The organism is Streptomyces sp. WG5, assembly GCF_049974565.1.
Lineage (GTDB): Bacteria > Actinomycetota > Actinomycetes > Streptomycetales > Streptomycetaceae > Streptomyces.
This window is the reverse complement of record NZ_JBNGGC010000042.1, coordinates 1-56,452: the sequence shown is the minus strand read 5'-3', so window position 1 is coordinate 56,452 and position 56,452 is coordinate 1. Positions and strand designations below refer to the sequence as shown.

Below are 56,452 nucleotides of genomic sequence, written 5' to 3'. Positions count from 1 at the left end.
ATGAAGGAGGCCGGGCTCTCCACCGAGGGCCGGCTCTTCGAGGCGCCGTACAACCGCTACGACGCCTACCGCGTGGCGCTGGAGCTCCTGTCCGGGCCCAGGCGTCCGCCCGCGATCTTCTGCTCCACGGACGACCAGGCGATCGGCCTGCTGCGCGCGGCGCGCGAGCTGCGCATCGACGTCCCCGGGGAGCTGGCGGTCGCCGGCTTCGACGACATCAAGGAGGCGGACCTGGCCGATCCGCCGCTGACGACGGTCGCCTCGGACCGGTCGGCGATGGCGCGGGCGGCCGTGGACCTGGTCCTGGACGACGGTCTGCGGGTGGCGGGCTCACGGCGGGAGCGCCTGAAGGTGTTCCCGTCGCGGCTGGTGGTACGGCAGTCCTGCGGCTGCGAGTAGCTTCACCGCACGCCCTTTATATCGGGCATACGAGGTTCTGCCGGGCTTCTCAGGCAGCACTCAGACCGCTCTCATACGGGGGCGGGAAGCTCATGAACATGACCGAGAGCCTCCGCCACAGCGGCGAGTACGAGCACGCGCACGAGAACCCGTACGGCAATCCGTACCAGGGCGCCCAGCAGCACGCCTCCTCTCCCGTCAACCCCGAGTGGCCGCCCCCGCCGGCGCAGCCGCCCGCCGGACCCGCGCAAGCGGCTGCTCAGCCCGGACAGCCCGGACAGCCCAAGCCGCCCGCCCAGTCCGAGCAGCCCGCCCAGTCCGAGCAGCCCGAGCAGCCCGAGCAGCCGCGCCAGAAGCGCACGGTCCGTCGCGGCCCCGCCGCCCTGCTCGCGGCCGTGGCGATCGTCGCGGCGGCCGTCGGCGGCGGCACCGCGTACGGCATCCAGGAGCTGGCCGGCAGCGACACCGTCGTCTCCAGCGCCACCAGCACCAACGTGGTGCCCTCCAGTCAGAAGGGCACGGTCTCCGGGGTCGCGGCGGCGGTCAGCCCGAGCATCGTCGAGATCAGCGCCGCCTCGAACGCGGGCTCCTCCACCGGTTCGGGCGTGATCATCACCGGTGACGGCGAGATCATCACCAACAGCCACGTCGTCTCCGGCGCCTCGTCCGTCAAGGTGACGACCAGCGACGGCAAGCAGTACACCGCCCAGGTCGTCGGTACCGACAGCAGCAAGGACCTCGCGCTGATCAAGCTGGAGGACGCCTCCGGTCTGAAGGCGGCGACGCTCGGCGACTCGGACGGCGTCGGGGTCGGCGACCAGGTCGTCGCGATCGGCTCCCCGGAGGGCCTGACCGGCACCGTGACCAGCGGCATCGTCTCGGCCCTGGACCGTGACGTGACCGTGTCGACGGACGAGGGGCAGCAGCAGCAGCGGCAGGGCGGCGGCTGGCCGTTCGAGTTCGGCGGTCAGGAGTTCAACGGCGACACCGGCTCGTCCACGACGACGTACAAGGCGATCCAGACCGACGCCTCCCTCAACCCGGGCAACTCCGGCGGCGCGCTGATCGACATGAACGGCAACATCATCGGCATCAACTCCGCGATGTACTCGTCGGCCGAGTCCTCCGCCGGTGCGGGCAGCGTCGGCCTCGGCTTCGCCATCCCGATCAACACCGTCAAGGCCGACCTGCCCGCGCTGCGAGCGGGCGCCGACAGCTGAGCGGGTACGGAATCGTACGACGCGACGTGCGACGCTGAAGGCGTTGGCAGCCCGCACCGACCCACCGCCCGCACTCACCGCCCGTATCCCACCGCCCGTATCCCACCGCACACCCGAGGACTGACGCCGAGCCATGAGCCCCGCAGACGGCGACCGCGACCGTGACACCCAGCGCATCCTGATCGTCGACGACGAGCCGGCGGTCCGCGAGGCCCTCCAGCGCAGCCTCGCCTTCGAGGGGTACGGCACCGAGGTCGCCGTCGACGGCGCCGACGCCCTGGAGAAGGCGGCGGCCTACCGGCCCGACCTGGTCGTCCTCGACATCCAGATGCCCCGCATGGACGGTCTGACGGCCGCCCGCCGGATCCGCGGCGCGGGTGACACGACCCCGATCCTGATGCTGACGGCTCGCGACACGGTCGGCGACCGGGTGACCGGCCTGGACGCCGGCGCCGACGACTACCTGGTCAAGCCCTTCGAGCTGGACGAGCTCTTCGCCCGTATCCGCGCGCTGCTGCGCCGCAGCTCCTACGCGGCGGCCGTCGAGGCCACCGCCGAGGACGACGACACCCTCTCCTTCGCCGACCTGACCATGGACCTGGCGACGCGGGAGGTCACGCGGGGCGGACGGCCGGTGGAGCTGACCCGCACCGAGTTCACGCTGCTGGAGATGTTCATGGCGCACCCGCGCCAGGTCCTCACCCGGGAGCAGATCCTGAAGGCGGTCTGGGGCTTCGACTTCGAGCCGTCCTCCAACTCCCTCGACGTGTACGTCATGTATCTGCGCCGCAAGACCGAGGCGGCCGGCGAACCGCGCCTCGTCCACACGGTCCGCGGCGTCGGCTACGTCCTGCGGCAGGGCGGCGCGGAGTGAGAGGACTGGTCCGCCGTTTCCGTGCGCTGCCGTTGCGTTCGCGCCTGGCGCTGCTGGTGGCCGCGGCGGTGGCGTTCGCCGTGACGGCGGCGGCGGTGGCGTGCTGGTTCGTGGTGAAGAGCGTGCTGGTGGACTCGCTGGACGAGGCGCTGAAGGCGAACCGCATGGACGGACAGCAGGTGAGCCAGTACGTCAACCTGCGCACCGGTCTGTGCGCCCACGACCCCGTCACCCATGAACAGAACCCCTTCGGCTCGTCCGTACAGCTCGTGGACCGCAAGGGCGGCAGTTGCCTCATCATCGGCACGGAGGAGGTCCCGCTCACCGACGCCGACCACGCCGTGGCCGAGGGCGCGTCCTCCGACGCGCTGCACGACGCCACCGGGTCGGACGGCACCCAGTACCGCGTGTTCACCTACCCCGTGCCGGGCCTCTCGGGCGTCGCCGTCTCCGCCGCGCGTCCGCTGGGCGAGGTGAACAGCTCTCTCAGCAACCTCGCGCTGGTGCTCGTCTTCGTCGCGGGCGCCGGTGTCGTCGGCGCCGGTGCCGCCGGTCTCTGGGTGGCCCGGACCGGCCTGCGCCCCGTCGACGAACTGACCCGGGCCGTGGAGCACGTGGCCCGCACCGAGGACCTCACCGTCCGCATCCCCGTCGAGGACGACAGCGAGGACGAGATCGCCCGCCTCTCCCGCTCCTTCAACAGCATGACGTCGTCCCTGGCCAGCTCCCGCGACCTGCAGCAGCAGCTCATCGCCGACGCCGGCCACGAACTGCGCACCCCCCTCACCTCCCTCCGCACCAACATCGAGCTCCTCACCCGCAGCGAGGAGACCGGCCGCCCCATCCCGGAGGCGGACCGCAAGGCCCTGCTCGCGTCGGTGAAGGCCCAGATGACGGAACTGGCCGCCCTGATCGGCGACCTCCAGGAACTCTCCCGCCCCGACACCGGCCAGCACTCGGACCGCACCCGCATCCTCGCCTGGCACGACGTCGTCGAGTCGGCCCTGCGCCGCGCCCGCCTGCGCGGACCCGAGCTGACCATCACGGCGGACGTGCGGCCCTGGTATGTACGGGCGGAGCCGGCCGCCCTGGAACGCGCGGTCGTCAACGTCCTGGACAACGCGGTGAAGTTCAGCCCGGAGTCCGGCACCGTCGAGGTCCGCCTCGCCGACGGCGTCCTCACCGTCCGCGACCACGGCCCCGGCATTCCCGTCGACGAGCTCCCGCACGTCTTCGACCGCTTCTGGCGCTCCCCGAGCGCACGCGCCCTGCCCGGCTCGGGCCTCGGCCTGTCGATCGTGGCGCGGACGGTGCAGCAGGCGGGGGGCACCGTGAGCCTGACTCCGGCCGAGGACGGCGGCGGAACGGTGGCGACCGTCCGGCTGCCGGGGGCGCCGGTGCCACCGCCAGAGACGACCGCGGGCGACGGGGGTCAGTGGTAGCCGAGCATGCCCGGGGAGTCGATGTCGACGGTGACGACGCCGGGCGGGTAGGCGTCCTCCCGGTCCGTGAGGAGAATGGACATGCCCGTGAACTCGGGGCGTGGCAGCGCGCAGTACAAGGCGTGACAGGTGTCCGCGCCTCCGTACCCGTCACGGATCATGGTCCCGACGGTGACCGCCCCGGCCGTGTCCAGGTCGTCGACGACCACCGACGAGAAGGCCAGTACCCGTCCGCCCGCCCCCGCTTCCTCCGACTCCGCCTGCAGAAGGCAGAGGGCGGGGATACGCAGGAGATCGCCCGGCGTACGCGCCATGTTCCCGGCGAGCAGGTTCAGCGTCTTGTGGCCGTCCGCGAGAGCACGGGTCGCGCCGGTGTCCAGAATGATCACGCGGCGGCGCCCCGGGCCATACGGACCTTCTCGGCGGCGATCCGGTAGATGTTGCGCAGCACGTCCGGCGCCCGGTCGAATTCCTCGTCGCTGATTGCTACGCCGACGACATCACGGACGACCTGCCGGTCGGCCGCCACCCGCTCCGCGATCTGCTCCGCCGTCGGCTGCTCCGAGGCCAGCTGCTCCACCAGCTGGCCGAGGGTCATGCCCCGTTCCTTGGCGACCTGCGCGAGGTGGTCGCGGGCCTGGCGTGACACCTGAATGGTCGTGTTCTCTGCCATGGCACCACCATAGCCACATTACAACCCAGGGGGTCGCCGCCCGCCGCTCCCTTCACCCCAAGGTGTCTACGACGCTCGCCCCGCTTGACGCCTTCGGCTCCGCGGCACCTCCCCCCGCAGCCCGAGCCTCCCGACAAGATCCCGGAACCGCCCCCACGCTTCGGCGGCGTCCGTTCCGTCGCCCAGCCGGTGGTGCCGTGCGGCCTGCGCGGTGTGGCCGAGGCGTTCGGCCTCCGCACGGCCGAGGGTGAACGTGACGGGCACCGGCGGGGTCTCGAGGCGCGCGGGGACGGTGAGGTCCCGGCGTGCGGCACGCAGCGACGCGAGCAGAGTGACGAGGCCGTGACCCGCGTCCAGCTCCGCACCCAGCCCTGCCAGGGCGTCCAGTGGCGGGGCCTCTTCCTCGCCGTAGCCGAACGCCACGCTGATGTCCTCCTCCACTCCCGCCGGTGTGCGCAGCACACGGACCGTGGCGATCGCGGGGCGGCCGGGCGGTCCGACGGCGACGAGCCAGGTGGGCCGGGGCGCACGCGCCCGCGCCAGGTCGGTCAGCTCCCGCGTCGACCAGGGAAGGTTGACCGGCTCGGCGGTGCTCCAGCCGGTGGGCGGGCCTCCGGTCAGCTGCCGGAAGGCCGTCTCCAGGGACCGGCCCAGCACGAGATCCGCGTCGGGCGCCTGGCGGGTGCGCAGGGTGAGGAGCAGCTGGCGTTCGCCGGTGACGGTGGCGGCCGCGAAGGCCTCCGCGGGCGTGGCTTTCCCGTCCTCGTCGCGTACGGGCGTGAAGGTGCCGCCCTTCCAGTGGAGTACGGCACCGGACAGACCGTCGTAGTAGCCGTGCTCGGGGTCCTGGACCACCCAGCGGTTGGGCAGGCCGTGCAGTGCGGTGCGGGTGGGGAGGGTGAGGCGGGCGGCGGGGGGCGTGACGATCTGCAGGGCGCGGTCGCTCTCGGCAGCGGTGCGCAGGGCGTCGGAGAGCCAGCTGGTGAGGGGGACGAGCGGGCGGTCCTGGATGACCACGGCCGTGGTCGTGGTGAGGACGTCCACGGCCGGTGTGCCGGTGGCGGGGACCGGGACGGCGGAGACGTCGGTGGTGACGGGCACGACCTCGGTGGTGGCGGCCTCGGGCGGCCAGACCGTACCGCCGAGCACGGTGGCCAGCCGCCCCGCGAAGGAACCCGCGAGCCGCCCGGCCTCGGCGACCGCCGTGGAGGCCCGCGCCTCGGTCCACCACACCGGTGCTTCCTGCCCGGTACGGCCCAGCAGGCGGGTGGTCTCGCCGGGCACCTGCACCAGGAGGGGTGCCTCCACCGAGACGAGCGGGCGGCCGTCGGCTGCGCAGAGCTGGACCACGGCCCCGTCGGCGGCGGTGCCCACCCCCAGGTCGGGCCCGCCCGCGTAGAGGCCCGCCAGGAGGGTGCGCAGGTCGGGCATGGCGGGCGTGAGGGCGATGACGTCCTTGGTCACGGGGTCTCTTCACCTGTGAGGGCGGTCTGGATCAGCTGGTGGGGACGGCCACGCCGGACGAGCGTTCCCCGGCCCGGCGGCTGCGGCGAGAGGTGGAGGCCGGGGAAGATCTGGCCCTCGGTTCGGTCGCCGGTCATGAGAAGGGCAGTCGTGCCGGTCTCGCGCAGGGCGGTCAGCAAGGGCTCGTACAGGGCGCGGCCGGCCCCGGCGGCGCGGCGGGCGATGACGAAGTGCAGGCCGATGTCCTGGGCGGAGGAGACGTAGGGCAGGAAGGGTGCCAAGGGCTGTTGGCCTGCCGTGGTGAGGATGTCGTAGTCGTCGACGAGGATGACGATCCGCGGTCCGGTGAAGGCCGGTTCGCTCTCCGGGGCGGCGTCGGGGTCCGCGGTTTCCGGCAGGCGTTTGTCGAGTTCGGCTGCGATGCCCGTGGACAGGGCCGCGGCGAGTTTGGCGTTGTGGGCGTAGCCGCCGCGGTAGGGCTCGGGGACCGCGCCGCGCAGGCCGCGCCGTGGGTCGTAGACGCCGAAGACGAGGTCCTTGTCCGAGTGGAGTTCGACGAGCCGTCCGGCGATCAGCTTCAGCAGGTTGGTCTTGCCGCACTCGTTGTCGCCGAGGATCAGCAGGTGCTGGTCCTGGCCGAACAGGTCGAGCAGTGCGGGGGCGAGGGTGTCCTGGTCGACGCCGAGGGGTACGCGGTGCGGTTCCTCGGCCGGGGAGGGCAGCTTGGCGGCGGACAGCCGGGTGGGCAGGACCCGGACGGGCGGGGCGACGTCACCGTGCCAGGAGGCGCGGAGGGTACGGGCGGTGCGTTCGAGGGCCGCCCCCAGGTCGTCGGCGTCGGGCCGGTCGTCGATGCGGGGCAGCGCGGTGTGGGCGAACAGCTTGCCGTCGGTCAGTACCCGGCCCGGCACGTCCGGGGTGAGGGTCTCGGACAGCTTGCGGTCGATGGAGGAGTCGGCGGGGTCGTTCAGCCGCAGCTCGACGCGGGTGCCGAACATCGACTGGGTGGCGATGCGGACGTCGTTCCAGCGCAGCATGCCGGCGACGACGTGGATTCCGTAGCCGCCGCCGCGCTTGAGCAGGTCGGTGACCGCGTCCTCCAGGTCGGCGAACTCGTCCCGCAGGGCGCCGAACCCGTCGACGAGGAGGACGACGTCGGTGGCGCCGCCCAGCTCCGGGAGTCGTCCCCGGGTGCGCGACTGCCGCAGCCGGTCGACGGAGTCGATGCCGTGCTCGCGGAACAGTTCCTCCCGCCGGGCCAGCATCGCGCGTACCTCGGCGACCGTGCGGGCGGCTCGTTCGTGGTCGGCGCGGCCCGCGATGCCGCCGACGTGCGGCAGCCCGGACAGGGCCGACAGGCCGCCCCCGGCCAGGTCGAGGCCGTACACGGCGACGTCGTACGGGGTGTGGGTGAGGGCCAGGGAGAGGGCGAGGGTGCGCAGCAGGGTGGTCTTGCCGGACTGGGGTCCGCCGATGACGGCCACGTGCCCGCCGGCGACGGTGAGGTCCAGCAGCCAGGGCCGCTGCCACTGCCGGGCCGGGTCGTCGAGGGTGCCGAGCGGGACGCGCAGCGGAGCGTCGTGCGTACGGGTGAGGCGGAGGCCCTCGGGCCCGGCCCGGAGGGGACCGGCGGCTCGGTCGAGGGTGGTGGTGTCGGGCAGCGGAGGCAGCCAGATACGGCGTAGGGGCGGTGCCGCCGCGGCCAGCTGGGCGACCATGACGGACAGGACCGTCGGCCCGGTCTCCCGTTCGGTCACGACCGCTTCCTCGGCCGTCTCCGGTTCCTCCGGGGTGCTGTACGCCGGGTAGGGGCGGGCCAGCGGCTCGTCGGCGCGCTCCTCGCGCAGGGCCGGGCCACGGTACGCGCCGGACACGTACCCGGCCTTGAACCGCTCGTAGGTGGAGGTGTCGACCTTCAGGTAGCCGAAGCCCGGCAGGGGCGGCAGGTGGAAGGCGTCGGTGGTGTCCAGGACGGTGCGTGACTCGTCGGCGGAGAAGGTCCGCAGCCCCAGCCGGTACGACAGGTACGTGTCCAGGCCCTTCAGTTTGCCGCCCTCGATGCGCTGGCTGGACAGCAGCAGGTGCACGCCGATGGAGCGGCCGATGCGGCCGATGGACAGGAACAGGTCGATGAAGTCGGGCTTGGCGGTGATCAGTTCGCCGAACTCGTCGATGACGACGAAGAGGTGCGGCAGGGCGTCGAGGTCCGGGCGGGTCGTGGCGCGCAGGGTGGCGTAGTGGCCGATGTCGGCGACGTCCCCGGCGTCCTTCAGTACCTGCTGGCGGCGTTTGACCTCGCCGGCGAGGCTGGAGTGGACGCGTTCGACGAGGCCGGCCTGGTTCTCCAGGTTGGTGATGACCCCGGCCACGTGCGGGAGCCGCGCGAAAGGGGCGAAGGTGGCACCGCCCTTGTAGTCGACCAGGACCAGCGCCAGGTCGTCCGGCGGGTGAGTGGTGGCCAGGGCGAGGACCAGGGTGCGCAGCAGCTCGCTCTTTCCGGAACCGGTGGCACCGACGCACAGGCCGTGCGGGCCCATGCCGAGCTGGGAGGACTCCTTGAGGTCGAGGAGTACGGGTTCGTGCCGGTCGGTGAGTCCGATCGGGACGCGCAGGAAGTCGCGCTCGCCGCGAGCCGCCCAGAGCCGGGCCAGGTCGAGCGCGGCCGGGTCCTCGATGCCGAGCAGTGCGGGGAAGTCGACGGGGCCGGAGACCGGGGTGCCCTCGGCCGCGGACTCCGCGGACAGCCGCAGCGGGGCGAGCATGCGGGCGACGCCCTCGGCGCCGGCGGCGGTGACGGGGTCGACGGTGCCCCGCGTCGTACGGGCGCCCCGCAGGTCGTCGACGACGACACGCTCACCGTCGACCGTGATACGCACGCTCACCTGGTCCGGTTCGTGCACCTGCTCCCGCAGCAGGTGGAGCACGGTGACGCCCATGGCGGCCGGGCCGACCGCCGAGTCCGGCAGGGGGAGGTCGGAGGCGGTGTCACCGTAGGCGTCGCTGACCACGAGCAGCCGGCCGGTGAGCCGCAGCGCGTCGGGGCCGGACAGCCCGCGCCGCACCTCGGCCGCGTAGGCGGCACGCTGCCGCAGGTCGGGCGCGCACAACCGGGCGAGACCGGCGAGATCCGGGGCGATCCGCCGGGCGGCCACCGGACCGTCGTACGTCTTCGGGTCGAGCACGTGCGGCAGCCACTTCGCCCATGCCCAGGCGGGCTCGTCGGCGGTGGCGAGGGCGAGCGAGACGTCGTCGGGCGCGTGCGTGACGGCGGTCTGGATCAGCAGCGCACGGGCGACGCGCAGTACGTCGTCGCGTTCGCCGATGACGCTGACGTTCCCGGCGCGGTCCAGCGGCACCGTGAGCGGGAAGTCGGCGGCGGTGGCGAAGCGGCTTCGCAGCGCGCGGGCCTCGTTGAGCATGAACGGGTCCGGCGGAGTGAGCACGCCGCCGGCGCTGTTCTGCCCGATGGCCGCCTCCTGGACGGGTACTTCGCCGGTGCCCAGCCGGGGGTGCAGGAAGTCGGCGTCCGCGCGGCGGCGTTCCCACAGCCGCGCCGGGTCCCGGACGAGGTCGTACAGCGCCTCGGGCGGCGGGTTCAGCTCGCGCGCCGCACTCCGCGACTCCCGCTCACCGGCTCCCAGTTCCTCCCTCAGCTCCTCCAGGTACTCCAGATACCGCTCCCGCTGCACGCGCCGGGTGCGCTGCGCCTTCCCCCGCTGCGACAGGAACAGCGCGACCGCGCCGAACAGCGCGGCGACCAGCACCACCGCGCCGAGTACGGCGAACCGGCTGTTGCGGATGACGGTCATCAGCACCACCGAGCTGATGACGCCGGCCAACGGCAGCAGGGCGGTGGCCGCGTTGCCGACCTTGCCCTCGGGCAGGTTCGGCGGCGGCTCGATCGTGCGCGGCTCGGCGGGAGCGAGCGGGCGGGTGGAGCGCGCCGGGCGGTGGACGATCCGCTGAGTCATCGCACCCTCACCGCCCGCCCCATCACCTCGGCGGCCAGGCGGACGGCCGCGTCCCGGGTGTCGCGGGCCAGCTTGGCGGTGTGGATGGGGCCTCCTTGGGCCAGGTGGCGGTCGTAGGGCAGGGGCACCACGGTCACGCCGGGCTCGCGCAGGTGGGCGGCGGCCGCCTTGGCGTCGAGCGTGGCGTCGGGCGTGGCGGCGCTGAGCGCGACGACGGTGGAGGCGAGCGCCGAGTGCGGCAGCCCGGCCAGCCAGTCGAGGACCTGCCGGGTGCCGTGGACGCCCTCGGCGGTCATCGGCGCGACGACCACCCGCGCATGGGCGGTGTCCATCGCCGTACGGGCGACCTCGCCGGGCAGGGTCTCGCAGTCCACGACGGTGACGGCGAAGTAGCGGCGCAGGGCGAGGGTGACGGTGCGGTAGGTGGCCACGTCGAGTGGGGCACCGACGCGTCCCTGCCCGGCGGGCAGCAGCCAGCCTCCGTCGGCCACGGGGACCAGGTAGCCGGTGACGTCGGTGAGCTGCATGGCGGGGGTGAGGACGGTGGCGAGATCGGCGGCGGACCAGCGCACCGACTCGGCCCCCATGCGCACCGGCAGCGTGCCGAGCGCGGCATCGGCCTCCAGGGTCAGGACGGGGTCCTGCCGGTAGTGGTTGAAGGTACGGCCGAGCAGCGCCGAGACCGTGGACTTGCCGACCCCACCTCGGATCGAGGTGACGGCGACGACCCGGCCGGTGGTGACGGGCTGCTGCAACTCCCGCGCGTCCCGTGTCTGTTCCGCCACCTCCCGCCCGGGGGAGGCGGTGAGCCGCCGCACGCCGGCCCCGGCCCGCCGCACGGCGGAGTCGCCGTGCCGGGGGCGGCCGAGGGCGATGGCGAGGCGGGGGTCGATGGTGGGGAGGGATTCGGGGACGGGGGTGGGTGTGCGGGGGTCACGGGACTGCCGGGGGACGGGAGCCGAGGGCTGCGCTTGAGGCTCGGGCTCGGGCTCGGGCTCGGGCTCGGGTCCGGGGCCCGTTCCGGGCGCGTGAGGCGCACCGCCCTCGGCCCGTGGGCCGTCGGTCAACTCCCGCACCAGATCCCGCTGCCAGTCGCCGCCGTTGCCCGCCATGCCGATCGCCACCCCGCGTCCGCTCGCCACGTTCTCAGGCGAAGGTGTCGAGGAGCCGCGCGTAGACGCCGAACGCGCCGAGAACCAACGGCAGCAGGGCGATCACGGCGACGGACTCCAACGCGTCACCGACCCGCCGCAGGCGCACCCGCACATGCTCGGCCGGTTCCACGGTGAGCACCAGGAGCGGCAGCAGCGCGAACACACCGAGCACGGAGAGAGGCCCCACAGCCCCCGCGTACTCGCTCCACAGCACGACAAGCCGTACGGCGACGACCGCGGCGGCGACCAGCAGCACCACGACCTCGGCGGCGAGCGGAAAGGCACGGGCACGCAGCGCGAGCACGACGGTCACGGCGACGGCGAGCAGCACCGTCCACACGGACACCGCGCGCAGCGCCAGCACGCCGCCCGCTCCCGCGGAGACGGCGAGGGCGACGGTCGCGAGCGCCAGCCCGGGGTGGGTGGCGGCGAGCTCGGTCGAGACGTCGTACCGGCTCACGGACGCACCACCGGTCCGCCGGTCGTCCAGCGCCGTGAGCCCGGACGTCATCAACGCCAGGCGCGGCAGCACCCCGAGGACGACGACGCAGACGACGGCCGCGACCGCGCCGGCGCGCGCCGCTTCGTCCTGAACGGCGAGCACGCCTTCCCACAGCACCAGGCACCCGGCGAGGGCCCCGCCCCCGACGAGCCCGCCCCGCCCGAGCGGCGTGACCCACCCGGCGAGCAGCAGCACGACGACCACGGCCCCGGCAAGTCCCGCCAGTCGCGCGGCCCCGCTCCACCCGTAGGCGTCGGCACAAGCCCACACACCGAGGGCTGCCAGGACACCCGCGGTCACGAGCAGGGTGACCGCCGGCGCCTGCCGCCGCACCCGCCCGCACAGCACCCCGGCCACCGCGCACAACGCGGCCACGCCGAGCGCCCCGGCCCCGACACCGGAGGCGGCGAACTCACCGCGCGCCAACAGGCCGGCGGCCAGGGCGAAGAGGACTGTCGCGCACCCGGCGACGACACGACGCACCGCGGGCCGCCAGCGCCACGCCCGTACGCCGAGGTCGTCGGCGACCTCGTCGGTCACGTCGTGCACGACGGGCGCGGAGGGGGCGTCCTCGGCCCGCACCAGCCGCAGCACGGCGCCGTCGGGAACGCCGGCCGACTCGAGCGTGCTGTCGTGCGCGAGAGCGGCACCGTCCGGCATGACGAGATGCCGCAACTCCGGCCGCTCCCCCACCCGGTCGTCCAGCAAGCGCATGACCTCGGGCAACAGCATCCCGACCGGTTCCCGCGACGGCAGCACGAGATCGACCCGACGCCGCTCACCGACCAGGGTGACTCTGCTGAGCGCGGTACGACTCGCGGTCGCGGTACGGCTCAGGGGCCCCGTGGACATCACGCGTTCGAACCTATCATCGTACAGACACCGTAACGGAGGGTGACGTATCCGGGCCTTCTCCGGGCGTCGGCCCCTGCGAAGCCCCGTACGGGCTCTTCCCCATGACCCGGTTGGCCACGAACGACCACCCCACACACCCGGCACACACCACGGCCGCGATCACGATCCCGGCGACTACCTTGCCGAGGCGCTCATCGACGGACCGCCGCTGCCGCTGAGTACCGAAGAGAAGAGCGTCACGGAGGCGCCGGCGGCGGACGGAGACGGATTCGAGGAGCTGGCTGTCGTAATCACTCGCTGTCATGGCTACCGGCTGTCCCTGGGGTTCCTTTCGTCATGAGTCGCGTCCTCACAGCGGCTATCCCCGCCCTGCCGTGACCTCATCGACGAATGCGAGCGCTTCTGCCTCGCTGATCTCCACACGCTCGACCTCGTTGTGACCCAGCTCGTAAAGTCGCAGGTACTCGGTCGGCTCCCAGCACAAGTTCCGGGTGAATGCCTCGTCATGTGCTACGCCATTGACAATGCGCCGCCTGACGATTCCTTGCGGATTTCCTCGAGAATAGCCCTCGCTGACCTTGGCGTAGTAGGTGATGCGGTGTGAACGCGGCTGCAAAACACGCACCTGCGCACCGCGGCGGTTCAGCCACTGCTCGAGGTCCGCCCCGTCGACTTCGCGCCGCCCACCTGCTTCCTCGATGACCACAGGACCGAATAGCGTGCCGAAGAGTCCTGCTACGACTGTGCGTTCATCAAGCACGACCTTCAAGGACGTCTCACGCACAGACGCATTGGTAAGGTCGGCCCCTTCCAACCTGGCACCTATAAAGGAGGCTCCGTCCAACTTCGCTGACCGGAAGCAAGCCGACCGGGCATCCACTGCCCACAGGCTGGCACTACCCAAGTCCGCCCGATCGAGAGTGGCGCTGCGCAAAGAAGCCTCGTCGAGCTCCGCCTTCACCAGCGAAGCTTCGGTAAGATCCGCCTGATCCAGCGCTGCGCCTTCCAAACGGGCTCTGTAGAAATCAGCACCCACGAGTCTGGCGTTCCGAAGTGCGGACTGAATCAGCAGCGCCATAGCGAGGTCGGCCCCGGACAGATCGACACCAGACAGATCAAGACCCGATGCGTCCAAAGGCGCATCCGGTTGCGCAGTCCAGTGCTGTAGAGCCGCAGCCGCCTCCTCGCCAGGAGGCATCATTCGCACCTCACGGATACCAGACAACTCGATCACTCCACCCGTGTTGCTCGACAACTGACCTGACATCGTCGATGAACCTTCCAAGGAATCGACCTGCCGGATCACACTCTGCTCTAGTTGCTGAGAACGATGCTGCGCCTCCTCTGCAGAGAAATCATGGCTCGAAAATAGGACAGCCACGCACACTCCCCCTCCAGATATCCCAGTACTTGATCAGTTATCGGTCGAGCAAAGTTAAAGCCGGTCACTCGCACCCGGAAAGCTCCTGCACGTACTCCAGCGAATCCGCTTCTTTCAGAGAATCGGCGACAACAATACCGGCCGACGCCCCATCGCTCATCATCGCCATTTCTCTCAACGCATCAGACGGAACAGCACCCCGCTCCCTGGCGTCACTTAGACGAGACAGCCAAATCACAGCAGCATCGAGGGCCACGTCACCACGCGGCGCATACGGTTCGTATCCTGCAGCACTGTCATCACTCGCAGCCCACATGTACCCAATGACCCGGCCCCTCAACACCACGTCCATGTACTTGACGGCAGAGGCGTAATCCGGTTCACCCAAGGATGCGCCGCCTGATGGAAGTCCGCGCCGCAGCGCCTCAGTACGACGTGGAACCTCGAACATGTACCAGGAGTCCAACAAGTCGGGGTCCTCGTCCGGCAAATCTGTGAATCCATGCTTGTCCGGAATTCCGTAGAGCGTTGGATCACCAGGAACTGTCTCCGCGCCAGTCAGGCGGGCCAATCCGGAAAGCGTCACCTCAAGACGTGGGGCATTCTCCGCCTGAACAACCGGCTGCCTGCGCCCCCTCAAGTCGTGAGACATCCAAGCGTCCGCGAACGTTCGAAGGGAAATCGTTCTAGCCCCAGTGATCCATGCGTCGACCGATACAAGGAACAACTTCTCAACCTCGCGCTCCTCGCCATTACGCAGGCAAGTGCCAGGAACCGACAGATCAACGGTCACCGCTTCAGCAATTTCCGCGTAGTGCACCGCAGGCCAGGACCGCAGCACCCCGCCTACAACGCGACTTTCAGGAGAAGTGACACGCACATCGCGTAGACAAAAAAGCTCGGAGCCATCTTCGCCGTTGACACGGATGTCAGCTCGCGCCGTACCTACAGCGACGTCCGCGGACTGCAGTAGCGACCAGGCAGCAAGTGCATCACTCAGGCATTCCACCACGAGATCTCCTACGGAGACTTGCCGCTTCGTCTCCCAGAACCAGAGGCCAACGGGGGCGGTCGTGATCACAAAACACGTCCCATGTTCAACTTCCCCCCTAGAAAACAGTGACGATCCGAAGCCGGCAGTAGGGCCCGGCAACTACCGGGCGCCGAACCGGGCCGCGTCGGAGTTGGCGGAGCCCATGTTCTGGTGGGCGTTGCCCTCCAGCTCCTGATCACCCGTTCCGAACGCGGTGTCCATGCCCGACTGCCCACCCAGGAACGTGATCATCGACGACTACGACGCGCAGGGCACCGTCACCGTCCTGACCGAACCCCGGCCCGACAAGGCCGACTGGCTGGGCGTCGTGCGGGTCCCCTACGGGAACCGACGTCGACATCCCGAAGGGGCCCGCCACGGGCTTCGTGATCGGAGAGGCGATCACAGGCCCCAAGCGGGCCTGAACCGGAGCGGAAAGGTGGGGACCGTTACCCACTGGGCTCGTGCGGCAAGTGTTGGCTGCTGGGCCTGCTACCCGTTCTCCGCCACGACGGGGACAGTTCGCTTCACGTCGCAGCCACAAGTCAGCCCGGCAAGTGGGGGTCGCCGTCCTTGAGCCCCATCAGGAAGGACATCCACGGGCTCGACCCGAACACGAGCACCCGGCCGTCCGGCACCTTGCTGTCGCGCACGGGCACGATGCCGGGGCAACTGTCGGCGACCTCAACGCAGTTGTTGTCTCCGCCGTCGCTGTAGCTCGACTTGCGCCAGGCGGCGGCACTGAGGTCGAAGGTGTCCTTCATGATCGGTGCTCCTCCAGTACGTCCCGGATGAACGTCAACGAGTCCGACGGCGACAGTGCCAGATCCCGCAGCCGATCGTAGGACAAACGGTGACGCAGAACGTCCCCCGGATCATCCATCAGCAGACCGCCGCTGTCTCCTTCTGTGTACGCCACGGAGCTTCCGTCCGCTTGCCACAGGAGTGTCAGCGATCCCTTCCCCATGAGTGGATGAATCCCTGCGGAGAACGGAAGGACCTGAATCACCACGTTGGGCCATGTGGCGACCAGCTCTACGCGCTTCATCTGCTCCGACCAGGTCTCCGCGCTGACCGAAGGTCGGCGAAGCGCCAGTTCGTCGATGATGAAGCGGACGCTGGGTGCCGGCTTCTTACTCAGCAGCAACTGTCGGCCCAGGCGGGCGGCCACCTGCTCTTCAACCGCTTCGGGATCCTGTCCCGTTGCCAGAGGGCTGGACAACACCTCCCGGGCGAGTTCCTCGGTCTGCAGCAGCCCCGGAACGTTCGGTGCGTATCTGTGCATGATTCGCGCTGTTGCCTCCAGCCGCATGAACTCCTTGTACTTGTCCTTGAACGCGTCGATCCGAGCCATCTTCCAGAGGCTGACCAGCAGATCACCGGAGCCGTAGTACCCGTCGAGGTCTTCCATGACCGTCACCTTGGACAGCCGCTCCCCCGACTCCAGGCGGCACAAGTAGCTCTTGTCGTACCCGGACTCGTCGGCCAGCTGCCCCAGGGACTTGCCCTCCTTCTCCCGGAGGAAGCGAAGCGTTCGCCCGAGCACCGCGCGTCCCGACTCGTTCTGTCCATCGACCCGTTCGGTCACGGTGCCTTTCCTTTCCCCTGTTGCCCGGGGCCATTGGCAACGCCTACCCCCTTCCACAGCGTACGGGCAGCCAGTGACGATTGATGCACGAACAGTAATCGCCGCTGGCCGCAGCCCCGAAGAGACAAACCCCATGGACACCTCCTCTCTCCGCCTCCTCCCCTGGACCACCCCCGAAGGCAACCCCTGCTACCTGAGCACCGACGACAGCCGCAGCCTGCTCTCCCGGCTCGCGGACGACATCGAGGGAGCCCAACTCGACTCGGGTGAGCAGGTACTCGCGGGGGCCAGGGCCGTGCTCGGGGACGGGAAGGCCGGTGAGCGGGCCGTGCGGTTCGCGTTGGCCAGGGCGACGGAGTCGCTGGAGGACGTGCTGCGGGTCGCGGTCAGCCGGGGGCGGCGTCTGTCCCGCCCGGCGGGCGGCAACCTTTGTGCGCGGGGTGGCGACTGAGCGGCAAAGCGTCTTCCCCCCACGGAACGGAACGCCGTATGAGTGAGCGCGAGCACCGCAGCAAAGCCGGCACCGCAAGGGCAGGAGGGCACTGGCCGTCGGGAGCCCGACGGCACTGACCGCCACGGGGACGCTGACGTACGGAGCGGACCTCGGCGTGCTCGGCTCCGGCGCCCAGCCGGCATCACCCTGAAGAAGCGCTGGAACGGCACCTCGGCCGGTTACGTCACCGCCCCCAGCACCCCGGCCGGCCGCAAGGGCATCCTGATCAACCGCTCCGCCGTCACCGGCGACGTCTCGGCCGGCTCCTTCCACCTCGGCCGCCCCTGGCACGCCGACGGTGACGCGAGCCTCGACCCGCAGACCACGGTCCGCGACACCACCCTGAGCGCCGCGGTCAGGGCGGCCTGCTGGACCGACATAAGCGGCTTCTCCTGGAAGGACGACCGCTTCGCCGAGTACCGCAACACGGACCCGGGCGCGGGTCCGGCGAGCGCCGACCGCCCCCGGCTGACCGCCGGCCAGGAGGCCGGCCAGGAGGTCGCGGACTGGCTGGGCGGCTGGGTGCCCACCGCCTCGTAGGGCCGGCACCGCCCGGCCGCGCGCGGGGGACCTTCCCGATTGCGGGGACAAACACAGGCCAACTGTTCACGGTGCGCTCACATGAGCGCACCGTGAACAGCGCACGCCCATCTGTCCTCGTTCCGGAGGGAGGCACCGCCACCGGCAATGCCCTGCCCATGGACCGCGGTGACGTCGCCGCCATCCCCCTTCCGACCGCCTGCCCCGGGCCACCGCGGCACGGCAATTCCCGCCGCGCCCTGGCCCGTTCGAGGTCGACTGTCCCCGTCCGCTCGGTCCGTCGGCTGCCTATCCTGTGGCCATGACTGCACAGCCTCCGGTCCCTGCTCCGCGCCCTGAGCCATCAGCAGAGCTCCGTGCCTCTCACGACGACCGGGAAGCAGTGGTGGAGCAGCTGCGTGATGCGGCAGCCGAGGGGAGGATCGACTTCGAGGAGCTGGACGCACGCCTGGAGCAGGCGCTGAGCTCCAAGACCCACGCCGAGCTGGCCGTCCTGACCGCCGACCTGCCGAAGCCGGATGCTGCTGCGAGTCACCCGCCGCTACTTCTCAAGGGCGGCCTGCACGGCGCGTCCCGGGGCCCCGGACGCTGGGAGGTTCCGGGGCACGTGATCGCTCGCGGAGGCCTGGGGGGCGTGAAGGTCGACTTCACCCGGGTCGAGTGCCGCCTCACGGAGGTCACGGTGGAGGCGTACGGGGAGATGTCCGGTGTCACGATCGTCATCCCCGACGGCTGGGCCGCGGACACCAGTGGCATGGATCCCGCCTTCGGCGGCCTGACGGACAAGACCACACCCGACCGGCTCCCGGGGACCCCGCTGATCCGGCTCACCGGGTCCGGCGGCACGGGAGGAGTGGTCGTCCGCCACCCCAATCGCCGGGAACGGCGCAAGCTGGAGCGCAACCCGGCGCAGGGTTAGGCCGCGTGCCGAACCGCTGTTCGGCTCAGCACGCTGGGGCCGGCCGACCGTTCACGGCCCGCTCACACGAGCAGGCCGTGAACAGGTCCGTCACTTCAGGTGACGGGTGAAAAACCGGGCCGCGTCGTCCCCCGCGAACTGCGGGACGCTGGTGTGCCCGCCCATGTTGGCGTGCAGGGTCTTCTCCTTGGATCCGAACGCGTCGAACAGGTCCAGGGCGGCCTGCCGGTCGTTCCCTTCGTCGTCCCACTGCAGCAGGACGTGCAGCGGAACGGTGACCTGCCGGGCCTCCTCGAACATGGCGCGGGGCACGAAACTCCCGGCGAACAGACCAGCAGCCGCGATACGCGGCTCGACCACCGCCAGCCGGATCCCGATGGAGATCACGCCTCCCGAGTACCCGACCGGGCCGCCGATCTCGGGCAGCGAAAGGAGGGCGTCCAGGGCGGCCTGCCATTCCGGGACCGCCATGTCGACCAGCGGCAGGATCAGCGCGTCGATGATGTCGTCGCTGACCGGCTCACCGGCCTCCATCGCCCGGCGCAGATCGGCGCGGGCCTGCTCGGCGGCGGGCAGGCGGGGCCGGTCGCCGCTTCCGGGGAGCTCGATGGTGGCCGTGGCGAAACCCTCCGCCGCGGAGTGCCGGGCCCTGGCCACCAGCCGGGGGTACATCGCGCGCAGCCCCAGGGGAGGATGACCCAGCAGGATCAGCGGTGCCGGTGCCGGTATGGATGCGGGTGTCCACAGGATGCCGGGTATCTCGCCGAGCGTGAACCGGCGCTCGAGGACGCCGTCGTCGAGGCGTTGTTCTGAAGCGAAGCGCATGGTCGTGCCTTTCAGGAGTGCCACTGAACGGCGCTCCCGGACGACCTATCGCCCGACCGTGGCCCCAGAGGAGAGCACCCATGTCGATACTGCGTTCACGGGTACCACCTCCTCGTCCTCTCGCACGGCCTCCGGAAACGTAGCAGTGGCCGCCGCGGTCCCGCCAACGGTTTCCCGCTCAGGCTCCGTCGCCGGACACCACGGCGTCGCGGCCCCTAACTCGCCCGCCACATCGGTGCTTCCGTCTGTTCCTCTTCACTCTCGAAGGACACCATGGCCGGGCGATCTCCCTTGGGCAGCAGGTGGATGCTGCAGAGAGTCACCGTGGAGTTCGGTTCCAGCCGAGTGTTCGGAACGGTGCCGCGGCACTGGTCGACGCCCTGGCCTTGGCTCGCACCGGAGAAGGACAGGTCGATCAGCGAGAGCGGCTGCACTTCTCGGCCGGCGGCACTGCGCAGGCTCACGCCTTCGTCCATGACCGGCAGGACCTTCACTGGGCCTTCGTTGCGGTACTCCATGGTGACGTACCAGGGCACGAGGTTCTCGGGTTCACCGGTCAGGTCGTAGTCACCGAGATCGGCAAGGGTCCCGGCGCGAACGCTCTCCGGAGTGACGCGCAGGGGAGCGCTGCCGCCCTTGGTGTCCTTCCACGAGGAATCGGCAGTTTCGCCCGCGTCGAGCAGGCCCGCGCCGTCGCCCTTGCCGTCGCCGACCTTCCAAAGGAGCATGTCGCCGGCTTCGTCCGAGTAGGCCACCGTGGCGGGCGTACGGCCCTTCGGCAGCATCACCAATTGGCAGCCAGTCACCGTGACACCTGGCGGAATCGTCTTCACACCGGACTTGTCACATTTTTCTGCGGTTCCGCCACTTGACCCGGTAGCAAGAGGGTTGGTGTTCCAGAGGGAGATCGCCTCACCGGGGGTGCCGTCCGCGAGGGTCACGGTGAAGTTCTCTTCCGGCTTGGGTTGGGGCACAGCGTCCGAGCCGCTGTTCGTGTAACTGACGGTCAGGTAGTACGGGACCGCGCTCTTGAGGTCCTCGTCCAGGCGGACGTTCGCGAGGTCGGCAGCGACACCCCGTGCGAGCTGTTCGGGGGCGACCTTCATCTGGTGAGTACCGTCCTGGCCGCTCCATGTCGCTTGCCGGACGGTCGTGTCGACCGGAAGTGCCACTGGGGCGGGAGATTCGCCGGCCTCTCCTCCGCCACCGGGCTCCGAACCGCCGGCCCCGCACCCAGTGACGACCAGAGCGAAGAGCCCGGCCCCCATGATGTGCCCCGCGATCCTGCAGGCCCGCATGTACACCCCCGTGCGCGTCGATGTCCTGATCACAGGATGATCAGCTTACGTTCAGGTGAGGACATACCGTTCGGACTGGCGCGCTCAAGTGAGCGCACCGTGAACACCGCATGCCCATCTGTCCTCGTTCCGGAAGAGAAGACCCCCGGCACCCGCCGGCCTGGCCTCGCACAGCCGGCAGCAGTCGCGGCTGGTCAGCAGCGGAGGCCGACGATGCCCCAGCCGCGGCGCTCCGCCTCCGTGACCACCTCTCCCCAGTCGGTGAGGAAGCCGGTGAACGATTCGAAGGTGGTGATCCACCCGCCCGGATCGGCGGCGTGCTGGGTGAACGCCTCTCGCATCCCTTCCAGTTCGGGTGCCGCCTCCCGCCACCATCCGGCAACGGGTGGCACGTGATCGGGCGGGCACCACAGCAACAAGGCCGCGTCCCAGGTGCGCGGCCGCTCCACAAGCCCCGAACCGGCCCCCGTCGTGTCCTCCAGACCGTGCCAGAACAGCGTGTCGTTGAACCGGTCCAACGCCGCGCGTACCCTCGGCTCGACGGAGTCGCGCATGTGGTCCCAGCGGTGGCCGGCCCAGAAGTGCGGCTTGTACGAGCCGAGCGTGTCCCGGAAGGCATACCTGCCGTACCAGTCCTCACCCGGCTGCGTGGGCCACGACCAGCCGTGTTCGAAGAGGTCGTCGCTGTACACCTCTCCGAAGGCAGCGTTGACCAGCATCTCCTCCCGGCCGCCGGGCGCGGTCGCCTCCACCCGCGGCCAGTCCACGATCAGCACCTCTATCCCCACGCCCATCGCGCCAGCGTAGGGCAGGGGGACAGGCAAGGAAGGGCCCGGCACCGGCAGGGCTCGGGAGGCCTGTCCACTGTGCCGGGCCCCTTCCCAGAGCCGGTGACCGGCTACCGCACGACCGTGATCCGGTCGGCCGCCGGCGGGGCGATCGGGGCGGTCGCCGACGAGTTGGCCGTCAGGTACTGCTCCAGCGCCGTCAGGTCGTCCGAGCCGACGAGTTCGTTCGCGCCCTCGCCCAGGGTGGGGAACCCGTCGCCGCCGCCCGCGAGGAAGCTGTTCGACGCGACACGGTAGGTGGCCGCCGGGTCGACGGCGTCACCGTTCAGGCGGATGGAGTCCGTGACGACGCGGTCCGCGCCCGTCTTCGTCAGGTCCAGGGTGTAGGTGAGGCCGGACGAGACCTGGAGGATCTTCGGGGCCGCCTCGTTCGGGCCGCTGACCTGCTCCTTGAGGACCTGGATCAGCTGGGCGCCCGTGTAGTCCTTGAGGTTCACCGTGTTGGCGAAGGGCTGGACGGTGAAGCCCTCGGCGTACGTGACGACGCCGTCGCCCTCGCCGCCCGTGGCCGCGTAGGTGAGGGGCGCCCGGATGCCGCCCGGGTTCATCAGGGCCAGGTCGGTCTCCGGGTCCAGGGACCTGCCGTGGGCGAGCTGCGCGTCGGCGATCAGGTCGCCGAGCGGGGACTCGGTGCCGTCGCGGTTGATGTCGCCGGAGATGTAGCCGACGGGGCGGTTGCCGATCGGGGCGGCGAGGGTGCCCCACCTGTCGATCAGGCGGGTCATGTCCGGCGCCTTCGGGACGTCCCGCGTGACCACGTGGTTCGCCGACTTCACCGCCGTACGGGCGATGTCACCCGTCGCGCGGTCGTACGTCAGCGTGGTGTCCGTGTAGAGGCGGCCGAAGGACGCGGCCGACGTGACCGTGCGGGGCTTGCCCGCCGGGTCGGGGATCGTGCAGACGTACGCCGCGTGGGTGTGGCCGGTGACCAGCGCGTCGACCTGGGGCGTGACGTTCTTCGCGATGTCGGCGATCGGACCGGAGATGCCGTCACCGGCGCCCGGGGAGTCGCAGTCGTAGTTGTAGGAGGACGAGGCCGGGAAGCCGCCCTCGTGGACCAGGGCGACGATCGACTTCACGCCCTGGCGCCGGAGCACCTCGGCGTACTTGTTGATCGTCTCGACCTCGTCCTTGAAGGAGAGGCCCTTGACGCCCTCCGCCGAGACGATGTCCGGGGTGCCCTCCAGGGTCACGCCGATGAAGCCGACCTTGACACCCTTCTGCTTCCACACCCAGTACGGCTTCAGGAGGGGCTTCTTCGTCTTCTCGTCCAGGACGTTCGCCGCCAGGTACGGGAAGTCGGCGCCCTTGAACTCCTTGTCCGTGTAACAGCCGTCGGTGGGGTGGCAGCCGCCGTTCTGGAGGCGGGCCAGTTCCCTCGCACCCTCGTCGAACTCGTGGTTGCCGACGCTCGTCACGTCCAGGTCGAGGGCGTTCAGCGCCTCGATGGTCGGCTCGTCGTGGAAGAGACCGGACAGGAGCGGGGAGGCGCCGACCATGTCGCCGCCGGCCGCGGTGATGGAGTAGCGGTTGCCCTTGCGGGCCTCCCGCAGGTGGGTGGCGAGGTACTCGACACCGCCCGCCTCGACCGTCTTCGTCGTGCCGTCCGGCTGGAGCTCGGTGACCCGGCCGGACGAGCCGGCCGGGGGCTCCAGGTTGCCGTGCAGGTCGTTGAAGGAGAGCAGCTGGACGTCCTGGTAGCGGCCCGGCCGGTGATCGGGCTTGTGACCACCGTGGCCTGGGCCCCTCTCGCCCGCGTTCGCCGACGCCGGCAGCGTCGCGGCGGCGAGCGCCCCCGCGGTGACGACGGTGGCGGCGACGGCGAGGAGACGGGTCGTACGGCGTCTGCGGCGCGGTCGGTGCGACGGTGCTGTGGCTGGCATGCGCCCCCCTGTGGGTGTGCGTGAGCGCGAGCCGCTGAGGAGACGGCTCGTCGGCGCAGCAGCCTAGAGTCAACGCGCGTAGCGCGACAGGGGGTCCCGGGTTACATCCTGGTGTACCTCGCCACGGGCCCCTTCCCTGTCCCCCTTCCCTGCCCCCTTCCCTGCCCCTCCCCCGACCATCCCTCGGCCTGTCCCGCAGACCCGTCCCCGGCCTGTCCCGGCGGCCCGTCCCCCGGCTACCGCCGCTTTGCCGCGCCCGCCCTTTACGCTCGTACGCATGACCAGCGACGACACCGTGCGGCCCGGCCGCACCCGCTCGATCGAGACCCTCGCCGAACTCTCCCCGGAGCAGACCGAGGCGGTCCTCGCCCTGCTCACCGAGGCCGCCCGCAGCGACGGGCAGCAGGCCGTGTCCGAGCAGGGACGGCTGCACCTGCGCGGCCCCGCGCGGGAGGGCATCGCGCACCTGCTGCTCACCGTGGACGGCGGCCAACTCCTCGGCTACGCCCAGTTGGAGGCCACCGACCCGGTGGAGCCGCCCGCCGCCGAACTGGTCGTCCACCCCTCGCACCGGGGCCAGGGACACGGGCGGGCGCTGGGCTCCGCGCTGCTCGCCGCCTCCGGCAAGCGGCTGCGGATCTGGGCGCACGGCGGCCACTCCGCCGCCCGGCACCTCGCACAGGTGCTCGGCCTGACGCTGTTCCGCGAACTGCGGCAGATGCGGCGCCCGTTGGCCGGTTTGGACCTGGCGGATCCGCGCCTGCCCGAGGGCGTGACCGTCCGTACCTTCGTGCCGGGGCAGGACGACGCGGCCTGGCTCGCGGTGAACGCCGCCGCCTTCGCCCACCACCCCGAACAGGGCTCCCTCACCCAGCGGGACCTCGACGACCGCAAGGCCGAGGCGTGGTTCGACCCGGCGGGGTTCTTCCTGGCCGAGCGGGACGGCGAGCTGATCGGCTTCCACTGGACCAAGGAGCACGCCGAGGAGCGGCTCGGTGAGGTGTACGTCCTCGGCATCCGCCCCGACGCCCAGGGCGGCGGCCTCGGCAAGGCCCTGACCACCATCGGCCTGCGGCACCTGGCGGAGCGGGGACTGCCCACGGCGATGCTGTACGTCGACGCCGACAACAAGGCCGCGGTGTCCGTCTACGAGCGCCTGGGTTTCGTCACCCACGAGACGGACCTGATGTACCGGACGGAGACGTGAGGCGGTGGTCCGGTCCCGGGTGGCGGTCCGGCCCCGCACGGCGGTCCGGCCCCACACGGCGGTCCGGCCCCACACGGCGGTCCGGCCCCACACGGCGGTCCGGCCCTAAAGCCGGTCCGCCGGCTCCGAGGTGGTGAACCGGCCCTGAGCCGGTCCGCCGGCCCGGCGGGACCTCCTCCCCCGCCCCAACGGCTCCGGCCCGCACACCCCCCACACCACGGCCACCGCCGCCAGCAGCACCGCCCACCGGTCGTGCGCGGCCGGCCACCGCGGGTCCTCGGGCGGCACGACCAGTGCCCAGTCCTCCGGCGTCAGCAGGGGCACGAGGACCGCCATGAGCAGCAGGGCCGCCGCGACGGCCGGACCCGGACGCGCCTCGCCCGTCAGCCGTACCGCCGCCGCGGCACCGGCGAGTGCGAGTGCGCCCAGCGCCGCCGCCTCCAGGGTGATGTCACCGGCCGGGGGCCGGGCCGCCGAGGGGGTGAGCAGCAGTACGGCCGTCCACCACAGCGCGGCGAGCGGTGCGACCAGGGCGACCCGCAGCGCCTGCCGGAGCGGGCGCCGGACCGGGACGGGAACGGTGAGGTGCCGGGCCGGGTCGTCCAGTAGGAAGGCCAGGGCGAGCGCGCCGATCAGGGCGGTCCCCCGCAGCAGGGTGAGCGTCTGCGAGGGCGTCGGTTCCGCGCCGACGACGACCGGCGCGGCCGCGACCAGCAGCCCGAGGGTTCCGGCCGCGGCCAGGGCCCGCCGCGGCAGCGTGCGCCACACCGGGCCGGCCAGGGCCCGTGTCACTCCTCGCACGAGTCCGCCTTCTCCGGCCCGGCGACGCCCAGCAGTTCGGCGGCCCGGGCGGTCGTGACGCCCGGGGCGGTCAGCTCGGCCCAGTGCGCCTTCACCCGGTCCCCGACACCAGGGCGCGGCTTCTCCAGCAGACGCTGTACGACGTCCGTCTGGCCCTCCGTCATGGACAGCGGGTCGGTGGGCGACAGGACGATCGCCGAGCCCTCCACACTGTCGTCGAGGCGGACCCGGCGCAGGGCGTTCACCGGGTCGTCCTGCCAGCTCAGGGAGAGCCACATGAGGGTGACCATCCGCCCGTCGCAGATCTCGCTCCCCGCCTCCTCCGTGCCCGCGACGAGGACCGCGGCGACGGCGCTGGAGAACTCGGGGACCCGGTTGCCGCCCCAGGCGGTGCCCACGGTCACCTGGTGCGCGTCGGCCAGCGCGGGGATCGCGGCGTCGCCCTCCAGCCCGTACCGGGCGTCGATCCGCTGCCGTACGACGAGCCGCCGGTCGTGCGCGGAGCCGCCCGCGAGGGACTGGACCCGGTCCACGACCCCCGCCCAGGTGCCGGTGCGGGGCACCCAGTCGGGGAAGGCGCAGTACGTCGACCCGCCGTGCTCGACGCAGGTGTGCTCGGGCCGCACCGAGGCCCGTTCGCGGGCCGCGGTCAGCTCCGGCGACGGCGACACGCCCCGGGCCTGCAGGACCCCGCCCGTCACCGCCAGCGCGAGGGTCAGCACGACGCCCGCCCGGACGGCCAGGTTCCGGCCACCGGCGAGGAGGACCGCGAGGAAGGCCGCGCACAGGCCCGCGCCCGCCAGGTACAGGGCGTGCCAGGCCGCGGGCCGCCCCAGCAGGTCGGAGGGCAGGGTGTTGGAGCTGATGTCGGCGACGACCGGTGCCAGCCACGACAGTCCGCTCGCACCGCCCGGCCCCGTCCCGAGAACGAGCGTGAACAGCAGGACGACCAGCAGCAGCGGCGCCGCGGACGCCGACCGCACCGACCGGGCCAGCAGCACCCCGAGCATCCCGGACAGCAGCACCGTCAGCGGCCCGACGAGCAGCTCGGCCGGCGAACCGTGCCCGATCGCACCCGGCTTGGCGGCCTCCCAGGTGAACTGCCCGGCCACGCACACCGCGGTGAGCAGGGCGGCCGGTACGACGGACAGCGCGTGGGCCACCGTACGGCGCCAGGGTGCGAGCACCAGCACCGCGAAGTGGGCTTCGGTACCGTGCCGTTCGGAGCGCAGGACGGCGATGTTGGCCGACAGCAGGACGGCGAGACCGACGAGCATCGGCATGCTCTGGGTGGCGCGGTCGACGTCCTGCAACGCCGGGTGGTCGTCCCAGGAGCTCCGGGTACGCCAGACGATCCACGCGACGTACGCCACGAAGGCGATGACGACCGGAATGCTCATCAGCAGCCGGCGCGCCTCGAACCGGGCCAGGGCGAGCACGGCCCGCGTACCGGCGCGCGGTTCGCTCTCCACGGCGGGCGAGGACTTGGTCAGCACGGCGCTCACGCGGCCACCTCCGTGCCGGCGCCGTCGAGGGCGAGCAGGTAGCCGTCTTCGAGGGTGGGATCGACCAGCTCCGCTCCGGCGGGCGGATCACCCACGTTCCGGAAGGACCCGGTCCCGGTACGCCACCCGGCCTTCGCGCCCGGATCCTTCTCCTCACTGCTCCACACGCGCCCGGCGGCCCGGGCGGTCAGCTCGGCCGGGGTGCCGTCGAACCGCACCGCTCCGGCGGCCATGACGACGACCCGGTGGCAGAGCATCGCCACGTCCTCGGTCTGGTGGGTGGACAGCAGGACGGTCCGCCCTTCCCCCGCCCCGGCGATCAGCTCCCGGAACCGCATCCGCTGCTCCGGGTCCAGACCGACGGTCGGCTCGTCGAGCACGAGGAACCCCGGGTCACCCACCAGCGCGGCCGCCAGCGCGACCCGCTGCCGCATGCCCCCGGACAGCTTCTTGATCCTCCGCCCGCGCACCTCGCCCAGATCGACCTCGTCCAGCACCCGCCGCACCTCGCGGTGGCGGGCGCCGCGATCCGCCATCTCCTTCAGGATCGCGACGTAGTCGACGAACTCGAAGGCGGTGAAATCCGGATGGAAGCCGGGCGTCTGCGGCAGGTACCCGAGCCGCCGCCGCACCTCCTGCCGTCCGCGCGCGATCCCCGGGTCGTGCCCGAGCACGGTGAACGCGCCCCGGTCGGCGGGCACGGCGGTGGCGAGCACGCGCAGCAGCGTGGTCTTGCCGGCCCCGTTGGGCCCGAGCAGGCCGGTGACGCCCGGGGTCAGCCGCAGCGACACGTCGTCGAGGGCACGGGTGCGGCCGTAATGAAGGCTGAGCCCGGAGGCGGAAACAGTGGGGTGGGTCATACGGCGCTCCCGGTCAGAAGGGGGACGAGGCGGAAGAGGGAGGGGGAGGGGGACGGGGCCGGGGACACGGAACGGGAAGGGGACGGAGACGGGGACGGGGACGGGGAGGAGACAGAGGGGACAGGAGTCACGCGGCACCCCGCGCCGAGACGTCGAACCGGTCGCGGAACAGGAACAGCAGCCCGGCAGCCAGCACGGCCACCAGCCCGGACACGCCCTGCCCGGCCGCGGTGAACGGCGCCAGCGGACTGTCCTCGGCCGCCCGTGCCGCGTCCGCGGCGAACAGCAGGGCCGCCCAGGCCCCCGCGACCGCGGAGGGCGCGAGGACAGGACCCAGCCGGGGCGCCAGCGCGAGCCCGGTCGCGGTGAGCGCCAGCCCGGGCAGCAGCCAGGCCAGGGCGCGCAGCCCGTACCCCGGCAGGGCGAGGGTCGCCGCACCGTTCACCCCGAGCGCGACGGCCAGCACGGCGACCGTGCGGATCATCAGCAGCCGGAACCCGTGCATCGGCGAGACGACCGCCATCTCGTACGTCGGGTCCAGCGCGGGCCCGTAGGCGAGCGACACCCCGGCCAGCGGCAGCAGCGGGGCGAGGGCGAGGAAGAGGGTGGGCGTGCCGGAGGCCGCGAAGGCGACGGTGAAGGTCATCAGCAGCACGGCGAGGACCGCGCCGAGCCAGGACCGGCGCAGTACGGGGGTGGCCGCGAGCAGCCGCGCGGTGCCGTCACCGACGCCGCACCGCACCAGCAGTCCCTCGAACCAGCCCGGCCGGGGTGCGTCCAGCTCGGCGTCGAGCCGCTCCCACCCCACGTCCAGAGCGGCGGCGTCGCTCACCTCGGCGAGGACGCCGCGGCAGTGGGGGCAGGCGGTCAGGTGGGCGTCGGCGGACCACAGCGCCGGCGCGGCCAGCTCGCCCCGGGCGTAGGCCCGCAGGTCGTCCTCGTCCACGTGCCAGGTGTCCCGGCGACGGCTCTCCTCGATACTCATGCCAGCGCCTCCCGCAGCTGCCGGCGGGCGCGCATCGCCCGCGTCTTGACCGTGCCCGGCGGGATACCGAGCAGGACGGCCGCCTCACGGGTGGTCAGCCCGTCGATGACGGTGGCCTGGAGCACCGCGCGCAGCTCCGGGGAGAGCCGGACGAGCGCGCCGGCGAGGTCGCCGTGCTCGACACCGGCGAGCACGCGTTCCTCGGCGGAGACCTCGTCCCGGTGCCGCAGCCGCGCCAGTGCCTGCCGCAGCCGGCCCCGCGCACCGTCGCCGCGCAGGACGTCGACCAGCCGCCGCGATCCGATCCGCCACAACCAGCCGGCCACGTCGCCTTCCTGCCGGTAGCGCGCACTGCCCCGCCACACCGCGAGGAAGGTCTCCTGTACGACGTCGTCGACGACACCGGCGTCGGCGCAGCGGCTGCGCATACGGGCGGTCAGCCAGGGGGCGTACCGGCGGTACAGCTCCTCGAAGGCACGCCGGTCGGCATCCGCCGCGACGGCCCGCAGCAGCTCCCCGTCGCTTCTCGTTTCGCTCACATCTCCTCATCGGACGAGGCGGGCCAACCGGTTCACACGATCTCAGGCGGGATGTTCCGACGCGGGGCGCGGGGCACGACCCGACGCGAACCCGACCCGACGCGGGGCGCGGGGCACGACCCGACGCGAACCCCACGCGCCGCGAGGCGCGGGGCACGACCCGACGCGAACCCCACGCGCCGCGAGGCGCGGGGCACGACGCGGAGCACGGGACCCGGCTCGGCACAAACCCCACGCGCCGCGGACGCAACCCGGCGTGAGCCCGACCGACCCGACGCAGGCGCGCGACCCGACGTGCGTGCCACCCGGCGCAAGCCCGGCGCGGCCCGGCCCGGCCCTGCCCCAGCCTCACCCGAGGACCTCACCCCTGAGGCCCCGCCCCTTCGAGAACCCGCCCCACCGAGGACACCGAGCCCCACCGAGCCCACCGAGGACGCAGCCCGCCGCGAGTCCGCCCACCGAGGACGCGCCCACCGAGGACGCGCCCACCGAGGGCGCCCCCACCTCCACCGGGAGGCCCCCACCCCACCGCCGGAGGCCCCCGCACCACCGCCGGAAGCCCGCCGCTATCCCACACGTCATGTCCCCGTAACCATCGATTCAGACAGCCTTGCGACGCTCGCCGAATGAAGCCGACCGTGCCGGAGCCACCAGGAGCAGCGCATCACGCGCCTTCCGACGCGCCTGTCCTGCGCGTGGCGCGGAAGAATGGGTTCATGAGGCAGCCGAACACCCAGGCAGAGGTCCAGCACACGCAGCCCTCCGTGGGCTCCATCGCCGCGCACCGCCCGCACACCGTGGCCGCCACGGTCTCCGACCTGGAGCCCGACATCGATGCCGACCTCGACGGGTACGAGGAGTCGGAGGAGTCCCAGGCCGGCGGCGCCCAGCTCCCGCAGGGCCGCTTCCTGGACCGCGAGCGCAGCTGGCTCGCGTTCAACGAACGGGTACTCGAGCTCGCCGAGGACCCGAACACCCCGCTCCTCGAGCGCGCGAACTTCCTCGCGATCTTCGCCAGCAACCTGGACGAGTTCTTCATGGTCCGCGTCGCCGGCCTCAAGCGCCGCATCGCGACCGGTGTCGCCACCCGCTCCGCCTCCGGGCTCCAGCCCCGCGAGGTCCTGGAGATGATCTGGGCGCGCTCCCGGGAACTCATGGCCCGGCACGCCGCCTGCTTCCACGAGGACGTCGCCCCGGCGCTCGCCGAGGAGGGCATACACCTGGTCCGCTGGAACGAACTCGCGGAGAAGGAGCAGGCCCGCCTCTTCACCCTCTTCCGGCACCAGATCTTCCCGGTCCTGACCCCCCTCGCGGTCGACCCGGCGCACCCCTTCCCGTACATCTCGGGCCTCTCCCTCAACCTCGCGGTCGTCGTACGCAACCCCGTCACCGGCCATCGCCACTTCGCCCGCGTCAAGGTCCCGCCGCTGCTCTCCCGCTTCCTGGAAGCGTCCCCGGGCCGCTACGTCCCCATAGAGGACGTCATCGCCGCCCACCTCGAAGAGCTCTTCCCCGGCATGGAGGTGCTGGAGCACCACGCCTTCCGCCTCACCCGCAACGAGGACCTCGAAGTGGAGGAGGACGACGCCGAGAACCTCCTCCAGGCGCTCGAGAAGGAACTCATGCGGCGCCGCTTCGGCCCGCCCGTACGCCTCGAGGTCGAGGAGTCGGTCGACCGCGAGGTCCTGGACCTCCTGGTCCGCGAGCTGAAGATCGGCGAGGCCGAGGTCTACCCGCTCCCCGGCCCCCTCGACCTCACCGGCCTCTTCCGCATCGCGGGCATCGACCGGCCCGAGCTGAAGTACCCGAAGTTCGTCGCGGGCACCCACCGTGACCTGGCCGAGGTCGAATCGGCCTCCGCGCCGGACGTCTTCGCCGCCCTGCGCAGCCGCGACGTACTCCTCCACCACCCGTACGACTCCTTCTCGACCTCCGTCCAGGCCTTCCTGGAGCAGGCCGCCGCCGACCCCGACGTCCTCGCGATCAAGCAGACGCTGTACCGCACCTCGGGCGACTCCCCGATAGTCGACGCGCTCATCGACGCGGCCGAGTCCGGCAAGCAGGTCCTCGTCCTGGTCGAGATCAAGGCCCGCTTCGACGAGCACGCGAACATCAAGTGGGCCCGCAAGCTGGAGGAGTCCGGCTGCCACGTCGTCTACGGGCTGGTCGGCCTGAAGACCCACTGCAAGCTGTCGCTGGTGGTCCGCCAGGAGGGCGAGACGCTGCGCCGCTACAGCCACGTCGGCACCGGCAACTACCACCCGAAGACGGCCCGCCTCTACGAGGACCTGGGCCTGCTCACCGCGGATCCGCAGGTCGGCGCGGACCTCTCCGACCTGTTCAACCGCCTCTCCGGCTACTCCCGCCGCGAGACCTACCGCCGCCTCCTCGTCGCGCCCAAGTCCCTGCGCGACGGCCTGGTGTCCCGGATCCACAAGGAGATCCAGCACCACCGCGCCGGCCGCCCCGCGTACGTCCGCATCAAGGTCAACTCGATGGTCGACGAGGCCGTGATCGACGCCTGCTACCGCGCGTCCCAGGCCGGTGTCCCGGTGGACGTGTGGGTGCGCGGCATCTGCGCGCTGCGCCCGGGGGTGACGGGCCTGTCGGAGAACATCCGGGTCCGTTCGGTCCTCGGCCGTTTCCTCGAACACTCGCGTGTCTTCGCCTACGGCAACGGCGGCGAGCCGGAAGTCTGGTTCGGCAGCGCCGACATGATGCACCGCAACCTCGACCGCCGGATAGAGGCGCTGGTCCGGGTCACCGACCCGGCCCATCGGTCGGCCCTCAACCGGCTGCTGGAGACCGGCATGTCCGACGGGACCGCCTCCTGGCACCTCGGCCCGGACGGTGAGTGGACCCGGCACGCGACCGATGCGGACGGCCAGCCCCTGCGCAACATCCAGGAGATGCTCATAGACGCCCGGAGGCGCCGGCGTGGCACAGCGACACCTTGAACCGACGGACCCCACGACCGCCGCCGGGCCGCCGGCACCCGCGGACGTGGACGCCCTCACGAACTACCTGCGCGCCCAGGCCACGGAGTTCCTCCGCGCCCTGCGCCTGCACCGCGAGTCGGGCACGGGGGCGGGCGCCGGGGGCAACGCGAACGGTGCGCACGGCACCGGCAGGGCGCCCGGGTCCGGCGACCCCGACGGCCCCGTCGACGCCGTCCGTGCCCTGCGCCGGGCGGCCCGCCGCCTCAGCGCCACCCTGCACACCTTCCAGCCGCTGCTGGATCCGGACTGGGCGGAGGGCATGCGCCCCGAGCTGGCCTGGCTGTCCGGCACGCTGGCGATGGAGCACGGGTACGCGTCCCGTCTGGAGCGCCTGCTCCAGGCCCTGCACCGGCTGTCGGGGTCGGCGGCGTTCCCGGCCCAGCAGCCGGCCGGCCGGGCCGTGTCCGTCACCGGGCCCGCCGCCCAGCCGGCACCCCCGGACCGCGGCAACCTCACCGTCGGCGCGGCCAAGGCGGGCGCGCTGCTCGACCGCCAGCTGACCCTGGCCCGCACCCGTGCGCACTCCACCGCCCTCCAGGCGCTGGGCAGCAGCCGCTTCCACGCGGTCGCCGACAAGGTCGCCTTACTGGCCAGCGAGGTCCCGCTGAGGGCCACCGGTTCCGCCGCACCCGGAACCGCGCCGACCACCGCGGCCGGCCCGGCCACATCCGCATCCCCAGCCACCACGGGCATCGCGGGCGCCACCGCCTCCCCCACCGACCTCCGCCCCCTGGCCGCCGCCGCGGCCGCCCGCCTCTCCGACGCGGTGGCCGCGCTCCCCCTCGTCACCGCGGGGAGTCCGTACAACGCGGAGGCACTGATCCACGGCCTCTCCCCGAACCCGGTCCCCCACCCCCAGGACGCCCCGTGGCATCAGGTCCGCCTGCTGCTGCGCCTGCACCGGTACGCGCTCGAAGTGCTGGCCGGCGACGACGCCGGGAACACCGACGACGTCGTGGACGTCCGTCTGCTGGCCGCCGGCGAGGCCCTGGACCGCCACCGCGACGCCTCGGAGGCCGCGGCGGCCGCGGCCCAGGCCGCCCGTACGCCGCGCATCGCCCCGGCGACGGCGTACGCGCTCGGCGTGCTCCACGCCGACCAGCGGCATGAGGTGGAGGCGGCGAGGTACGCGTTCCAGCACAGCTGGCGCAAGGAACCCGTCAGCCTGCCGTAGGCCGGGGCCCCGCACCCAGGACCGACACCGCACACGAGACAGGCGCCGCACCCCGGACCCACGCCACGCCACGCACGAGACAGGCCCCGCACCCCGGACCCATGCCACGCACGAGACAGGCCCCGCACCCCGGACCCATGCCACGCACGAGACAGGCCCCGCGCCCGGCACCGGCATCGGACGGGCGCGGAAGCCGGCCCTCTCGTCGGCGCGCCCTGCTTGCGACACACCCGGCCGGAACCGCACCGTGTCCTTGACGTAAGCGTTCCGTGACCTCACCGCACCGTCCACAGGGGTTCACCCCCCGTTCATTTACGCCCATTGGCGCCTTCACCTGTTCTGCCTAATTTCGGCCTTAGCCGATACGGGGCGCATCCCGAAAACGTGTCCGTATCGCCCAGCCTCACCCAGTCTTGATCGTCTTCAACGCCACTCCTCGCACGCCGCCGGATTCAGGACGGCGGCTCCTGGAAGGAACTCCCTCAGTGAAGCTTCAGCGCATGAACCGGCGGGCCCTCGCTCTCGGTGCTCTCGCCGTCTCCGGCGCCCTGGCCCTCACGGCGTGCGGCTCCGACGACACCGGCGGCAACAGCAGCGGCGGTGACGCCAGCGCCGCCGCCAACAGCAACATCAAGTGCGAGGACGCCAAGGGCCAGCTCCAGGCCTCCGGCTCGTCCGCGCAGAAGAACGCGATCGACGCCTGGGTCAAGCAGTACGTCGCGGCCTGCAAGGACGTACAGCTCAACTACAACCCGACCGGCTCCGGCGCGGGCATCACCGCGTTCCTCCAGGGCCAGACCGCCTTCGCCGGCTCGGACTCGGCGCTGAAGCCGGACGAGATCGCGAAGTCCAAGGAAGTCTGCAAGGACGGCCAGGCCATCGACCTGCCGATGGTCGGCGGCCCGATCGCCGTGGGCTTCAACGTCCCCGGCGTCGACACGCTCGTCCTGGACGCCGCGACGCTCGCCCAGATCTTCGACAGCAAGATCACCAACTGGAACGACGAGGCGATCGCCAAGCTCAACCCCGAGGCCAAGCTGCCCGACCTCAAGATCCAGGCCTTCCACCGCTCGGACGAGTCCGGCACCACGGACAACTTCACCAAGTACCTGAAGGCCGCCGCGCCCGAGGACTGGAAGTACGAGGGCGGCAAGTCCTGGGAGGCCAAGGGCGGCCAGTCCGCACAGGGCTCCTCGGGCCTCGCCCAGCAGGTGAAGCAGACCTCCGGCGCCATCTCGTACTTCGAGCTGTCGTACGCCAAGGACGGCGTGAAGACCGTCGACATCAAGACCGAGGCCGCCGAGCCGGTCAAGGCCACCGTCGACAACGCCACCGCCGCCATCGGCGCGGCCAAGGTCGTCGGCACCGGCAAGGACCTCGCGCTGGAGCTGGACTACACGCCGAGCGCCGACGGTGCCTACCCGCTGGTCCTCGTCACCTACGAGATCGTCTGCGACAAGGGCAACAAGGCCGAGAGCCTGCCCGCCACCAAGTCCTTCCTGAACTACATCGCCTCGGAGGACGGCCAGGGCCTGCTGAAGGACGCCGGCTACGCCCCGATGCCGACCGAGATCATCACCAAGGTCCGCGACACCATCTCGGGCCTGAGCTGACCCGAGTGCGGTCCGGCCTCCACGCGGGGGCCGGACCGCACCGTCCGGTGCACCGCCGCCAGGAGCCCCCGAGACGGGGCGGTTCCGCCCGAGCCGCCGCGTAGGACGGCTCCGCAGACCGGAGAACCCGATGGACATCACCACTGATCCCCACAAGCCCGCACCAGCACCCGTACCGCAGCAGCCCTCCGAGGCCGAGGCCAAGCGCGCCGCGCGCGGCGCCACCCGCCCCGGCGACCGGATCTTCCTCGGGCTCTCCCGCGGCTCCGGCATCCTCGTGCTGGTCATCATGGCCGCCATCGCGGCCTTCCTCACCTACCGCGCCTCGATCGCCATCGGCGAGAACGAGGCCAACTTCTTCACCACCTTCGAGTGGAACCCGACCGGCATGCCGCCGGAGTTCGGCATCGCGGTCCTGGCCTTCGGCACCGTCGTGTCGTCGGTCATCGCCATGGCCGTCGCGGTCCCGATCGCGGTCGGCATCGCCCTGTTCATCACGCACTACGCGCCGCGCAAGCTGGGCGGCCTGATCGGGTACGTGATCGACCTGCTCGCCGCCGTGCCCTCGATCGTCTACGGCCTGTGGGGCGCGCTCGTCCTCGTGCCGCACATGGAGGGGCTCTTCGGCTGGCTGGACGACTACCTCGGCTGGACCGGCATCTTCGAGTGGAACGACGGCGCGCCGCGCTCGCTGTTCACCGTGGGCATCCTGCTCGCGATCATGATCCTGCCGATCATCACCAACGTCAGCCGTGAGGTCTTCCGGCAGGTCCCGCGCATGCACGAGGAAGCCGCCCTGGCCCTCGGCGCCACGCGCTGGGAGGTCATCCGCATGTCGGTGCTGCCCTTCGGCCGCTCCGGCGTCATCTCCGCCTCGATGCTGGGCCTCGGCCGCGCGCTCGGCGAGACGATGGCCGTGGCGATGGTGCTCTCCTCCAGCTTCGAGATCAACCTCAGCCTGCTCGACACGGGCGGCGGCACCTTCGCCCAGAACATCGCCAGCAAGTTCAACGAGGCGAGCGAGATGGGCCGTGACGCGCTGATCGCCTCCGGTCTCGTCCTCTTCGTCATCACCCTGCTGGTCAACGGCGCGGCCCGGATGATCATCGCCCGCCGCAAGGAGTACTCGGGGGCCAACGCATGAGCAACGCAACCCTTACCCCCAGGAACGGCAGCTCGCTGCGCGGCGCCACGCTGCCCAAGTGGTTCCTCTGGGCGGTCGCCGCCGGCTCGATCGCCGCCGGGCTGGGCATCAGCGCCGCGGCCGGGCTGAACAGCAGCATCCAGTGGGCCCTGATGGCCGCGGTCCTCTTCGTCCTCGGCACGTACGTCATCTCGGCGCGCGTCGAGGGCGGACGGCAGGCCAAGGACCGCGTGGCGACCAGCATGGTCTGGGTCGCGTTCATCGTGGCCGTGGTCCCGCTGGCCTCCCTGGTCTGGGCGACCGTCAAGCGCGGCGTGAAGGTCCTCGACGGCTACTTCCTCACCCACTCGATGGGCGTGGTGGCCGACGCCGAGGTGGGCGGCGGTATCTACCACGCCATCCTCGGCACCCTGGAGCAGGTCGGCATCGCCGCGGTGATCTCCGTGCCGGTCGGTGTGCTGACCGCGATCTACCTGGTCGAGTACGGGCGCGGCAAGCTCGCCAAGGCCGTCACCTTCTTCGTCGACGTCATGACGGGCATCCCGTCGATCGTCGCGGGTCTGTTCATCCTCAGTACGTGGATCCTGATGCTGGACATGGGCCCGTCCGGTTTCGCCGGTTCGCTGGCCCTGTCGATCCTGATGATCCCGGTGGTCGTCCGCTCCACCGAGGAGATGCTCAAGCTCGTCCCGAACGAGCTGCGCGAGGCGTCCCTGGCGCTCGGCGTGCCGAAGTGGCGCACGATCCTGAAGGTGGTCCTGCCGACGTCGATCGGCGGCATCACCACCGGCGTCATGCTGGCCATCGCCCGCATCACCGGCGAGACGGCCCCCGTGCTGCTGCTGGTCTGGGGCACGGACTTCATCAACGCGAACCCGTTCCAGGACGCGCAGGAATCGCTGCCGATGTACATCTATCTGCAGTACTCCAACAGCGGCGGCGCCGGCGCGGCGTACGACCGTGCGTGGGCGGCGGCCCTGACGCTCATCGCGTTCATCATGGTCCTCAACCTCGTGGCCCGCGGTATCGCCCGCTGGAAGGCCCCGAAGTGACATCTATGCGGCTCAGCCGCACGGCCGGCCGCTGACGCGGCCAAGGCGAAGACAGTCAGCGACCCGAAAGAAGCAGTGATTCCCATGGCCAAGCGCATAGATGTCAGCGGCCTCAACGCCTACTACAGCTCCTTCCTCGCCATCGAGGACATCTCGATGACCGTCGAGCCCCGCTCGGTGACGGCCTTCATCGGCCCGTCCGGCTGCGGCAAGTCCACGTTCCTGCGCACGCTCAACCGCATGCACGAGGTCACGCCCGGCGGCCGCGTCGAGGGCAAGGTCATGCTCGACGACGAGAACCTCTACGGCGCGGGCATCGACCCGGTGGCCGTGCGGCGCGAGGTCGGCATGGTCTTCCAGCGGCCGAACCCGTTCCCGACCATGTCGGTGTACGACAACGTCGCCGCCGGCCTGAAGCTCAACGGCAAGTTCAAGAAGTCGGAGCTGGACGACGTCGTCGAGAAGTCCCTGCGCGGCGCCAACCTCTGGAACGAGGTGAAGGACCGCCTGAACAAGCCGGGCTCCGGCCTCTCCGGCGGTCAGCAGCAGCGCCTGTGCATCGCCCGCGCGATCGCGGTCGAGCCGAACGTCCTGCTCATGGACGAGCCCTGCTCCGCCCTGGACCCGATCTCCACCCTCGCCATCGAGGACCTGATCGGCGAGCTGAAGGAGCGCTTCACGATCGTCATCGTGACGCACAACATGCAGCAGGCGGCGCGCGTCTCGGACCGTACGGCGTTCTTCAACCTGGCGGCGGTCGGACAGCCCGGCAAGCTGATCGAGATCGACGAGACGGAGCGCATCTTCTCCAACCCGTCGGTCCAGGCCACGGAGGACTACATCTCGGGCCGCTTCGGATAGCCCGAACCCGATCCCCTCGCGGTGCTGCATGGCGGTGCCACCGCGAGGAGCACAAAGGGCCCGCCCCCGGTTCACCGGGGGCGGGCCCTGTCCGCTTCGTCGGGCCGGCCCGGGCGGTCGCGGCCGCACGCCGCACCCGTCGGCACCGGGCCGCGCGGTCCGGCCCCGGATCACAGCCGTGCCGGGCCCCGCTACAGGAACGCCAGGTTCACGACCCAGAACGAACACGCGGCCACCACCGCGGCCGCCGGCATCGTGATGAACCAGCCCACGATGATGTTCCGGGCGACGCCCCACCGCACGGCGTTCACCCGCTTCGTCGCGCCCACGCCCATGATCGAGGACGTGATGACGTGCGTCGTCGAGATCGGCGCGTGGAACAGGAACGCCGACCCGAACATGATCGACGCGCCCGTCGTCTCCGCGGCGAACCCCTGCGGCGGATCCAGCTCGATGATCTTCCGGCCCAGGGTCCGCATGATCCGCCAGCCACCCGCGTACGTCCCCGCGGACAGCATCAGCGCGCAGGCGACCTTCACCCACACCGGAATGGGGTCGCCGTAGTCCTCGACGTCGGCGATGACCAGCGCCATCACCACGATGCCCATCGTCTTCTGCGCGTCCTGCAGGCCGTGGCCCAGCGCCATGCCGGCCGCCGACACCGTCTGCGCGATCCGGAAGCCCCGCTTGGCCTTGTGCGGGTTGGACCGCCGGAAGATCCACATGATCGCGGTCATCACCAGGTACCCGGCGAGCAGGCCGATCACCGGCGACACGAACATGGGGATGACGATCTTGTCGACGACCCCGTGCCAGTACACGGTCGTGCTCCCGGCGAGGGCCGCCCCGACCATGCCGCCGAACAGCGCGTGCGAGGAGGACGAGGGAAGACCGAAGTACCAGGTGATGAGGTTCCAGACGATCGCGCCCACGAGCGCGGCGAAGAGGATCCCCATCCCCTTCGAGCCCTCGGGGGTCTCGATCACCCCCTCGCTGACGGTCTTGGCGACCCCGGAGCCCATGAACGCGCCGGCGAGGTTCATGACCGCGGCCATGGCGAGCGCCGCCCGGGGCGTCAGCGCACGCGTCGACACGGACGTCGCGATCGCGTTCGCCGAGTCGTGGAAACCGTTGGTGTAGGTGAAGAAGAGCGCGACCCCGATGGTCACGACCAGAGCGAAGGTGTCCATGAAGGGGTCAGGACTCCTTGACCGCGATGGTCTCCACCGTGTTCGCCACGTGCTCGAAGGCGTCGGCCGCCTCTTCCAGGACGTCCACGATCTGCTTCAGCTTCAGCACCTCGATGGCCTCGTACTTGCCGTTGAAGAGGTGGGCGAGCAGCTTCCGGTGGATCTGGTCGGCCTGGTTCTCCAGCCGGTTGACCTCGATCCAGTACTCGGTGAGGTTGTCCATCGTGCGCAGACTGGGCATGGCCTCGGCGGTCAGTTCGGCGGCCCGTGCCAGCACCTCGATCTGCTGCTCGACGCCCTTGGGCAGTTCCTCGATGTTGTAGAGGACGACCAGGTCGACGGCCTCCTCCATGAAGTCCATGATGTCGTCGAGGGAGGATGCGAGGTTGTAGATGTCCTCGCGGTCGAAGGGCGTGATGAACGAGGAGTTCAGCTGGTGGAAGATCGCGTGCGTGGCGTCGTCACCTGCGTGTTCGGCGGCCCGCATACGCTCTGCGATCTCGGCCCGGGCGGATGCGTCCGCCCCGAGCAGTTCCATCAGGAGCTTGGAGCCCGTGACGATGTTGTCCGCGGAAGCGGCGAACATGTCGTAGAAGCTCGTCTCCCTGGGGGTCAGACGAAAGCGCACGTGGGGTCCTCGGGGTGCATCGGTTTCGGTCAGGCTGATGCTAGGCGCATCATCCGGCCACTGCTAACGGGCCGTCCTCCAGTGTCGCCCATCAGGCAGAGTGATGAGCAGGGGGGCGACGTCGGCGTCCCGGCAAGGGCCCCCTACCCCGCGAAGTTCGTTACGATATACCCGCCAGGGGTATATGTCCGCTATCTGCCCCGACTCCGCACACGCTGCCCAGACAACAGGAGGACGCGATGACGACCACTGAGGCCGGCGCAGGTGCGCCCTCCCCCGCCGTGGACGCGGTGCCGACGGCGGACGGGACGGACCCGGTGACCGATCACGACCGCGGTGTGCACGGTTACCACAAGCAGAAGGACGAGCACCTCAAGCGCCTGCGCCGCATCGAGGGCCAGATCCGCGGCCTGCAGCGGATGGTCGACGAGGACGTGTACTGCATCGACATACTCACGCAGGTGTCCGCCTCCACGAAGGCGTTGCAGTCCTTCGCCCTGCAGCTGCTGGAGGAGCACCTGCGCCACTGCGTCGCCGACGCGGCCGTCAAGGGGGGCGCCGAGATCGACGCGAAGGTGGAGGAGGCGACGAAGGCGATCGGCCGTCTGCTGCGCACGTGACCGGCACCGGCGGGACCGCCGCCGCCGGCCGCCGGCGCGTCCGCCGCCGGCCGGCCCCTTACCGGCCGGCCGCGCGGCACTGCCTGGCCGGTCCGCGCCCTTACTCGTCGGTCCGCGCCCTTACTGGCCGGTCCCGCCCGCTTACTGGCCGGTCCCGCGCTCCTCGGCGACCCGCAGCACCTCGTCGATGCTCTCCAGGCTCAGCCGCTCCCGGGCGGCCGACGCCGCGATGATCAGCTCGCCGCACAGCTCGATCTCGGCGAGGGCCACGTGGTCCTGAACCGCCGTACCGCCGACCGGAGCCACGCGCGTCACCTCGTCTCTGCCGTCACCGGCTTCCTAGAGTAGGGAGCGGCCTACACACCGCGCATGGCACGGAAGGGCTAGTCCTTGCCGCCCGCCACCGCTCCCGCGCCCGCGCCCGCCCCCGCGCCGGACGCCTCCGCCGAGCCCTCCGCCGAGCCCTCCCCCGGCCCGTCCGCCGAAGCCTCCCCCGGCCCGTCCGGCGACCCTTCCCCCGGCTCCGCCGCGATCTTGCCGGCGTAGATGTCCTGCTCCTCGGGCAGCCGTACGCGGACGGCGGCGCCGAAATCGAAGAGCAGCGTCGTCGAGGTGACGGCCACGGTCCCCTCGTCCCGCCCGTTGGCGAAGCTGAAGCGGTGCCGGACCTTGCGGATGCGGCCCTCGTCGTCGAGGTAGACGTCGAACGGCACCTCGGCGGTGGCGAACCCCTCGGCCGCCGCGGCCAGCGCCTTCCTGTTGCCGTCCGAGGCGTCCCGGGCCGCCCGGGCGAGGTCGGCGGTCCCCCGGTAGTGCCGTACCGGGGTCCCCGCGAGTTCCGTCCGCCCCACGTACGTCGCCGTCCGCGTCCCCAGCAGCACCTCGGCGGCGGCGAGCGGGTCCGTGGCCCCGCCGGTGACCAGGTTCCCGTCGGACAGCGAGGCGGTGTCCACCCGCACCCACTTGTCGTCGGGCACGCCGGCCCCGCGGTTCTTCATGAACAGGGCGCCCGGTGCGAGCAGTTCGGTGATCGGCCGGTGCTCGCTCGCCCCCGCGGGGTCCTGCGGCAGCCGTACCTTCAGCCGCCCGAGCCGCCCGTCGAAGTCGTACACGCCCTCGCCGCGGATGGTCACCCGCGTCCCGCCGCTGGCCATCTCCATCGCGGTACGCGTCTTGGCGCTTCCGGCGGCCACCAGCCGGCCGGCGGCCCGGTGCAGTACGGCGACCGGATCGCCGTCACCCGCCTCCTGGGCTCCGCCCGCTCCCTGCACGGCGGCTCCCAGCCCGGAACACGCGCCCCCGGCCAGACACACACAGACCACGCCCTGGGCGAGGACGAGGCGCCCGCCCACCCTCCTACTGCGCCGCTTCCTCTCCCATCGGTCCATCGCCACCTACTCCAGCCGTCACACCCGTTCCGGTCCCCCTGCCGTCCCGGTTAACGAGGGGCAGGCGACGCCGGTAACGTTGTGGGCGTGGCGCAGCAGGAAGGTCTCGAAGCTCCTCAGGATGTCCCGGAACACCTCACGACGACCGTCGAACAGGGCCCCTTCTGCCTGGCCCGCTGCACCTGCGGCTGGCGGGGTCCGGCCCGCAGGGCCAGGAGCCAGGCCCGCACCGACGCCCGGACGCACGCGCAGGCCTGACCCCGGGTCAGGTCTGCACCACCCCGCTGAACGACGAAGACGCGGCCCGGCACCCGGCGCTTCTCGAGCACCGGGACGACCCGGACCGCGTCCTCACCCACGTCCTCAGCTGCCCGAACGCGCTGCGGGCATCCTCAGGAGCGGCCTCACGCGGCGAGATCCCGCTCCTCCGCTCCGGCACTCTCCTGGCGAGCCCCCGGGATCACGGCACTCCGCCCGGCGGCGTCGTCCCGCCCCCGCGCGCTGATCAGCCACCCGGCCCGCGGCGACCGCTCCACGGCCCGCGTCACCGGCACGAGCAGGGCCATGGCGACCGGCGACAGCAGCAGCGCGACGGCCGTACCGAGGGCGAAGCCGCCGATGACGTCCGTCGGGTAGTGCACACCCATGTAGACACGGATGAAACCGCCGAACACCGCCAGCACCATCGCGGCGAGCCCGAACTTCCGGTTGGCGACGAACAGGGCGACGGCCAGGGCCATGCAGAGCGTCGCGTGGTCGCTCACGAAGGAGAAGTCCTCCTTCCCCGCGACGAGCACCTCCAGCCCCTCATGGGTCTTGAACGGCCGTGGCCGCTCGACGAATCCCCGTATCGGCACGTTGACCAGCACCGCGACGCCGGCCGCGAGTGGCGCCCACACCAGGGCCGCCACGTTCGAGGCCGCATCCTCGTGGTCCCGCCGGCGCCCGGACCACCAGCACCACATCACCAGCAGCACGATCGCGAACAGCAGTCCGTACTCACCCACGAACTCCATGACCCGGTCGAACCAGTGCGGTGCGTCCTTGGCCAGGCCGTTGATGTCGTAGAGCAGCTCGACGTCGGGGTTCGACCCGGATTCGGCGAGTCCAGCCATGGTGCTGCGGCCCCTTCGTCTTTTCCTCCGGCGCGCCGAGCGCACGCCTCTTCTGCCACCCCCGTGGTCGTAGATCCGCCGGAACCGAACGGTCCGCACACCTACACGTGAACAGGAACGCACGACCCCCGTTGATACGTTCCACACTCCACCGAATGATCACGCAGACGTTATCGAAGAGAAACACGTCGTCGCAGCTCAGGGCATGGGTTCACGCTGCGTTCAAACCATGGCATTCACACCGTGGTGGGCAGCGCTTTCGCGCCATCTTCGGTCACCCGGGTGGCCCCGAAGTAGTCGGGGGTGTCGATCGGGTCGAACCGGATCACAGCACCCGGCCTCGGCGCGTTGATCATGTATCCGCCTCCCACGTACATCCCCACATGTCGGATGGCCCGGGAGTTGGTGAGGTCGTCCGAGAAGAACACCAGGTCGCCGGGGAGCAACTCGTCCCGGCCCGGGTGCGGCCCCGCGTTGTACTGGTCGTTCGCGACCCGGGGCAGCTTGATCCCCACGCTCTCGTACGCCGCCTTGGTCAGCCCGGAGCAGTCGAACCGCCCGCCCTGGTCGGCCGTGCCGTTCCCGCCCCACAGGTAGGGCGTGCCGAGCTTCTTCTGCGCGTAGGCGATGGCCCCCGCCGCCTGCTCGGAGGGGTCGACCCGGGTGGTGGGCGCGGCGAAGCTCTCCGCGAGCGTCATGATCGTCTTTACGTAGTTCTGTGTCTCCTCGTACGGCGGCACGCCCTGGTACTTGATCACCGCGTAGGGCCCCGCGTTGTAGGCGGCGAGCATGTTCTCGGCCGGGTCCCCGGGCACGTCCTTCACGTACGACGCGAGGGAGCAGTCGTACAGCGCCGCCGACGGGATGGCGTCGTTCGGGTCCCACACGTCCCGGTCGCCGTCCCCGTCCCCGTCGACCCCGTGGGTGGCCCACGTCCCGGGGATGAACTGCGCTATGCCCTGCGCCGCCGCATGGCTCTGCGCCCGCGGGTTGAAGCGGCTCTCCTGGTAGAGCTGGGAGGCGAGCAGTGCCGGGTTGATGGCGGGACAGGCATTGCCCCACTTCTGCACGAGCGGCTGGTACGCCGCGGGCACCGAGCCCTTGGCGAGCTTCTTCGACCCGCCGCCGGTGCCGCCGGCGAGGTTCCCGGCGGTGACGTAGACGCCCACGACGAGCAGCATCACGAAGCCCATCCCGAGGGCGGCCCCGACACCGGCCCCGACCCACATCTTGCGCATGGCCCAACCCTCCCCCATGTCCGGGCCGTTCAATAACACTTTCCGGCCATGTCGGCACCGTTTCGGGCCCGCCCCTCAGCGAATGGCGCGTTTGCGCCCCACCGGGCGCCACCGGACAGCGCCCGCCGCGAACGCCGTCGGGACCGCCGCCCCGGTCACCGCCGGCACTCCGCCCACAGCAGCTTGCCGCCCTTCGAGGCACCGAGCTCGCGCAGCACCGACACGCCCACGGCGTCCGCGCAGGCCCGCACCAGATGCAGACCCCGGCCGCTCTCGGCGTCCTCCGACGCCACGGCGCAGGGCTCCCCTTCACGGAAGCCCGGCGGCACCCGCCAGTCGCTGTCCCACACGCCGACCCGCAACCGGCCCGGCTCCCGCGACAGGATGCGCAGGGAGTAGGGACCAGCGGTGTGCAGGTGGGCGTTGGCGAGCAGCTCGGCGGCCAGCAGTTCGGCGGTGGGCGTCAGCTCCTCGAGACCGTGCGCGGCGAGGGTGGCGCGCAGGGTCGTGCGGGCGATCCCCGGTGCGCGTGGATCGTGCGGGAGGTGGAGGGTGTAGCCCCAGGACGGGTTTACGGTGGCCATGGAAGTCTCCGTTCACAGAGAAGAGTTGGGGACTCTCATTCCTTTGCCCAGTGGCATGCCGGTCCGTCGGCCGGTGCGCTTCTGGGCGGTGAGGCGCCACAACTGAAGCTAGCACCGCGGGATATGTTCTTTATCCCATTCGGAGCTATAACTACTTCTTCCACCTGAGTGGGTGACAAGTGGTACGGAGGAGTGACGGGCATGGCCGTGAGAAGCAACCCCACAGCGCGACAGCTCCGCTTCGGTGCCGAGCTCCGCAAGCTGCGCGAACACGCCGGCTTGACCTCGACGGAAGCGGCACGCCTCCTCGGCATCAAGCAGGCCCAGGTCAGCAACATGGAAACGGGTCGCCTGCCGGTGAGCGCCGACCGCGTACGCACTCTGGCGTGCCAGTACGAGTGCCCCGACAAGGACCTCGTCGAAGCACTCGCGGGAATGACCGGTGAGCGTCGGCGGGGCTGGTGGGAGGAGTACCGGAACATCCTTCCGCCGGGACTACTGGACCTGGCCGAGCTGGAGCATCACGGAACCGCGCTGCGCACCGCCCACACCTCCGGCATCCCGGGCCTGCTCCAGACGCTGGACCACGCCCGCGAGGTGTTCCACCAGGTCGTCCCCGACCTGTCACCTCCGGAGGTGGAGCATCGGGCCTCGTTTCGCATCAAGCGCCAGGCGGTTCTGTTCCGCAAGGACCCGATCCCCTACCGCGCGATCATTCACGAGGCCGCCCTTCACATGCGTTTCGGCGGCCGGGACGTGGCGAAGCGACAGCTCAAGCACCTGATCAAAATGAGCGAGCACCCCAACATCTCGGTCCACGTCATCCCCTTCGAAGCGGGTGGCTATCCAGGTGCGGGGCAGCCCGTCTACTACGTGCACGGCCCCGTACCGCCGCTCGACACGGTCCAACTCGACCAATCGCACGGCATCGCCCTGCTGGACGCGGAAGCCCAGCTGAACAAGTACCGCGTGGTCCTGGACCGCCTCATGTCCCTCAGTTTGATCGAGCTGGAGTCCCGGGCCCTCATTCACCACATCAGCCAGACGATCTGAGAGGTAGTCATGCAGCTCATCCAGTGGCAGAAATCCACCTACTGCGGCGAAGGCGAATCCTGCATTCACGTCACGGCAACAGCCGGGGCCGTCCATCTCACCGAGAGCAGCGACCCCACCGGCTCCATACTCACCGCCACCCCCGCTGCCTTCGGCGCCCTGCTCACCGCCGTGAAGTCGAACGCCCGGCCGACGGCCATCCAGGTCTCCTTCACTCACGAGGATGACGGCGACACCCCCGTACGCATCCACGACACCGCGGCCACCGGAACGGTCGTCACGACGGATCGTCAGAAGTGGGAGGCCTTCGCACTGGGCGTGCGGGCGGGCGAGTTCGACCACTTCGCGGAAGGGCTCAACGACGCAAACGGACACCAGGTCGCACTCCAGCATCGTTGCCCGGCGTAACGGAACGTGATACACAGAGTGACCATACGACTCTTTACATACCGGTTCGCGCCACCCCGTTAGGGCCTGGCGCGGGCCGGTGGCAAGCTATTCGTACGAAACCCGCCAATCAATGACGCCAAGTCGACATACGACGGCGTCATCGTCAGCGACAATGATGCCTGACCTCTGCACGTCCGCAGAGGGCGCGGAACTACCCAACAGGGGCGGTGACTTACATGCTCTTTGCGGCCGACGAGGGAGACATCAACACCATCATCGGGGGGATCGCTCCGGACTGGGGCCCCTTCGGCAGCCTGGGCACCGAGGCCAAGATCATGATCGAGGTGGTGATGGCCGTCGCCATCCTGCTCTGCCTCGGCATCGCGATCTGGGGTGCCGCCAAGCAGCGCATCGGTGCCACCGCGCTCCGCGACACCTTCAGCGCGGAGCAGGGCAAGGGCCTCATCATCGCGGGCCTGACGGGCGTGTTCATCATCGGCTCGCTCGGCACGCTCTTCACCATCGTGTACGGGATGGCCGTGTAGCCCGACACACGCGCCCCCTTTCCTCCTCCATCCCACCCGTCCGTCGTGCCAACCGGCTGAGGTTGCGTTTCTCTGATGTCGAGTCACCACACCGCGTCCGCGCGAGGACCAGCACGGCTACCGTCGTACTGCTACGGCAGACACGACGTCGAGGGGGCGTACGCGGCATGAGTCTCGGAGACGATCACCAGTCCTCCGGTGGTTACGGCGGCACCGGTCAGACACGGACCCGGCTGCCCGACGGGGGCGGCGACGGTTACGGCGGCCCCCGGCGCGGCGGCCGCTCGTCGTCGCGCAGCCTGGTCACCGTGGTCGGCGTCGTCGTCCTCCTCATCGCCGCGATCGCCCTCGCGAACCGTGGAGGAGACGATTCCTCATCCTCGGACGACGCGGCCGAGGACAAGCCGAAGACATCGGCGACAGCGCCCTCCGGAACCCTGCCGGTGCAGTCGGGCTTCGCCCACGACGAGCAGGGGGCGCAGAGCGCGGCGGCGAACTACGCGGTGGCGTTGGGCTCGGCCGACATGTTCGACAAGGCCAAGCGAGACCCGATCCTGCGGGCCATCATCGTTCCTTCCAGGGTGGCCGATTTCGAGGCCACCCTGGACAAGGCATACAGTCCGACATTCAACAAGAATGTCGGACTGAACGAGGACGGATCCACCCCGAAGGGCTACACCTTCGTGTCCCGTACCAGCCCGATCGGCACCAAGGTCACCGAAGCCTCGGCCGACAATGCGACCGTCGAGGTCTGGTGCAGCGGTCTACTCGGACTCGCGGGTCAGAACTCCACTGCCCCGGTCACGAACAGCTGGTTCACCATCACCATGAAGCTTCAGTGGCTTGATGGTGACTGGAAGATCACGACGCACTCCCAGAAGGACGGCCCGGCGCCGATTCCCGGAGACGACAGGGCTTCCAGCGCCGACGAGATGGCGAAGGCCGTCCAGGAGTACGGAGGGTTCACGTATGCCCGCTAACCGCCGCGTACTTGGACTGGCCGGCGTCGTCGCAGCCGTACAGGCCGCGTCGTTCCTCTTCGCCGCCCGTGCCTTCGCCGCACCCACCCCTTCGCCCACTCCGAGTGATGACCCCTGCGATCTGATCCACGGCCCCGCCAAGGACTACTGCGAACGCGGCGAAGGCGGCGGCTCCACCGGAGGCTCCGGCAGCCAGAACTTCGACCCCAGCACCTCCGTCGACCCCCTCTCCTCCCTCGCCAAGGGCTTCGCCGACGCCGCCGCGTGGACCGTCGAGACCCTCAGTGACGCCGTGAAGAACACCGCCGAGGTCGACTTCACGAACGGAACGTTCCTCAAGCAGTACGCCATCGTCTTCGGGGCGTCGGCGATCCTCACGCTGATCCTCTGGCTGCTGGCGGTCGCCAAGCGCGCCATGCGCGGCGTCCCCTTCACCACCGCGCTCTCCGAGGCCGTCGGGTTCCTCTGGCTGACCGTCCTGGCCTCGGCCTTCACGCCGCTGATCCTGTACACGGTCGTGTCCGCGACCGACGCCGTGACCGATGTCCTGGCCAAGGGCACCGGGGACCAGACGGACACCTTCTTCGGCACGTTCTCCCAGGCGCTGGAGCAGGGCGACGACATCGGCGGCGGCCCCATCATGCTGATCCTGGTGTCGTTCGTGTCGATCATCGCCGCGGGTGTCCTCTACCTGGAGCTCTACCTGCGGGCCGTCCTCCTCTACGTCGGCGCGCTGCTCGGTGTCGTCGTCTACGCCGGCCTGGTCGACAAGAACCTGTGGGGGCACGTCCGCCGCTGGGCGGGCATCATGATCGCCGTGATCATGGTCAAGCCGGTGATCGTCATCGTGCTGGGCCTCGCGGGCGCGCTGACCACGGAGGAGGGGCCCGACTCCGTCGCCGCCATCGTCTCCGGCCTCGCGATCATCCTGCTCGCGATCTTCGCCTCGGCGATGATCTACCGCTTCGTCCCCGGCTTCGGCGACGAGATCGCGAACAGCCGCAACAACCGCATCATGCAGGGCGCCGAGGGCAAGGCCGCGGCCGTGATCAGCTCCCCTGCGAACCTGGTCGCCCAGGGCATCAGAACCCACAGCACCCGCCACAACGGCAACGGCGGAGGCGGCCAGTCCGCCTCCGCCTCGGCGCCCCGCCCCTCGAACCCGGCCTCCGGCGGGGTCGCCGCGCACAGCTCGCGCCCCGCGAACGGCAGCGGCGGAAGTGTCCCCTCCGCCGCACCCGCACCGCGCTCCGGCAGCCCGGTGAACACGCCCCACGCCGGCAACACCCGTAACAGCCTTAAGAAGAGCACAGGAGGTGACGGGCGTTGACGACCGAGTCCCACGTGTCCCATCCGGTCACGCCCCGCCGTACGTATCTGATCGGCCGCGCCCGGCCGAACGCGATCGTCGGCCGCAATCGCGAGACCGGTGAGATCGCGCTGATCGTCGTCGGCGCGTTCCTCGGCATGATGTGCGGGCTCCTCGTCCCCGTCCTGACCCTGCGCATCGTGCTGCTCGTCGGCTTCCCGATGCTCGCGCTGGCCGCCGTCTACGTGCCGTACAAGCACCGGACGTTCTACAAGTGGTTCGAGATCAACCGCAGCTACAAGCGGACGCTCCGCCGCGGCACCACCTACCGTTCCGGCGCCATCGAGGCCGGCACCGGCATCGACGGGCGGGAGGTCGAGATCGGCCCGCCGCCCGGCATCGGCCGCATCAGCTGGCTGGCGGCGCCCTTCGGGCCGGACGAGATCGCCGTACTGCTGCACGCCGACCGCAAGACCGTCACCGCCGCGATCGAGATCGAGGGGCCCGGCGTCGGCCTGCGCGACTCCGAGGACCAGGAAGCCCTCGTCGACCGCTTCGGCACCCTGCTCAAGCACGTGGCCAACGGCGACGGCTTCGTCACCCGCATCCAGATGCTCGCCCGCACCCTCCCGGCCGACCCCGACGCGCACGCCAAGGACGTCGCCCAGCGCGGCGACGACAAGGCGCTGCCGTGGCTGCAGCAGTCGTACGACCAGCTCCAGTCGATGGTGTCCACCAGCAGCGAGCAGCACCGCGCCTACCTCATCGCCTGCATGCACTACACCCGCGAGCTGGCGGCCGAGGCCAACGCCATGGCCCGCGCCGCCCGCCCGCAGAACGGGCGCAAGCTGGACCGCGACGCCGGACTGGCGGTCGTGATGGCGCGCGAGCTGACCGACATCTGCTCCCGCCTCCAGGAGGCCGACATCCGGGTGCGCCAGCCGCTGGGCCAGGGCCGGCTCGCCTCGCTGATCCACGCGATGTACGACCCGGACCACCCCATCGACCACATCCAGGCGATGACCAAGCGCAACGCCTGGCCGGCCGAACTGGACGCCATGGAGCCGACCTTCCTCCAGGCCAAGACCCGGGAGTCCTCCACCCGCGCGCCCTGGTGCCACGCGACCGCCTGGGTGAAGGAGTGGCCGATGACCCCGGTCGGCGTGAACTTCCTCGCGCCGCTCCTCGTCCACACCCCGGACGTGATCCGGACGGTCGCCGTGACGATGGACCTCGAACCCACCGAGGTCGCCATCGAACGCATGCTGACCGAGAAGACGAACGACGACGCCGAGGCGTCCCGCGCCGCCAAGATGAACCGGACCGTCGACCCCCGCGACGTCGCCGCCCACGGCCGGCTGGACCAACGGGGCGAGGACCTCGCCAGCGGCGCCGCCGGCGTCAACCTGGTCGGCTACATCACGGTCTCCTCCCGCTCCCCCGAGGCGCTGGCCCGCGACAAGCGGACGATACGAGCCTCGGCCGGAAAGTCGTATCTGAAACTGGAGTGGTGCGACCGTGAGCACCATCGCGCCTTCGTGAACACGCTTCCGTTCGCCACCGGCATCCGAAGGTAGGGGCTGAGCCTGATGCGGGACCCGCTGTCCGTCCTCACCGACGCCTTCACGTCCTTCCTCTTCGGGAAGGTCGAGACGACCCGCCTCCCGGTCCGTACCTCCACGGGTCAGGCGCAGGCCGTCTACCTGCCGACCGCCGCACCCGGCCTCGGCGACTCCGGCGTGATCATCGGCCGCGAGGTCTACTCCGGCAAGGGCTACATCTACGACCCCTTCCAGCTGTACGGCCAGCAGCTCCCCGCCCCGCACTGGCTGGTGCTCGGGGAGTCCGGAAACGGCAAGTCGGCGCTGGAGAAGACGTACGTCCTGCGCCAGCTCCGCTTCAAGGACCGCCAGGTCGTCGTCCTGGACGCCCAGGGCGAGGACGGCGTCGGCGAGTGGAACCTCATCGCCGAGGAGCTGGGCATAACGCCCATCCGGCTGGACCCGATGGCCGCCCTGGACCACGGCATCCGGCTCAACCCCCTCGACCCGGCGATCACGACGACCGGGCAGCTGGCCCTGCTCCGCACCATCATCGAGGTCGCGATGGGGCACGGGCTGGACGAGCGCTCCGGCTTCGCCCTCAAGGTCGCGCACGCCTACGTCAACGAGACCATCGTCCAGCGCCAGCCGGTCCTCACCGACATCGTCGAGCAGCTCCGCCACCCCGAGCCGGAGTCGGCCGAGGCGATGAACGTCGCCATAGACGACGTACGGGCGTGGGGCCTGGACGTGGCGCTGGTCCTCGACCGCCTCGTCGACGGCGACCTGCGCGGCATGTTCGACGGCCCGACGACGGTCGGCATCGACCTCGACGCCCCCCTCATCGTCTTCGACCTGTCCCACATCGACCGCAACTCCATCGCCATGCCGATCCTCATGGCCATCGTCGGCGTGTGGCTGGAGCACACCTGGATCCGCCCCGACCGGAAGAAGCGCATCTTCCTGGTCGAGGAGGCCTGGCACATCATCAACAGTCCGTTCGTGGCGCAGCTGTTCCAGCGGCTGCTGAAGTTCGGGCGCCGGCTGGGTCTGTCCTTCGTGGCGGTGGTGCACCACCTGTCGGACGTCGTCGACGGAGCGGCGGCCAGAGAAGCCGCGGCCATCCTGAAAATGGCCTCCACCCGGACCATCTACGCCCAGAAGGCCGACGAGGCGCGGGCCACGGGACGCGTCCTGGGCCTGCCACGCTGGGCGGTGGAGATCATCCCCACCCTCACCCCCGGCATCGCGGTGTGGGACGTCAACGGCAACGTCCAGGTGGTCAAACACCTGATCACCGAGACCGAACGCCCCCTGGTCTTCACCGACCGCGCGATGACCGAGTCGTCCGCCGACTTCAACGACGACGCCCTGCGCGCCGCCGAGCTGGAGGCGGAGGAACGGGCGGCGGCCTTCGTGGAACAGCACATCGGCGAATCGACCGAATCGACGGTGGCGTAGGAAGACGGGGAGGTACCGAAGGCATGAGACCGGACGACCATCGCGGCCGGCGGCCGGACCAGCAGGGCGGCATCCCCGACGGGCTGCTGATCGGCATCCTCGCCTTCCTCCTCGGCATGACCCTGCTGGTGTGGACGGCGACCGGCCTCTCCGCCCTGTTCGCCCACGGCTCCTGGCCCTCCGGCGTCACCTTCACCGGCACGCCCCTGGCCATGCGCCACCTGCTCTCCGAACCCCACGACCTCCCCGGCGCCTGGCCGGACACCCCCGAGACGGCGCTCTCCGGGTACGGGCTGTTCTGGGGACTGTTCATCGGCCAGGTGATGGTGCTGGTGGTCCTGGCCGTTTTCGTGATGGGCACGGTGGCCCGGTGGCGGGCGGTACGGCAGCGGCGGCGCGCGGCGGAACCGACGGCGGACATACGAAGTCCGGAACCGGCCCCGGCCCCGTCCCCGGCCTCGCCTTCGACCGCGATCCCGGCCCCGGCTGCGGCCCCGTCCCCGGTCCCTGCCCCGGCCCCTGAACCGGAGGGGCGGCCGGACCCGGCGCACGTGCACGAGGTGCCGGCCCCGAGGGCGCCTCAACGGGAGACACCACCGGAGGAGAAGCCCCTGGCCCCGGCGGCCGACGGCCGACACATGCACGGCTGGGAAGCGCACCGCCCCGAAGGCGCGGTGCGCTACGGCGCGCCCGGCGCCCGCCGGTCGACCGCGAGCCAGGCCCTGCGCGACGCGGCAGGCCCCGCCCTCGTCATCACCTCGAACCCGGACCTCTGGTCGGACACCAAGGACGCCCGCGCGAAACTCGGCCCCTGCCACCTCTACGACCCGAACCACCTCTGCGACACCCCGGCCCGCCTCCACTGGTCCCCCACCGTGGGCTGCGAGGACAGGCAGACGGCCGTGAGCAGAGCCGCCGCGCTCCTCACCCCGGTCCGGCCGACCGCCCGGCTCGACCAGGCGGTCGGCGACACCGCCGAACTGCTGCTGCGCAGCTACCTCCACGCCGCCGCCGTCGACGGCCGCGCCGTCCGCCACGTCCACCGCTGGTCCCAGGGCCTCCAGATCCAGGACGCCGTACGCGTCCTCCGTACGAACCCCAAGGCCGCCCCCGGCGCGGCGGGCGAACTCGAAGGGGCCCTCACCGCCCACCCCGAACGCCGGGACATGGCCCAGCAGCTGACCACCCGGGCCCTGGCCGTTCTCTCGACGGTCAACATCCGCGAGGCATGCACTCCCAACCGAACTGATGCCCTCGCCTTGGATTCCTTCATCCACGAACAGGGAACCCTTTACGTGGTGGGTGAATCCATCGAAGACCCCCGGACGAGCCCGGGCGCGATGCCGCTGCTGACGGCGCTCGTCTCAAGCGTGGTCGAGCGCGGCCGGCGCATGGCCGAACGGTCATCCTCCGGTCGCCTCGACCCACCACTCACGCTCGTCCTGGACGACGTCGCCGCCGTGGCCCCGCTCCCCCAGCTCCCGGAGCTGCTGGCCACCGGCGCGGACCGGGGCATGCCCACCCTGGCCCTGCTCCGCTCCCGCGAACAGGGCCGGGCCCGCTGGCCCCACGACGAACTGCCGGTGTGACGTCAGCAGCCGCAGGAGGCCCGCGTCACCGCTCGACCACGAACTCCAGCTCGCAGCCCCCTGCCCCGCCCTCCAGCGTCACCGTCCGCCCGCTCGGCGCGAACCCTGCCTTCCGGTACGCACCCTGCGCCCGCCCGTTCTCCGCGTGCACGAAGAGCCGCACCCGCTCCAGGCCGCTCGCCCACGCCCACTCCAGCCCGGCGGCGAACAGCGCCTTCGTCAGCCCGCTGCCCCGCCACTCGGAACGTACGAACACCCCGACCACGTGCCCCTGCCGCCGCTCCACGGGGAACCCGGCCCAGTCCGTCGTACCGGCCTCCTCCACGATCACGGTCAGCGTGCCCAGCCACCGGCCTCCCGGCCCCTCCGCGACGATCTGCTGCACCCCGGAAGCACCCTCGGCGGCCTTCGCCGCCCGCTCCTGCCAGTAGGAGTCCGGCCGGTCCACGGCGTCGTCGTACGTCTCCAAGTACGCGAGATGCGCGACCGGGTCCCGCAGCGCACGCAGCCGCAGCTCCTTCACGGCCGGCCACTCGTCGGCACGTATGGAGCGGATCACGTAGTCACCGGGGGCGGAGGCACTCATGCGGGCCACCGTAATACCCGGGTACTACGCCCTCACCTGATATACGGCCTCCGGACGGACGTCCTCCGCGTCCGCACCCCCGACCATGGTCGGATGGAGCCCGTAAAGCCCGTCGCCGGTGAGCGAGCGGCGGAACCCCTGACCGAGTACGTGCAGCGCGTCAGCCGCCGCGCACGCGCCTTCGACCGCCGTCGTCCACTCGTCTGGGACCTGCACCTCACCGGTTTCTGGGTACTGGCCGCCCTGATCGACGCCTCTGGCGGCTGGCGCAACGTCGCCCACGACCCCGACGTACCCGCCGGCCTCGTCGTCGCCCTCAGCCTCGCCCTCTCCGTCCCCCTCCTGTGGCGTCGCAGCCATCCGCACGCCGCCCTCCTCGTCACGCTGCCCGCGGCCCTGGTCAACGCCTGGTCGGGCGCCGCCCTGCAGGCGGCACTGCTGCAGCTGCTCCTCGTCCACCACATCGCCCTGCGCCTGCCGCTGCGCAACCTGTGGTGGGCGGTGGCGCTGGTGACCGCCCCGGCCTGTGTCGCGGTCGCCCGGTACGGGGACGGCACGGGCTCCTGGAACCAGCAGATCGGCTCCCAGCTCCTCTCCGTCGGTGTGGCCGCCCTCATCGGGATCACCGTCCGCAGCCGTCGCGACTACACCGGGGCCCTGGAGGACCGCGCCCGCCGCCTGGAGACCGAACGCGACCAGCAGCTCCGGCTCGCCGCCGCCGCCGAACGCGCCCGCATAGCCCGGGAGATGCACGACATCATCGGCCACAACCTCTCCGTCATCACCGGCCTCGCCGACGGCGGCCGTTACGCCGCCGCCAAGTCGCCCGAACGCGCCGCCCAGGCCCTGGACGCCATCGCCACCACCAGCCGCCAGGCCCTGAGCGAACTGCGCCGTCTGCTCGACGTCCTGCGCGACGAGGACCAGGACGGCATCCAGGCCGCCGAACTGGCCCCGCAGCCCGCCCTCACCGACCTCGACCGCCTCCTCGACGGCGTCCGGAAGGCCGGCCTGCCCGTCCGTACGACCGTCGAGGGCCGGCCCACCCTTCCGGAGGGCCGCCAGCTCACGGTCTACCGCGTCATCCAGGAAGCCCTCACCAACACCCTCAAACACGCCGGCCCGGACGCCACCGCCCACATCGGCCTCTCCTACGAGACCGGCGGCGCCGTCACCCTCACCGTCACGGACACCGGCCGCGGCGGCCCGGCCCCCGGCCCCTCCGAAGGCCGCGGCCTGCCCGGGATGCGTGAGCGAACGTCCTTGTACGGCGGCACACTTGAGGCCGGCCCACGCCCAGGCCCCGAGCAGGGCTGGCGCGTCCACCTGCACCTACCGGAGGAACCCCCGCAGTGACCACCGTCCTCATCGCCGACGACCAGCCGCTCCAGCGCTTCGGCTTCCGGATGCTCCTGGAGAGCCAGGACGACATGACGGTCGTCGGGGAGGCGGCGGGCGGCGCGGAAGCCGCCCGTATGACGGCCGACCTCCACCCCGACGTCGTCCTCATGGACGTCCGCATGCCCAACCTCGACGGCATCGAGGCGACCCGTCGTATCGTCGCGGGCGGCGGCCGCACGCGGGTCCTCATCCTCACGACCTTCGACCTCGACGAGTACGCCTACGCCGGCCTGCGCGCCGGAGCCTCCGGTTTCCTCGTCAAGGACGCCCAGCCGGAGGAGCTGCTCTCCGGCGTCCGTGCGGTGGCCAGTGGCGACGCGGTGGTGGCCCCGGGCCTGACCCGTCGCCTGCTCGACGCGTACGTCCACCATCTGCCGGCCGCAGCAGCAGCAGCAGCGCAGGACGACTCCCCCGATCCCCGCCTGGCCTCCCTCACCGACCGCGAGAGCGAGATCCTCAGGGTCATGGGCCAGGGCTGGACCAACACGGAGATAGCGGAGCGCCTCCACCTGGCGGAGTCGACGGTCAAGACCCACGTGGGCCGCATCCTGGCCAAGACCGGCTCACGGGACCGGGTCCAGGCGGTGATCCTGGCGTACGACACGAAACTGGTGAAGCCGTCCTGAGGAGAAGGCCCCGGACGAAAAGGGCCGTGAACGCAGAAGACCCCGCACCGTTCCCGGTGCGGGGTCTTCTCGCAATGATTGTTCGGCGGCGTCCTACTCTCCCACA

Annotated in this window: 54 protein-coding genes and 1 pseudogene (1 of these 55 cut by a window edge); 26 read left to right on the top strand and 29 right to left on the bottom strand. The window is 71.1% G+C overall.

Annotation, left to right across the window (positions count from 1 at the left end):
* The 4 genes from ACP4IX_RS32055 to ACP4IX_RS32040 all read left to right on the top strand — a co-directional run.
* On the top strand, positions 1-399 hold the final stretch of the coding sequence (locus ACP4IX_RS32055; protein WP_426525398.1) for a LacI family DNA-binding transcriptional regulator. The gene continues 624 nt to the left of window position 1, outside the view; only the last 399 of its 1,023 coding nucleotides appear in the window; its start codon lies off the left edge, out of view; its stop codon occupies positions 397-399.
* Between the two features lie 98 nt (positions 400-497).
* A complete protein-coding gene (locus ACP4IX_RS32050; RefSeq protein ID WP_426558033.1) occupies positions 498-1,619 on the top strand; it encodes a S1C family serine protease in 1,122 nt (373 codons plus the stop codon).
* A 133-nt stretch (positions 1,620-1,752) separates the two neighbouring features.
* The gene (locus ACP4IX_RS32045) at positions 1,753-2,493 is read left to right on the top strand and encodes a response regulator transcription factor (protein ID WP_426525402.1); all 741 of its coding nucleotides are present in this window, start codon (positions 1,753-1,755) and stop codon (positions 2,491-2,493) included.
* The gene (locus ACP4IX_RS32040; protein ID WP_426558031.1) at positions 2,490-3,935 is read left to right on the top strand and encodes a sensor histidine kinase; all 1,446 of its coding nucleotides are present in this window, start codon (positions 2,490-2,492) and stop codon (positions 3,933-3,935) included. Before ACP4IX_RS32045 ends, ACP4IX_RS32040 begins: the two co-directional genes overlap by 4 nt.
* On the opposite strand, the gene ACP4IX_RS32035 is transcribed toward ACP4IX_RS32040, so the two are convergent.
* From ACP4IX_RS32035 to ACP4IX_RS31980, 12 genes are all read right to left on the bottom strand, one after another.
* On the bottom strand, positions 3,926-4,324 hold the full coding sequence (locus tag ACP4IX_RS32035) for a hypothetical protein (protein ID WP_426525406.1): 399 nt from the start codon (positions 4,322-4,324) through the stop codon (positions 3,926-3,928). The two genes, ACP4IX_RS32040 and ACP4IX_RS32035, sit on opposite strands and share 10 nt — an antisense overlap.
* Positions 4,321-4,608 carry a hypothetical protein gene (locus ACP4IX_RS32030; RefSeq protein WP_351398405.1) on the bottom strand — a complete coding sequence of 96 codons (288 nt, stop codon included), beginning with the start codon at positions 4,606-4,608 and terminating at the stop codon, positions 4,321-4,323. The genes ACP4IX_RS32035 and ACP4IX_RS32030 overlap by 4 nt, the downstream gene beginning before the upstream one ends.
* A gap of 66 nt (positions 4,609-4,674) precedes the next feature.
* A complete protein-coding gene (locus tag ACP4IX_RS32025) occupies positions 4,675-6,072 on the bottom strand; it encodes a DUF6177 family protein (protein WP_426558029.1) in 1,398 nt (465 codons plus the stop codon).
* Positions 6,069-10,043, bottom strand: a complete 3,975-nt coding sequence (eccCa, locus tag ACP4IX_RS32020; RefSeq protein ID WP_426558027.1) for a type VII secretion protein EccCa — start codon at positions 10,041-10,043, stop codon at positions 6,069-6,071. Before eccCa ends, ACP4IX_RS32025 begins: the two co-directional genes overlap by 4 nt.
* The gene (locus ACP4IX_RS32015; protein WP_426558039.1) at positions 10,040-11,155 is read right to left on the bottom strand and encodes a hypothetical protein; all 1,116 of its coding nucleotides are present in this window, start codon (positions 11,153-11,155) and stop codon (positions 10,040-10,042) included. Before ACP4IX_RS32015 ends, eccCa begins: the two co-directional genes overlap by 4 nt.
* Before the next feature lie 34 nt (positions 11,156-11,189).
* A complete protein-coding gene (gene eccD / locus ACP4IX_RS32010) occupies positions 11,190-12,551 on the bottom strand; it encodes a type VII secretion integral membrane protein EccD (protein WP_426558025.1) in 1,362 nt (453 codons plus the stop codon).
* Positions 12,552-12,567: 16 nt separating this feature from the next.
* Positions 12,568-12,858 (bottom strand): hypothetical protein, encoded by a 291-nt coding sequence (locus ACP4IX_RS32005; protein ID WP_426558023.1) that lies wholly within the window; start codon positions 12,856-12,858, stop codon positions 12,568-12,570.
* A gap of 54 nt (positions 12,859-12,912) precedes the next feature.
* Complete coding sequence (locus ACP4IX_RS32000) at positions 12,913-13,935, bottom strand: pentapeptide repeat-containing protein (protein ID WP_426558021.1); 1,023 nt, start codon at positions 13,933-13,935, stop codon at positions 12,913-12,915.
* Between the two features lie 64 nt (positions 13,936-13,999).
* Positions 14,000-14,947 (bottom strand): hypothetical protein, encoded by a 948-nt coding sequence (locus tag ACP4IX_RS31995; protein WP_426558019.1) that lies wholly within the window; start codon positions 14,945-14,947, stop codon positions 14,000-14,002.
* Positions 14,948-15,088: 141 nt separating this feature from the next.
* Positions 15,089-15,220: a hypothetical protein gene (locus ACP4IX_RS31990; RefSeq protein WP_426558017.1), complete on the bottom strand. Its 132-nt coding sequence runs from the start codon at positions 15,218-15,220 to the stop codon at positions 15,089-15,091.
* Between the two features lie 293 nt (positions 15,221-15,513).
* The gene (locus tag ACP4IX_RS31985; protein ID WP_426558015.1) at positions 15,514-15,732 is read right to left on the bottom strand and encodes a DUF397 domain-containing protein; all 219 of its coding nucleotides are present in this window, start codon (positions 15,730-15,732) and stop codon (positions 15,514-15,516) included.
* Positions 15,729-16,556 (bottom strand): helix-turn-helix domain-containing protein, encoded by an 828-nt coding sequence (locus ACP4IX_RS31980; protein ID WP_426558013.1) that lies wholly within the window; start codon positions 16,554-16,556, stop codon positions 15,729-15,731. The genes ACP4IX_RS31985 and ACP4IX_RS31980 overlap by 4 nt, the downstream gene beginning before the upstream one ends.
* 133 nt (positions 16,557-16,689) lie before the next feature.
* Between ACP4IX_RS31980 and ACP4IX_RS31975 the strand changes: the two genes are divergently transcribed.
* The 3 genes and pseudogenes from ACP4IX_RS31975 (at position 16,690) to ACP4IX_RS31965 (ending at position 18,508) form a co-directional block, all read left to right on the top strand.
* Positions 16,690-17,007, top strand: a complete 318-nt coding sequence (locus ACP4IX_RS31975) for a hypothetical protein (protein ID WP_426558011.1) — start codon at positions 16,690-16,692, stop codon at positions 17,005-17,007.
* 183 nt (positions 17,008-17,190) lie between these two features.
* Positions 17,191-17,589 (top strand): annotated as a pseudogene (locus ACP4IX_RS31970) (pectinesterase family protein); the annotation flags it as partial.
* A 301-nt stretch (positions 17,590-17,890) separates the two neighbouring features.
* Complete coding sequence (locus ACP4IX_RS31965) at positions 17,891-18,508, top strand: DUF1707 SHOCT-like domain-containing protein (protein WP_426558009.1); 618 nt, start codon at positions 17,891-17,893, stop codon at positions 18,506-18,508.
* 90 nt (positions 18,509-18,598) lie between these two features.
* On the opposite strand, the gene ACP4IX_RS31960 is transcribed toward ACP4IX_RS31965, so the two are convergent.
* The 4 genes from ACP4IX_RS31960 to ACP4IX_RS31945 all read right to left on the bottom strand — a co-directional run bounded on the left by ACP4IX_RS31960 (position 18,599) and on the right by ACP4IX_RS31945 (position 23,362).
* Entirely contained in the window at positions 18,599-19,333 is a 735-nt protein-coding gene (locus ACP4IX_RS31960; RefSeq protein ID WP_426558007.1) for a dienelactone hydrolase family protein, read from the bottom strand.
* A gap of 215 nt (positions 19,334-19,548) precedes the next feature.
* Complete coding sequence (locus tag ACP4IX_RS31955; protein WP_426558005.1) at positions 19,549-20,439, bottom strand: hypothetical protein; 891 nt, start codon at positions 20,437-20,439, stop codon at positions 19,549-19,551.
* 386 nt (positions 20,440-20,825) lie between these two features.
* Positions 20,826-21,425, bottom strand: a complete 600-nt coding sequence (locus ACP4IX_RS31950; protein ID WP_426558003.1) for a hypothetical protein — start codon at positions 21,423-21,425, stop codon at positions 20,826-20,828.
* A 104-nt stretch (positions 21,426-21,529) separates the two neighbouring features.
* Positions 21,530-23,362 carry a bifunctional metallophosphatase/5'-nucleotidase gene (locus ACP4IX_RS31945; RefSeq protein ID WP_426558001.1) on the bottom strand — a complete coding sequence of 611 codons (1,833 nt, stop codon included), beginning with the start codon at positions 23,360-23,362 and terminating at the stop codon, positions 21,530-21,532.
* A 277-nt stretch (positions 23,363-23,639) separates the two neighbouring features.
* Between ACP4IX_RS31945 and mshD the strand changes: the two genes are divergently transcribed.
* Entirely contained in the window at positions 23,640-24,569 is a 930-nt protein-coding gene (gene mshD / locus ACP4IX_RS31940; protein WP_426557999.1) for a mycothiol synthase, read from the top strand.
* Positions 24,570-24,674: 105 nt separating this feature from the next.
* Here the strand turns inward: mshD and ACP4IX_RS31935 are convergent, their stop codons facing one another.
* From ACP4IX_RS31935 to ACP4IX_RS31915, 5 genes are all read right to left on the bottom strand, one after another.
* Positions 24,675-25,370, bottom strand: a complete 696-nt coding sequence (locus ACP4IX_RS31935; protein ID WP_426557997.1) for an ABC transporter — start codon at positions 25,368-25,370, stop codon at positions 24,675-24,677.
* A complete protein-coding gene (locus ACP4IX_RS31930; protein WP_426557995.1) occupies positions 25,358-26,875 on the bottom strand; it encodes an ABC transporter permease in 1,518 nt (505 codons plus the stop codon). Before ACP4IX_RS31930 ends, ACP4IX_RS31935 begins: the two co-directional genes overlap by 13 nt.
* Positions 26,872-27,735, bottom strand: a complete 864-nt coding sequence (locus tag ACP4IX_RS31925; protein WP_426557993.1) for an ABC transporter ATP-binding protein — start codon at positions 27,733-27,735, stop codon at positions 26,872-26,874. The genes ACP4IX_RS31930 and ACP4IX_RS31925 overlap by 4 nt, the downstream gene beginning before the upstream one ends.
* 127 nt (positions 27,736-27,862) lie before the next feature.
* Complete coding sequence (locus ACP4IX_RS31920; RefSeq protein WP_426557991.1) at positions 27,863-28,720, bottom strand: zf-HC2 domain-containing protein; 858 nt, start codon at positions 28,718-28,720, stop codon at positions 27,863-27,865.
* Positions 28,717-29,259, bottom strand: coding sequence for an RNA polymerase sigma factor (locus tag ACP4IX_RS31915; protein ID WP_426525433.1), 543 nt, complete (start codon positions 29,257-29,259; stop codon positions 28,717-28,719). The genes ACP4IX_RS31920 and ACP4IX_RS31915 overlap by 4 nt, the downstream gene beginning before the upstream one ends.
* A 716-nt stretch (positions 29,260-29,975) precedes the next feature.
* Between ACP4IX_RS31915 and ACP4IX_RS31910 the strand changes: the two genes are divergently transcribed.
* From ACP4IX_RS31910 to pstB, 6 genes are all read left to right on the top strand, one after another.
* Entirely contained in the window at positions 29,976-32,216 is a 2,241-nt protein-coding gene (locus ACP4IX_RS31910) for an RNA degradosome polyphosphate kinase (RefSeq protein WP_426557989.1), read from the top strand.
* Positions 32,197-33,432: a CHAD domain-containing protein gene (locus ACP4IX_RS31905; RefSeq protein ID WP_426525437.1), complete on the top strand. Its 1,236-nt coding sequence runs from the start codon at positions 32,197-32,199 to the stop codon at positions 33,430-33,432. Before ACP4IX_RS31910 ends, ACP4IX_RS31905 begins: the two co-directional genes overlap by 20 nt.
* A 485-nt stretch (positions 33,433-33,917) precedes the next feature.
* Complete coding sequence (pstS, locus tag ACP4IX_RS31900; RefSeq protein ID WP_426525439.1) at positions 33,918-35,045, top strand: phosphate ABC transporter substrate-binding protein PstS; 1,128 nt, start codon at positions 33,918-33,920, stop codon at positions 35,043-35,045.
* A 130-nt stretch (positions 35,046-35,175) separates the two neighbouring features.
* A complete protein-coding gene (gene pstC / locus ACP4IX_RS31895; RefSeq protein ID WP_426557987.1) occupies positions 35,176-36,189 on the top strand; it encodes a phosphate ABC transporter permease subunit PstC in 1,014 nt (337 codons plus the stop codon).
* A complete protein-coding gene (pstA, locus tag ACP4IX_RS31890) occupies positions 36,186-37,241 on the top strand; it encodes a phosphate ABC transporter permease PstA (protein WP_426525443.1) in 1,056 nt (351 codons plus the stop codon). The genes pstC and pstA overlap by 4 nt, the downstream gene beginning before the upstream one ends.
* 84 nt (positions 37,242-37,325) lie before the next feature.
* On the top strand, positions 37,326-38,102 hold the full coding sequence (gene pstB, locus ACP4IX_RS31885) for a phosphate ABC transporter ATP-binding protein PstB (RefSeq protein WP_055417635.1): 777 nt from the start codon (positions 37,326-37,328) through the stop codon (positions 38,100-38,102).
* Between the two features lie 191 nt (positions 38,103-38,293).
* On the opposite strand, the gene pitH is transcribed toward pstB, so the two are convergent.
* Positions 38,294-39,292, bottom strand: a complete 999-nt coding sequence (gene pitH / locus ACP4IX_RS31880; protein ID WP_398136049.1) for a low-affinity phosphate transporter PitH — start codon at positions 39,290-39,292, stop codon at positions 38,294-38,296.
* 7 nt (positions 39,293-39,299) lie between these two features.
* Positions 39,300-39,920 carry a DUF47 domain-containing protein gene (locus ACP4IX_RS31875; RefSeq protein ID WP_355558929.1) on the bottom strand — a complete coding sequence of 207 codons (621 nt, stop codon included), beginning with the start codon at positions 39,918-39,920 and terminating at the stop codon, positions 39,300-39,302.
* 239 nt (positions 39,921-40,159) lie between these two features.
* Between ACP4IX_RS31875 and ACP4IX_RS31870 the strand changes: the two genes are divergently transcribed.
* A complete protein-coding gene (locus tag ACP4IX_RS31870; RefSeq protein ID WP_426525448.1) occupies positions 40,160-40,540 on the top strand; it encodes a metal-sensitive transcriptional regulator in 381 nt (126 codons plus the stop codon).
* A 141-nt stretch (positions 40,541-40,681) separates the two neighbouring features.
* Here the strand turns inward: ACP4IX_RS31870 and ACP4IX_RS31865 are convergent, their stop codons facing one another.
* Both ACP4IX_RS31865 and ACP4IX_RS31860 read right to left on the bottom strand, forming a co-directional pair.
* Positions 40,682-40,846, bottom strand: coding sequence for a hypothetical protein (locus tag ACP4IX_RS31865; protein ID WP_426525480.1), 165 nt, complete (start codon positions 40,844-40,846; stop codon positions 40,682-40,684).
* A 77-nt stretch (positions 40,847-40,923) separates the two neighbouring features.
* On the bottom strand, positions 40,924-41,928 hold the full coding sequence (locus ACP4IX_RS31860) for a hypothetical protein (RefSeq protein ID WP_426557984.1): 1,005 nt from the start codon (positions 41,926-41,928) through the stop codon (positions 40,924-40,926).
* A gap of 87 nt (positions 41,929-42,015) precedes the next feature.
* Between ACP4IX_RS31860 and ACP4IX_RS31855 the strand changes: the two genes are divergently transcribed.
* Positions 42,016-42,186, top strand: coding sequence for a hypothetical protein (locus ACP4IX_RS31855; protein ID WP_426525452.1), 171 nt, complete (start codon positions 42,016-42,018; stop codon positions 42,184-42,186).
* 146 nt (positions 42,187-42,332) lie between these two features.
* Here ACP4IX_RS31855 and ACP4IX_RS31850 read toward each other — a convergent pair whose 3' ends face one another.
* From ACP4IX_RS31850 to ACP4IX_RS31840, 3 genes are all read right to left on the bottom strand, one after another.
* Positions 42,333-43,043 carry a phosphatase PAP2 family protein gene (locus ACP4IX_RS31850; RefSeq protein ID WP_426525454.1) on the bottom strand — a complete coding sequence of 237 codons (711 nt, stop codon included), beginning with the start codon at positions 43,041-43,043 and terminating at the stop codon, positions 42,333-42,335.
* A 236-nt stretch (positions 43,044-43,279) separates the two neighbouring features.
* Positions 43,280-44,299 carry an NlpC/P60 family protein gene (locus ACP4IX_RS31845; protein ID WP_426557982.1) on the bottom strand — a complete coding sequence of 340 codons (1,020 nt, stop codon included), beginning with the start codon at positions 44,297-44,299 and terminating at the stop codon, positions 43,280-43,282.
* A gap of 137 nt (positions 44,300-44,436) precedes the next feature.
* Positions 44,437-44,865, bottom strand: a complete 429-nt coding sequence (locus tag ACP4IX_RS31840) for an ATP-binding protein (protein ID WP_426525458.1) — start codon at positions 44,863-44,865, stop codon at positions 44,437-44,439.
* A gap of 201 nt (positions 44,866-45,066) precedes the next feature.
* Here ACP4IX_RS31840 and ACP4IX_RS31835 point away from each other — a divergent pair, with 201 nt between their 5' ends.
* The 8 genes from ACP4IX_RS31835 to ACP4IX_RS31800 all read left to right on the top strand — a co-directional run bounded on the left by ACP4IX_RS31835 (position 45,067) and on the right by ACP4IX_RS31800 (position 53,733).
* On the top strand, positions 45,067-45,918 hold the full coding sequence (locus tag ACP4IX_RS31835) for a helix-turn-helix domain-containing protein (RefSeq protein ID WP_426557980.1): 852 nt from the start codon (positions 45,067-45,069) through the stop codon (positions 45,916-45,918).
* 9 nt (positions 45,919-45,927) lie between these two features.
* The gene (locus tag ACP4IX_RS31830; protein WP_426525462.1) at positions 45,928-46,326 is read left to right on the top strand and encodes a DUF397 domain-containing protein; all 399 of its coding nucleotides are present in this window, start codon (positions 45,928-45,930) and stop codon (positions 46,324-46,326) included.
* Between the two features lie 218 nt (positions 46,327-46,544).
* On the top strand, positions 46,545-46,853 hold the full coding sequence (locus tag ACP4IX_RS31825; protein ID WP_398136057.1) for a hypothetical protein: 309 nt from the start codon (positions 46,545-46,547) through the stop codon (positions 46,851-46,853).
* A gap of 167 nt (positions 46,854-47,020) precedes the next feature.
* Positions 47,021-47,833 carry a hypothetical protein gene (locus ACP4IX_RS31820; RefSeq protein WP_426557978.1) on the top strand — a complete coding sequence of 271 codons (813 nt, stop codon included), beginning with the start codon at positions 47,021-47,023 and terminating at the stop codon, positions 47,831-47,833.
* Positions 47,823-49,163, top strand: coding sequence for a hypothetical protein (locus ACP4IX_RS31815; protein WP_426557976.1), 1,341 nt, complete (start codon positions 47,823-47,825; stop codon positions 49,161-49,163). Before ACP4IX_RS31820 ends, ACP4IX_RS31815 begins: the two co-directional genes overlap by 11 nt.
* Complete coding sequence (locus ACP4IX_RS31810) at positions 49,160-50,719, top strand: SCO6880 family protein (protein ID WP_426525468.1); 1,560 nt, start codon at positions 49,160-49,162, stop codon at positions 50,717-50,719. The genes ACP4IX_RS31815 and ACP4IX_RS31810 overlap by 4 nt, the downstream gene beginning before the upstream one ends.
* 12 nt (positions 50,720-50,731) lie before the next feature.
* Positions 50,732-52,144 (top strand): ATP-binding protein, encoded by a 1,413-nt coding sequence (locus ACP4IX_RS31805; RefSeq protein WP_426525470.1) that lies wholly within the window; start codon positions 50,732-50,734, stop codon positions 52,142-52,144.
* A gap of 23 nt (positions 52,145-52,167) precedes the next feature.
* Complete coding sequence (locus ACP4IX_RS31800; RefSeq protein WP_426525472.1) at positions 52,168-53,733, top strand: type IV secretory system conjugative DNA transfer family protein; 1,566 nt, start codon at positions 52,168-52,170, stop codon at positions 53,731-53,733.
* Between the two features lie 25 nt (positions 53,734-53,758).
* On the opposite strand, the gene ACP4IX_RS31795 is transcribed toward ACP4IX_RS31800, so the two are convergent.
* Positions 53,759-54,319 (bottom strand): GNAT family N-acetyltransferase, encoded by a 561-nt coding sequence (locus ACP4IX_RS31795; protein ID WP_426557975.1) that lies wholly within the window; start codon positions 54,317-54,319, stop codon positions 53,759-53,761.
* A gap of 93 nt (positions 54,320-54,412) precedes the next feature.
* Here ACP4IX_RS31795 and ACP4IX_RS31790 point away from each other — a divergent pair, with 93 nt between their 5' ends.
* Together ACP4IX_RS31790 and ACP4IX_RS31785 are read left to right on the top strand one after the other, a co-directional pair.
* Positions 54,413-55,675, top strand: coding sequence for a sensor histidine kinase (locus tag ACP4IX_RS31790; RefSeq protein WP_426557973.1), 1,263 nt, complete (start codon positions 54,413-54,415; stop codon positions 55,673-55,675).
* Complete coding sequence (locus tag ACP4IX_RS31785) at positions 55,672-56,346, top strand: response regulator (RefSeq protein ID WP_426557971.1); 675 nt, start codon at positions 55,672-55,674, stop codon at positions 56,344-56,346. The genes ACP4IX_RS31790 and ACP4IX_RS31785 overlap by 4 nt, the downstream gene beginning before the upstream one ends.
* The last annotated feature ends 106 nt before the right edge of the window (positions 56,347-56,452 follow it).

Excerpts from the sequence above, each read along its gene's own strand:
- ACP4IX_RS32050 (WP_426558033.1), top strand. The coding sequence starts at position 498 with ATGACCGAGAGCCTCCGCCACAGCGGCGAGTACGAGCACGCGCACGAG.
- ACP4IX_RS32045 (WP_426525402.1), top strand. The coding sequence starts at position 1,753 with ATGAGCCCCGCAGACGGCGACCGCGACCGTGACACCCAGCGCATCCTG.
- ACP4IX_RS32030 (WP_351398405.1), bottom strand. The coding sequence starts at position 4,608 with ATGGCAGAGAACACGACCATTCAGGTGTCACGCCAGGCCCGCGACCAC.
- eccCa (WP_426558027.1), bottom strand. The coding sequence starts at position 10,043 with ATGACTCAGCGGATCGTCCACCGCCCGGCGCGCTCCACCCGCCCGCTC.
- ACP4IX_RS32015 (WP_426558039.1), bottom strand. The coding sequence starts at position 11,155 with ATGGCGGGCAACGGCGGCGACTGGCAGCGGGATCTGGTGCGGGAGTTG.
- eccD (WP_426558025.1), bottom strand. The coding sequence starts at position 12,551 with ATGTCCACGGGGCCCCTGAGCCGTACCGCGACCGCGAGTCGTACCGCG.
- ACP4IX_RS32005 (WP_426558023.1), bottom strand. The coding sequence starts at position 12,858 with ATGACAGCGAGTGATTACGACAGCCAGCTCCTCGAATCCGTCTCCGTC.
- ACP4IX_RS31990 (WP_426558017.1), bottom strand. The coding sequence starts at position 15,220 with ATGATCACGTTCCTGGGTGGGCAGTCGGGCATGGACACCGCGTTCGGA.
- ACP4IX_RS31985 (WP_426558015.1), bottom strand. The coding sequence starts at position 15,732 with ATGAAGGACACCTTCGACCTCAGTGCCGCCGCCTGGCGCAAGTCGAGC.
- ACP4IX_RS31975 (WP_426558011.1), top strand. The coding sequence starts at position 16,690 with ATGGACACCTCCTCTCTCCGCCTCCTCCCCTGGACCACCCCCGAAGGC.
- ACP4IX_RS31965 (WP_426558009.1), top strand. The coding sequence starts at position 17,891 with ATGACTGCACAGCCTCCGGTCCCTGCTCCGCGCCCTGAGCCATCAGCA.
- ACP4IX_RS31960 (WP_426558007.1), bottom strand. The coding sequence starts at position 19,333 with ATGCGCTTCGCTTCAGAACAACGCCTCGACGACGGCGTCCTCGAGCGC.
- ACP4IX_RS31955 (WP_426558005.1), bottom strand. The coding sequence starts at position 20,439 with ATGAAGGTCGCCCCCGAACAGCTCGCACGGGGTGTCGCTGCCGACCTC.
- ACP4IX_RS31950 (WP_426558003.1), bottom strand. The coding sequence starts at position 21,425 with ATGGGCGTGGGGATAGAGGTGCTGATCGTGGACTGGCCGCGGGTGGAG.
- ACP4IX_RS31945 (WP_426558001.1), bottom strand. The coding sequence starts at position 23,362 with ATGCCAGCCACAGCACCGTCGCACCGACCGCGCCGCAGACGCCGTACG.
- mshD (WP_426557999.1), top strand. The coding sequence starts at position 23,640 with ATGACCAGCGACGACACCGTGCGGCCCGGCCGCACCCGCTCGATCGAG.
- ACP4IX_RS31925 (WP_426557993.1), bottom strand. The coding sequence starts at position 27,735 with ATGACCCACCCCACTGTTTCCGCCTCCGGGCTCAGCCTTCATTACGGC.
- ACP4IX_RS31920 (WP_426557991.1), bottom strand. The coding sequence starts at position 28,720 with ATGAGTATCGAGGAGAGCCGTCGCCGGGACACCTGGCACGTGGACGAG.
- ACP4IX_RS31910 (WP_426557989.1), top strand. The coding sequence starts at position 29,976 with ATGAGGCAGCCGAACACCCAGGCAGAGGTCCAGCACACGCAGCCCTCC.
- pstC (WP_426557987.1), top strand. The coding sequence starts at position 35,176 with ATGGACATCACCACTGATCCCCACAAGCCCGCACCAGCACCCGTACCG.
- pstA (WP_426525443.1), top strand. The coding sequence starts at position 36,186 with ATGAGCAACGCAACCCTTACCCCCAGGAACGGCAGCTCGCTGCGCGGC.
- pstB (WP_055417635.1), top strand. The coding sequence starts at position 37,326 with ATGGCCAAGCGCATAGATGTCAGCGGCCTCAACGCCTACTACAGCTCC.
- pitH (WP_398136049.1), bottom strand. The coding sequence starts at position 39,292 with ATGGACACCTTCGCTCTGGTCGTGACCATCGGGGTCGCGCTCTTCTTC.
- ACP4IX_RS31870 (WP_426525448.1), top strand. The coding sequence starts at position 40,160 with ATGACGACCACTGAGGCCGGCGCAGGTGCGCCCTCCCCCGCCGTGGAC.
- ACP4IX_RS31860 (WP_426557984.1), bottom strand. The coding sequence starts at position 41,928 with ATGGACCGATGGGAGAGGAAGCGGCGCAGTAGGAGGGTGGGCGGGCGC.
- ACP4IX_RS31850 (WP_426525454.1), bottom strand. The coding sequence starts at position 43,043 with ATGGCTGGACTCGCCGAATCCGGGTCGAACCCCGACGTCGAGCTGCTC.
- ACP4IX_RS31845 (WP_426557982.1), bottom strand. The coding sequence starts at position 44,299 with ATGGGGGAGGGTTGGGCCATGCGCAAGATGTGGGTCGGGGCCGGTGTC.
- ACP4IX_RS31840 (WP_426525458.1), bottom strand. The coding sequence starts at position 44,865 with ATGGCCACCGTAAACCCGTCCTGGGGCTACACCCTCCACCTCCCGCAC.
- ACP4IX_RS31835 (WP_426557980.1), top strand. The coding sequence starts at position 45,067 with ATGGCCGTGAGAAGCAACCCCACAGCGCGACAGCTCCGCTTCGGTGCC.
- ACP4IX_RS31830 (WP_426525462.1), top strand. The coding sequence starts at position 45,928 with ATGCAGCTCATCCAGTGGCAGAAATCCACCTACTGCGGCGAAGGCGAA.
- ACP4IX_RS31825 (WP_398136057.1), top strand. The coding sequence starts at position 46,545 with ATGCTCTTTGCGGCCGACGAGGGAGACATCAACACCATCATCGGGGGG.
- ACP4IX_RS31820 (WP_426557978.1), top strand. The coding sequence starts at position 47,021 with ATGAGTCTCGGAGACGATCACCAGTCCTCCGGTGGTTACGGCGGCACC.
- ACP4IX_RS31815 (WP_426557976.1), top strand. The coding sequence starts at position 47,823 with ATGCCCGCTAACCGCCGCGTACTTGGACTGGCCGGCGTCGTCGCAGCC.
- ACP4IX_RS31805 (WP_426525470.1), top strand. The coding sequence starts at position 50,732 with ATGCGGGACCCGCTGTCCGTCCTCACCGACGCCTTCACGTCCTTCCTC.
- ACP4IX_RS31800 (WP_426525472.1), top strand. The coding sequence starts at position 52,168 with ATGAGACCGGACGACCATCGCGGCCGGCGGCCGGACCAGCAGGGCGGC.
- ACP4IX_RS31795 (WP_426557975.1), bottom strand. The coding sequence starts at position 54,319 with ATGAGTGCCTCCGCCCCCGGTGACTACGTGATCCGCTCCATACGTGCC.
- ACP4IX_RS31790 (WP_426557973.1), top strand. The coding sequence starts at position 54,413 with ATGGAGCCCGTAAAGCCCGTCGCCGGTGAGCGAGCGGCGGAACCCCTG.